The sequence below is a fragment of the Salinarimonas ramus genome (genome assembly GCF_014645695.1).
In the GTDB taxonomy this organism is placed as follows: domain Bacteria; phylum Pseudomonadota; class Alphaproteobacteria; order Rhizobiales; family Beijerinckiaceae; genus Salinarimonas; species Salinarimonas ramus.
In genome coordinates, this window is sequence record NZ_BMMF01000001.1 from 333447 (window position 1) to 388928 (window position 55482).

53 protein-coding genes (1 of these 53 cut by a window edge) are annotated in these 55482 nt (G+C 70.8%); 26 read left to right on the forward strand and 27 right to left on the reverse strand.

Going from position 1 to position 55482, the window contains the following annotated elements:
- Positions 1-117 precede the first annotated feature (117 nt).
- Both IEX89_RS01650 and IEX89_RS01655 read left to right on the forward strand, forming a co-directional pair.
- On the forward strand, positions 118-1101 hold the full coding sequence (locus tag IEX89_RS01650) for a calcium/sodium antiporter (protein WP_188908819.1): 984 nt from the start codon (positions 118-120) through the stop codon (positions 1099-1101).
- A 64-nt stretch (positions 1102-1165) separates the two neighbouring features.
- A complete protein-coding gene (locus tag IEX89_RS01655; protein WP_188908821.1) occupies positions 1166-1744 on the forward strand; it encodes a TerD family protein in 579 nt (192 codons plus the stop codon).
- Positions 1745-1808: 64 nt separating this feature from the next.
- On the opposite strand, the gene IEX89_RS01660 is transcribed toward IEX89_RS01655, so the two are convergent.
- From IEX89_RS01660 to IEX89_RS01675, 4 genes are all read right to left on the reverse strand, one after another.
- The gene (locus tag IEX89_RS01660) at positions 1809-2657 is read right to left on the reverse strand and encodes a C40 family peptidase (protein WP_188908824.1); all 849 of its coding nucleotides are present in this window, start codon (positions 2655-2657) and stop codon (positions 1809-1811) included.
- 262 nt (positions 2658-2919) lie between these two features.
- Positions 2920-4434 (reverse strand): ABC transporter ATP-binding protein, encoded by a 1515-nt coding sequence (locus tag IEX89_RS01665; protein ID WP_188908826.1) that lies wholly within the window; start codon positions 4432-4434, stop codon positions 2920-2922.
- A 38-nt stretch (positions 4435-4472) separates the two neighbouring features.
- Positions 4473-5489 carry a BMP family lipoprotein gene (locus tag IEX89_RS01670; RefSeq protein WP_188908828.1) on the reverse strand — a complete coding sequence of 339 codons (1017 nt, stop codon included), beginning with the start codon at positions 5487-5489 and terminating at the stop codon, positions 4473-4475.
- 110 nt (positions 5490-5599) lie between these two features.
- Positions 5600-5788, reverse strand: a complete 189-nt coding sequence (locus IEX89_RS01675) for a hypothetical protein (protein ID WP_188908830.1) — start codon at positions 5786-5788, stop codon at positions 5600-5602.
- Between the two features lie 421 nt (positions 5789-6209).
- On the opposite strand from IEX89_RS01675, the gene IEX89_RS01680 reads away from it, so the two are divergent.
- Complete coding sequence (locus IEX89_RS01680; RefSeq protein WP_188908832.1) at positions 6210-6518, forward strand: BrnT family toxin; 309 nt, start codon at positions 6210-6212, stop codon at positions 6516-6518.
- A complete protein-coding gene (locus IEX89_RS01685; protein WP_188908834.1) occupies positions 6500-6871 on the forward strand; it encodes a helix-turn-helix domain-containing protein in 372 nt (123 codons plus the stop codon). Before IEX89_RS01680 ends, IEX89_RS01685 begins: the two co-directional genes overlap by 19 nt.
- A gap of 4 nt (positions 6872-6875) precedes the next feature.
- On the opposite strand, the gene IEX89_RS01690 is transcribed toward IEX89_RS01685, so the two are convergent.
- A complete protein-coding gene (locus IEX89_RS01690) occupies positions 6876-7517 on the reverse strand; it encodes a CDP-alcohol phosphatidyltransferase family protein (RefSeq protein ID WP_188908836.1) in 642 nt (213 codons plus the stop codon).
- Between the two features lie 112 nt (positions 7518-7629).
- Between IEX89_RS01690 and apaG the strand changes: the two genes are divergently transcribed.
- Both apaG and argE read left to right on the forward strand, forming a co-directional pair.
- Positions 7630-8022, forward strand: a complete 393-nt coding sequence (gene apaG, locus IEX89_RS01695) for a Co2+/Mg2+ efflux facilitator ApaG/CorD (RefSeq protein ID WP_188908839.1) — start codon at positions 7630-7632, stop codon at positions 8020-8022.
- 39 nt (positions 8023-8061) lie between these two features.
- A complete protein-coding gene (argE, locus tag IEX89_RS01700) occupies positions 8062-9225 on the forward strand; it encodes an acetylornithine deacetylase (RefSeq protein WP_188908840.1) in 1164 nt (387 codons plus the stop codon).
- 9 nt (positions 9226-9234) lie between these two features.
- Here the strand turns inward: argE and IEX89_RS01705 are convergent, their stop codons facing one another.
- Positions 9235-10401, reverse strand: coding sequence for a TadE/TadG family type IV pilus assembly protein (locus tag IEX89_RS01705; RefSeq protein ID WP_188908842.1), 1167 nt, complete (start codon positions 10399-10401; stop codon positions 9235-9237).
- Between the two features lie 388 nt (positions 10402-10789).
- On the opposite strand from IEX89_RS01705, the gene IEX89_RS01710 reads away from it, so the two are divergent.
- Positions 10790-11272: a helix-turn-helix domain-containing protein gene (locus IEX89_RS01710; RefSeq protein WP_188908845.1), complete on the forward strand. Its 483-nt coding sequence runs from the start codon at positions 10790-10792 to the stop codon at positions 11270-11272.
- Positions 11273-11284: 12 nt separating this feature from the next.
- On the opposite strand, the gene iolG is transcribed toward IEX89_RS01710, so the two are convergent.
- The 3 genes from iolG to IEX89_RS01725 are packed head-to-tail and all read right to left on the reverse strand — an operon-like array spanning position 11285 to position 16592.
- Positions 11285-12286 carry an inositol 2-dehydrogenase gene (gene iolG, locus IEX89_RS01715; RefSeq protein ID WP_188908847.1) on the reverse strand — a complete coding sequence of 334 codons (1002 nt, stop codon included), beginning with the start codon at positions 12284-12286 and terminating at the stop codon, positions 11285-11287.
- Between the two features lie 39 nt (positions 12287-12325).
- On the reverse strand, positions 12326-15439 hold the full coding sequence (locus IEX89_RS01720; RefSeq protein ID WP_188908848.1) for an efflux RND transporter permease subunit: 3114 nt from the start codon (positions 15437-15439) through the stop codon (positions 12326-12328).
- 16 nt (positions 15440-15455) lie between these two features.
- Entirely contained in the window at positions 15456-16592 is a 1137-nt protein-coding gene (locus IEX89_RS01725; protein ID WP_188908850.1) for an efflux RND transporter periplasmic adaptor subunit, read from the reverse strand.
- Between the two features lie 126 nt (positions 16593-16718).
- On the opposite strand from IEX89_RS01725, the gene IEX89_RS01730 reads away from it, so the two are divergent.
- Positions 16719-17342 carry a TetR/AcrR family transcriptional regulator gene (locus tag IEX89_RS01730; protein WP_188908852.1) on the forward strand — a complete coding sequence of 208 codons (624 nt, stop codon included), beginning with the start codon at positions 16719-16721 and terminating at the stop codon, positions 17340-17342.
- A gap of 30 nt (positions 17343-17372) precedes the next feature.
- Here the strand turns inward: IEX89_RS01730 and IEX89_RS01735 are convergent, their stop codons facing one another.
- The 10 genes from IEX89_RS01735 to IEX89_RS01780 all read right to left on the reverse strand — a co-directional run bounded on the left by IEX89_RS01735 (position 17373) and on the right by IEX89_RS01780 (position 28110).
- A complete protein-coding gene (locus IEX89_RS01735; protein ID WP_188908855.1) occupies positions 17373-18149 on the reverse strand; it encodes an ABC transporter ATP-binding protein in 777 nt (258 codons plus the stop codon).
- Positions 18150-18172: 23 nt separating this feature from the next.
- On the reverse strand, positions 18173-19030 hold the full coding sequence (locus IEX89_RS01740; protein ID WP_188908857.1) for an ABC transporter permease: 858 nt from the start codon (positions 19028-19030) through the stop codon (positions 18173-18175).
- Entirely contained in the window at positions 19027-20007 is a 981-nt protein-coding gene (locus IEX89_RS01745) for an aliphatic sulfonate ABC transporter substrate-binding protein (protein WP_188908859.1), read from the reverse strand. The genes IEX89_RS01740 and IEX89_RS01745 overlap by 4 nt, the downstream gene beginning before the upstream one ends.
- Before the next feature lie 166 nt (positions 20008-20173).
- Positions 20174-22318 (reverse strand): 3'-5' exonuclease, encoded by a 2145-nt coding sequence (locus IEX89_RS01750; protein WP_188908861.1) that lies wholly within the window; start codon positions 22316-22318, stop codon positions 20174-20176.
- A 211-nt stretch (positions 22319-22529) separates the two neighbouring features.
- On the reverse strand, positions 22530-22898 hold the full coding sequence (locus IEX89_RS01755; RefSeq protein WP_188908863.1) for a response regulator transcription factor: 369 nt from the start codon (positions 22896-22898) through the stop codon (positions 22530-22532).
- Positions 22899-22972: 74 nt separating this feature from the next.
- Positions 22973-23506 (reverse strand): hypothetical protein, encoded by a 534-nt coding sequence (locus tag IEX89_RS01760; RefSeq protein WP_188908866.1) that lies wholly within the window; start codon positions 23504-23506, stop codon positions 22973-22975.
- A gap of 24 nt (positions 23507-23530) precedes the next feature.
- On the reverse strand, positions 23531-25414 hold the full coding sequence (locus IEX89_RS01765; RefSeq protein WP_188908868.1) for a DUF294 nucleotidyltransferase-like domain-containing protein: 1884 nt from the start codon (positions 25412-25414) through the stop codon (positions 23531-23533).
- Between the two features lie 133 nt (positions 25415-25547).
- Positions 25548-27323, reverse strand: a complete 1776-nt coding sequence (locus IEX89_RS01770; protein WP_188908870.1) for a sodium:solute symporter family protein — start codon at positions 27321-27323, stop codon at positions 25548-25550.
- 10 nt (positions 27324-27333) lie between these two features.
- A complete protein-coding gene (locus IEX89_RS01775) occupies positions 27334-27681 on the reverse strand; it encodes a DUF4212 domain-containing protein (protein ID WP_244645049.1) in 348 nt (115 codons plus the stop codon).
- A gap of 141 nt (positions 27682-27822) precedes the next feature.
- Positions 27823-28110 carry a hypothetical protein gene (locus IEX89_RS01780; RefSeq protein ID WP_188908872.1) on the reverse strand — a complete coding sequence of 96 codons (288 nt, stop codon included), beginning with the start codon at positions 28108-28110 and terminating at the stop codon, positions 27823-27825.
- A gap of 204 nt (positions 28111-28314) precedes the next feature.
- Here IEX89_RS01780 and IEX89_RS01785 point away from each other — a divergent pair, with 204 nt between their 5' ends.
- Positions 28315-28575, forward strand: coding sequence for a hypothetical protein (locus IEX89_RS01785; RefSeq protein ID WP_188908874.1), 261 nt, complete (start codon positions 28315-28317; stop codon positions 28573-28575).
- 21 nt (positions 28576-28596) lie between these two features.
- Here IEX89_RS01785 and IEX89_RS01790 read toward each other — a convergent pair whose 3' ends face one another.
- Positions 28597-29718 carry a patatin-like phospholipase family protein gene (locus IEX89_RS01790; RefSeq protein WP_188908875.1) on the reverse strand — a complete coding sequence of 374 codons (1122 nt, stop codon included), beginning with the start codon at positions 29716-29718 and terminating at the stop codon, positions 28597-28599.
- Between the two features lie 153 nt (positions 29719-29871).
- Positions 29872-30306 carry a phosphoribosyl-AMP cyclohydrolase gene (hisI, locus tag IEX89_RS01795; protein ID WP_188908877.1) on the reverse strand — a complete coding sequence of 145 codons (435 nt, stop codon included), beginning with the start codon at positions 30304-30306 and terminating at the stop codon, positions 29872-29874.
- Between the two features lie 150 nt (positions 30307-30456).
- On the opposite strand from hisI, the gene IEX89_RS01800 reads away from it, so the two are divergent.
- Together IEX89_RS01800 and IEX89_RS01805 are read left to right on the forward strand one after the other, a co-directional pair.
- Entirely contained in the window at positions 30457-30708 is a 252-nt protein-coding gene (locus IEX89_RS01800; protein WP_188908879.1) for an AbrB/MazE/SpoVT family DNA-binding domain-containing protein, read from the forward strand.
- Positions 30705-31034, forward strand: a complete 330-nt coding sequence (locus tag IEX89_RS01805; protein WP_210317549.1) for a type II toxin-antitoxin system PemK/MazF family toxin — start codon at positions 30705-30707, stop codon at positions 31032-31034. The genes IEX89_RS01800 and IEX89_RS01805 overlap by 4 nt, the downstream gene beginning before the upstream one ends.
- A 3-nt stretch (positions 31035-31037) precedes the next feature.
- Here the strand turns inward: IEX89_RS01805 and folE are convergent, their stop codons facing one another.
- Positions 31038-31676 carry a GTP cyclohydrolase I FolE gene (folE, locus tag IEX89_RS01810; protein ID WP_188908883.1) on the reverse strand — a complete coding sequence of 213 codons (639 nt, stop codon included), beginning with the start codon at positions 31674-31676 and terminating at the stop codon, positions 31038-31040.
- A 177-nt stretch (positions 31677-31853) separates the two neighbouring features.
- Here folE and IEX89_RS01815 point away from each other — a divergent pair, with 177 nt between their 5' ends.
- Positions 31854-32303 (forward strand): iron-sulfur cluster assembly scaffold protein, encoded by a 450-nt coding sequence (locus IEX89_RS01815; RefSeq protein WP_188908885.1) that lies wholly within the window; start codon positions 31854-31856, stop codon positions 32301-32303.
- 51 nt (positions 32304-32354) lie between these two features.
- Here IEX89_RS01815 and IEX89_RS01820 read toward each other — a convergent pair whose 3' ends face one another.
- On the reverse strand, positions 32355-32780 hold the full coding sequence (locus tag IEX89_RS01820) for a SufE family protein (protein ID WP_188908887.1): 426 nt from the start codon (positions 32778-32780) through the stop codon (positions 32355-32357).
- A gap of 214 nt (positions 32781-32994) precedes the next feature.
- Between IEX89_RS01820 and parE the strand changes: the two genes are divergently transcribed.
- On the forward strand, positions 32995-35082 hold the full coding sequence (gene parE, locus IEX89_RS01825; RefSeq protein WP_188908888.1) for a DNA topoisomerase IV subunit B: 2088 nt from the start codon (positions 32995-32997) through the stop codon (positions 35080-35082).
- 427 nt (positions 35083-35509) lie between these two features.
- On the opposite strand, the gene IEX89_RS01830 is transcribed toward parE, so the two are convergent.
- From IEX89_RS01830 to IEX89_RS01845, 4 genes are read right to left on the reverse strand one after another with little or no spacing between them, the layout of a single operon-like run.
- Positions 35510-36166, reverse strand: coding sequence for a hypothetical protein (locus IEX89_RS01830; protein WP_188908890.1), 657 nt, complete (start codon positions 36164-36166; stop codon positions 35510-35512).
- Positions 36163-37389 carry an O-antigen ligase family protein gene (locus IEX89_RS01835; protein WP_188908892.1) on the reverse strand — a complete coding sequence of 409 codons (1227 nt, stop codon included), beginning with the start codon at positions 37387-37389 and terminating at the stop codon, positions 36163-36165. The genes IEX89_RS01830 and IEX89_RS01835 overlap by 4 nt, the downstream gene beginning before the upstream one ends.
- Positions 37386-38315, reverse strand: coding sequence for an NAD-dependent epimerase/dehydratase family protein (locus tag IEX89_RS01840; protein WP_188908894.1), 930 nt, complete (start codon positions 38313-38315; stop codon positions 37386-37388). The genes IEX89_RS01835 and IEX89_RS01840 overlap by 4 nt, the downstream gene beginning before the upstream one ends.
- The gene (locus IEX89_RS01845; RefSeq protein ID WP_188908896.1) at positions 38312-39334 is read right to left on the reverse strand and encodes an MraY family glycosyltransferase; all 1023 of its coding nucleotides are present in this window, start codon (positions 39332-39334) and stop codon (positions 38312-38314) included. The genes IEX89_RS01840 and IEX89_RS01845 overlap by 4 nt, the downstream gene beginning before the upstream one ends.
- Positions 39335-39507: 173 nt before the next feature.
- Between IEX89_RS01845 and IEX89_RS01850 the strand changes: the two genes are divergently transcribed.
- From IEX89_RS01850 to IEX89_RS01910, 13 genes are all read left to right on the forward strand, one after another.
- Positions 39508-41475, forward strand: coding sequence for a polysaccharide biosynthesis protein (locus IEX89_RS01850; RefSeq protein WP_188908898.1), 1968 nt, complete (start codon positions 39508-39510; stop codon positions 41473-41475).
- 153 nt (positions 41476-41628) lie between these two features.
- Positions 41629-43251: an ABC transporter substrate-binding protein gene (locus tag IEX89_RS01855; protein WP_188908901.1), complete on the forward strand. Its 1623-nt coding sequence runs from the start codon at positions 41629-41631 to the stop codon at positions 43249-43251.
- Positions 43252-43498: 247 nt separating this feature from the next.
- Complete coding sequence (locus tag IEX89_RS01860; RefSeq protein WP_188908903.1) at positions 43499-44473, forward strand: ABC transporter permease; 975 nt, start codon at positions 43499-43501, stop codon at positions 44471-44473.
- Position 44474: 1 nt separating this feature from the next.
- Complete coding sequence (locus tag IEX89_RS01865) at positions 44475-45380, forward strand: ABC transporter permease (protein ID WP_188908904.1); 906 nt, start codon at positions 44475-44477, stop codon at positions 45378-45380.
- On the forward strand, positions 45380-47107 hold the full coding sequence (locus IEX89_RS01870) for a dipeptide ABC transporter ATP-binding protein (protein WP_188908906.1): 1728 nt from the start codon (positions 45380-45382) through the stop codon (positions 47105-47107). Before IEX89_RS01865 ends, IEX89_RS01870 begins: the two co-directional genes overlap by 1 nt.
- Before the next feature lie 20 nt (positions 47108-47127).
- Positions 47128-48195, forward strand: a complete 1068-nt coding sequence (locus IEX89_RS01875) for a LacI family DNA-binding transcriptional regulator (protein ID WP_188908908.1) — start codon at positions 47128-47130, stop codon at positions 48193-48195.
- Positions 48196-48363: 168 nt separating this feature from the next.
- The gene (locus tag IEX89_RS01880) at positions 48364-49683 is read left to right on the forward strand and encodes an ABC transporter substrate-binding protein (protein ID WP_188908912.1); all 1320 of its coding nucleotides are present in this window, start codon (positions 48364-48366) and stop codon (positions 49681-49683) included.
- A gap of 321 nt (positions 49684-50004) precedes the next feature.
- The gene (locus IEX89_RS01885; protein WP_188908914.1) at positions 50005-50952 is read left to right on the forward strand and encodes a carbohydrate ABC transporter permease; all 948 of its coding nucleotides are present in this window, start codon (positions 50005-50007) and stop codon (positions 50950-50952) included.
- Positions 50949-51890, forward strand: coding sequence for a carbohydrate ABC transporter permease (locus tag IEX89_RS01890; RefSeq protein WP_188908916.1), 942 nt, complete (start codon positions 50949-50951; stop codon positions 51888-51890). The genes IEX89_RS01885 and IEX89_RS01890 overlap by 4 nt, the downstream gene beginning before the upstream one ends.
- Positions 51887-52075: a hypothetical protein gene (locus IEX89_RS01895; protein ID WP_188908918.1), complete on the forward strand. Its 189-nt coding sequence runs from the start codon at positions 51887-51889 to the stop codon at positions 52073-52075. Before IEX89_RS01890 ends, IEX89_RS01895 begins: the two co-directional genes overlap by 4 nt.
- An 18-nt stretch (positions 52076-52093) precedes the next feature.
- On the forward strand, positions 52094-53191 hold the full coding sequence (locus tag IEX89_RS01900; RefSeq protein ID WP_188908919.1) for an ABC transporter ATP-binding protein: 1098 nt from the start codon (positions 52094-52096) through the stop codon (positions 53189-53191).
- Positions 53184-54218, forward strand: a complete 1035-nt coding sequence (locus IEX89_RS01905; protein WP_188908921.1) for an ABC transporter ATP-binding protein — start codon at positions 53184-53186, stop codon at positions 54216-54218. The genes IEX89_RS01900 and IEX89_RS01905 overlap by 8 nt, the downstream gene beginning before the upstream one ends.
- A gap of 4 nt (positions 54219-54222) precedes the next feature.
- Positions 54223-55482, forward strand: partial view of a dihydroxyacetone kinase subunit DhaK gene (locus tag IEX89_RS01910; protein WP_188908923.1) — the 5' portion only. It continues 360 nt past the right edge of the window; 1260 of the gene's 1620 nt are visible here — the first part of the coding sequence; the start codon lies at positions 54223-54225; its stop codon lies off the right edge, out of view.

The window sequence follows — 55482 nt, forward strand, 5'->3', positions numbered from 1 at the left end:
TCCTCGATGCGCTCCCCCGGTCGCTGACCCGCTCGCGACCGGGGGCGTGCCGCATCCCCTCCCCTTCGTCCCCCGCTCTATTCCCCCGAAACCCTCCCGGAGCCTTCGCGCGCATCCATGAACGAGATCGGTGACTACCAGCTGGCGGTCCTCGCCTTCGGCTCCATCGCCTTCGGCCTGTTCCTGCTCATCAAGGGCGGAGACTGGACGATCGACGCGGCCGCCTTCATCGCCGAGCGCGCGGGGCTGTCCAAGCTCTTCATCGGGGCGACCATCGTCGCCTTCGGCACCTCGGCCCCCGAGCTGTTCACCTCGGTGAACGCCAACCTGACGGGTTTTCCGGGCATCTCGCTCGGCAACATCGTCGGCTCGAACATCGCCAACATCCTGCTCATCATCGGCGCTACCGCCTTCGTCTTCGCGCTCCACGGCAAGCCGTCGGAGCTGATGCGCGACATGGGCATGATGCTCGTCGCCACCGTGATCCTCGTCGCCCTGATGCTCTACGGCGTCGTGCCGCGCTGGGCGGGCCTGGGCATGTTCGCCATCCTCGCCGCCTTCATCGCCTACCAGTACTGGAAGGACGAAGGTGCAGCCGAGGAGGACGAGCACGACGACGACATCGAGGAGAAGGGCATCGATTCCGTCGGCAAGGGCATGGGCTTCCTGCTCGCGGGCCTCGTCGCGCTCGTCGTCGGCTCGGAGATGCTGGTGCAGGGCGCCGTCGCGGCGGGCTCGGCGCTGGGCGTGCCGGAGGCGATCATCGGCCTCACCGTCATCGCCATCGGCACCTCGCTGCCGGAGCTGTCGACCTGCATCGCCGCCGCGCTCAAGCGGCAGACGAACATGATCATCGGCAACATCGTCGGCTCGAACCTGTTCAACATCCTCTCGATCGTCGGCATCACCGCCATGATCAAGCCGCTGGCCATCGACCCGACCCTCGTCGACATCGACATGTGGGTCATGGCGGGCGTGACCTTCGCCTTCGCGGCCTGGATGCTGACGGTCTCGAAGATCGGGCGGCCCATGGGAATCGCCATGGTCGTCGCCTATCTCGCCTTCATCGTCTATTCGTATCAGGATCTCCTCTTCGCCTGATCGCACGCGTTCCATCACGAAGCGGCCTGCGCGGCGGGCCGCACATCACCGGAAGGAGACGACAATGGGTGTTTCTCTCTCGAAGGGCGGTAACGTATCCCTGTCCAAGGAGGCTCCCGGCCTGACGAACGTCATCGTCGGCCTGGGCTGGGATCCGCGCGCCACGGACGGCGCCGAGTTCGACCTCGACGCGAGCGTCTTCCTCGTCAAGGAGGACGGCAAGGTGCGTACCGACCAGGATTTCATCTTCTACAACAACAAGATCGGCGGCGACGGCTCTGTCGAGCACACCGGCGACAACCGCTCCGGCGAGGGCGAGGGTGACGACGAGCAGGTCAAGGTCGACCTGTCGAAGCTGCCCGCCGACGTGAAGAAGCTCGTCTTCAGCGTCACCATCCACGAGGGCGAGAGCCGCAAGCAGAACTTCGGCCAGGTCTCGAATGCCTTCATCCGCGTGATGAACGCGGCCGGTGGCGCGGAGATCGCGCGCTACGACCTCTCGGAGGACGCCTCCGTCGAGACGGCGATGATCTTCGGCGAGGTCTATCGCCACGGCGACGAGTGGAAGTTCAAGGCCGTCGGCCAGGGCTTCGCCGGCGGGCTCGGCCCGCTCGCCAAGCACCACGGCGTGAACGTGGGCTGATCGGCCTGAATCGAGCGCTTCCGCGAACGGCCCGCCGCGCATCCGCACGGCGGGCCGTTCCCGTTCAGGCGAGGCGGCGGATACTCGTCACCGGCCCGAAGCTCTTCTCCAGGATGCGGCTCCTGGCGTCGGCCAGCGGCTCGCTCGCCACGGCCATGTGATGGCCGTTGGCGTGGAGCAGGGTCTCGCCGTCGCGCATGATGCCGACATGGCCCTTCCAGAAGACGAGGTCGCCGCGGGCGAGCGCCGCGCCCTCCGGCAGCGCCTCGCCCAGCGCGCGCTCCTGCATGTCGGTGTCGCGCGGGCAGGCGCGGCCCGCGCCGTGGAGCGCCGTGCGCACGAGGCCCGAGCAGTCGAGCCCGAGGCTCGAGATCCCGCCCCAGAGATAGGGCGTGTGCAGGAAGCGCTCCGCCACCGCGACGAAGTCGGGCTCCGGCGCGGCGTCCTGTTGCGCGAGATGCGGCAGGTAGAGCCAGCCGGCACCGGGCGCGTGACCGAAATCGCCGCGCGTCTCCTCGATGGGGATCGCGGCGCCCATGGAGAGCCAGCCGGCGATGGGTAGCTTCATCGAGGGGCCGGGATAGAGGAAGGTGCGAATGGCCGCGACCCGGTGCGTCGGCGCGGGCTCGGCCTCGCCGAGCGCGTCCGCGGACAGGTAGCCGACATAGCCGTCGCGCACGAGCCGGGCGAAGGCGAAGCCCTCCTCGTCGACGTCGAGCACGTCCACCGCCTCCCCCATCAGCGCCTGCGTGTCGATGCCCGCATCGAGCCGAGGCTCGGGACGCAGGTCGACGAGCGGCGCCCGCACCCGGCGGCGCGCCGGCACGACGTAGCGCGCGGCGGCGACGACGCCCTCGAGCGCGGCATCGGCGAGATCGGGGCGGGCGAGGGTGAGGCGGCGGTCGGGGGTCATGCGCTGTCCGAATGAGGCGGGTCTTCTGTCCTTCCCTGTAGGGGAAGGTGGATCGGCGCCGAAGGCGACGAGACGGATGGGGCGCGCGGGACGCGCGTTCGGCGAAGCCGAAACCGACGTGTCCATCCTGGCACCGGGCTTTCCGCTTCGCGGAACGCGTCGCTCACGCGCCGCGCCCCATCCGTCACCGCGCTGCGCGCGGCGCCACCTTCCCCTACAGGGAAGGAAGGACGTGCGACCGGCCGATCGGGCGTGAGCGACGTCACGCCGCGACGCCGGCCATCAGCAGGCCGAGCTCGCCCTCGTTGGTCTCCTCGGGGCGGCGCTCGCCGGTGATGCGGCCGCCGCACATGGCGAGGATGCGGTCCGACAGGCTCATGATCTCGTCGAGCTCGACGGAGACGAGCAGGATCGCCACGCCCTGGTCGCGCAGCGCGATCAGCCGCTTGTGGATGAACTCGATGGCGCCGATGTCGACGCCGCGGGTGGGCTGGCCGACGAGGAGCACCCTCGGGCCGCGCTCGATCTCGCGGGCGAGGACGAGCTTCTGCTGGTTGCCGCCGGAGAAGTTCGCCGTCTTCAGCCGGGGCGCCGGCGGGCGCACGTCGTACATCTCCATCTTGCGCTGCGCGTCCTCGATCATGCGCGGGCGGCTCATGATCGGGCCGGTGCCGTAGATCGGATCGTCGGTGAAGCCGAGCGCCGCGCTCTCGAACGCTTCGAAGGCGGGGACGAGACCCATGCGGATGCGGTCCTCCGGCACGTGGAGGAGGCCCATCTTGCGCAGCCGATGCGGATCGCGGTCGTCCGCCTCGAGCGTGCGGCCCGCGAGCGCGATCGAGCCCGTCGCGATCGGCCGCATGCCGGCGATGGCCTCGAGCAGCTCGCTCTGCCCGTTGCCGGCGACGCCGGCGATGCCGACGATCTCGCCGGCGCGCACGTCGAAGGACACGTCGACGACGCGCATGACGCCGAGCGTGTCGGCGACGGAGAGATTGCGCACGGAGAGAACCGGCTCGCCGGGGCGATGCGGGCCCTTCTCGACGTGGAGCAGCACGTGGCGCCCCACCATCAGGTCTGCGAGCTGCGCGGGTGAGGTCTCGGCGGTGGGCACGGTCGCCACCATCTCGCCGCGGCGCATCACGGAGACGTAGTCCGTCGCGGCCATGATCTCGTGGAGCTTGTGGGTGATGAGGATCACCGTCACGCCCCGGGCCTTGAGCGTCCGGAGCAGCTCGAACAGGCCTTGCGCCTCGTGCGGGGTCAGCACGGCGGTGGGCTCGTCGAGGATGAGGATCTCGGCGCCGCGATAGAGCGCCTTGATGATCTCGACGCGCTGCTGGAGACCAACCGAGAGGTCCTCCACCAGCACGTCGGGATCGATGGTCAAGCCGTAGTCGCGGTCGAAGCGCGCAAGCTCGGCGCGCACCTTGGCCTCGCCGCCCGCGAGCAATTGCCCGCCCTCGGCGCCGAGCATGACGTTCTCGACGACGGAGAGCGTGTCCACCAGCATGAAGTGCTGGTGGACCATGCCGATGCCGGCGGCGATGGCGTCCGCGGAGGAGCGCAGCCGCAGCCGCTCGCCCTTGACCCGGATCTCCCCCGTATCGGCCTCGTAGAAGCCGTAGAGGATCGACATCAGGGTCGACTTGCCGGCGCCGTTCTCGCCCACGATGCCGTGGATGGTCCCGGCTTCGACGGTCAGGTTCACGTCCTTGTTGGCGTGGACCGGGCCGAAGCTCTTGTTGACGCCGACGAGCTCGATGGCGGGAGGCATTTGCGGCTCACCCTCACGCGGTACGCGACTTCACCGGATCAGAGGGACACGGCCGGGCAGGACGAGTCCGTCATGTAGTCGTGCACCTCGACCTCGCCGGAGACGATCTGCTCGCGGGCCTGGGCGACCGCGTCCTGCATCTCCTGCGTGATCAGGCTCTCGTTGTTCTCGTCGAGCGCCCAGCCCACGCCGTCCTCGGCGAGGCCGAGAACCTGCAGGCCCGGCTCGAACGAGCCCTCGAGGGAGGCCGTGAAGAGCTGCTCGGTGGCGTTGTCGACGCGCTTGAGCATCGAGGTGAGCACCGAGCCCGGATGCAGCATGTTCTGGTTGGAATCGACGCCGATGCCGAGCGCGCCGGCATCCGCCGCCGCACGGAGCACGCCGATGCCGGTACCGCCGGCCGCGTGGTAGATCACGTCCGCGCCCTGCTCGATCTGCGAGCGGGTGAGCTCGCCGCCGCGCACGGGGTCGTTCCAGGCGGCGCCGGTGGTGCCGGTCATGTTGACGATGACCTCGGCGTCCGGGTTCACGGCCTTCACGCCCTGGGCGTAGCCGCAGGCGAACTTGCGGATGAGCGGGATGTCCATGCCGCCGACGAAGCCCACGGTGCCGCTCTCGGAGGCGAGCGCGGCCAGCATGCCGACGAGGTAGGAGCCCTCGTGCTCCTTGAACACGAAGGAGGCGACGTTCGGCAGGTCGACGACGGAATCGATGATGGCGAACTCGGTCTCCGGGAACTCGGCGGCGACGCGCTCGAGCGCGGATTGCTGCGAGAAGCCCACGGCGAGGATCGGCGAGAAGCCCTGCTGGGCGAAGCGGCGCATGGCCTGCTCGCGCTGGGCGTCGTTCTGCGGCTCGAACTCGCGGAACTCGACGCCGCTCTCCTCCTGGAAGCGCGTGGCGCCGTTGAAGACGCCCTCGTTGAACGAGCGGTCGAACTTGCCCCCGAGGTCGTAGATGATGGCCGGGCGAACGTCGTCCTGGGCGGCGGCCGGACCGACCGCGGCGAAGGCCAGAGCCGTCGCGCCCAGGAGGGCGATGATCGTCTTCTTCATGTGAGCGGACCCCTCTTAAGGCACGGGGGCGTACGACCCCCGTTTGGTGCCAACGTGGCACGGGCTTTCCCGTACAGTAAAGCCCGTTCGCGTGGCAATGCGCCGGTTGTTCACGGCCTGCGCACGGATCGGGAGCGGCGGGCGATGTTCGCCTCGGCGTGGACGTCCGCGAGCCGGCGCCGCGCGGCGGCGACGCGCCGCTCGGACAGGAGACCTTCGAGCGCGCGGATGTCGGCGAGCGCCGCCTCCACGATCGCGAGCGCGTCCTCGGGACGGCGCATGCCCTGTGCTCTGTCCATGGTGGTGATCTCCCCCGTTCGGCGGGCCGCACCGTTCTCTCGGCCTGCGCGCGGGCTCATCGCGCGACTTTGCGGCAGGCTCGCGACGGCGCGAGGGCGGGGACGCGGCGGCGTCGGCCTCGGCCGCCATGGTTCCGGAACGGTGCGGCGGAACGACACGGATGAACGGGACGGAGCAAAAAAGAGGCAACCATGCTGTCCTTTTCAGCTTGGTTTTTGCAGCGCACACGCCTATCTAGGAGACGTGGCCGGCGCGATCGCTCGTGCAGGCCACATGCCCTCCTTGGGCGTTTCCTCCCTAGACTTAAAGGCCGCCGTTCTCGGCGGCTTTTTTTTGCATCGATTCATTACTCGAGGTAGTTCGAACTCGCCTTATTGCTGATTGGTTGCGGCCGGGGCTGCCGCGAGCTAGATCTCGCCCGTGCCGCCGACGAGCTTCGAATGGGACGACGTGAAAGCCGCCTGCAACGAGGCGAAGCACGGCGTATCGTTCGCAGAGGCGATCGCCGTGTTCGGCGATCCCTGGAGGGTCGTCGAGACGGATGCTCGTCACCCCTACGGCGAAACGCGGCTGCAGACGGTTGGTCGCATGGAGAACCGGATCGTCTTCGTGTGCTACACTCTGCGCGACGGTGTGGTGCGCGTGATCTCCGCGCGCCTGGCGAGCCGGAGGGAGCGCCGGATCTATTTCGAGAAGCTCGGAGGCCTTGCATGGCAATCGTTCGAATGACGCTCGAAGAAGCCCGCGAGGCGATGCGGAACATGCCGCCGGAGCGGCGCGCGCGGCTCGATGCCATGACGGACGACGAGATCGAGCGTCGTGCGCTCGAAGACCCCGACGCACAGCCCATGACCGACGAGGAGCTCGCCCGTGCCGTCGCCGGGCGCAGCGTGCGTCTGTCGCGCCAGCGCGACGGCTTGTCCCAGCCGGAATTCGCCGCGCGCTACGCCCTGCCGCTGGACACCGTCGTCGCGCTCGAAGCCGGCAGCCTCCTGCCCGATCCCGCGCTCGAGGCCTATCTCGGCGCGATCGAGCGCGATCCGCAGAGCGTGCTGCGCTCGCTCGCCGAGAGCGTGCGCTGACGCGTCAGCGGCGCTCGGCGTCCCTCTCCTCATCGTCGTCGTCGCGGAAGAGGGTCCAGGCGAAGGCGATGCGCGAGATCGCGGTCATCACCGTCAGGCCGGCGAAGGCGTAGGAGATGATGGGGAAGAGCTGCGGGAACAGGATCATCAGCGCGAAGGCGAGGATCGTCTCCGTCCCCTCCGCCAGCCCGGCGGTGAAGTAGATAGACTTGATCCCCCGCGCCGCCGTCTCCATCCCCCGCTTCGCCGCCACCGTGGCGAAGGCGAGGAACGAGGCGCCGTTCACGTAGAAGGCGAACAGCAGCACCGCCGCCGGCAGGCCGAAGAGAGCCGGCTCGCGCAGCGCGAAGCCCAGCGGCACCGCGCCGTAGAAGACGAAGTCGAAGACGATGTCGAGGAAGCCGCCGCGGTCGGTCTTCTCGCTGGCTCGCGCGACCGCGCCGTCGAGTCCGTCGCACAGGCGCGACAAGGCGAGGAAGACGAGCGCGAGCACGTCCGCCGATGCGGCGATCGCGCCGGCGCAGGCGAGCCCGAGCACGAGGCCGACCGAGGTGATCGCGTCGGCGCCGATGCCGGCGCGCGCGAGGAGCACGCCCGCGCGCGTCAGCGGCGGGTCGATCAGGCGTCGCATCACTCCGTCGAGCATGAATGCCCCATCCCTTCGAGGATCGCCCTCGGATTGACGATGCGCGTCGGCAGCCCTACCACCTCGTCACACACCCTTTCCGTGTCCGCAGCGGACACGCTGGAGGCCGCTCATGTACACCGCCGTGACGCACGGCGTCCGCGTGACCGTGACGCCGACCTACCTCGAGGAGCAGTCCCATCCCGACGAGGGGCGGTACTTCTTCGCTTACACCGTCGAGATCACCAACCTCAATGCCGAGCGCGTGCGCTTGCGCGATCGTTACTGGAAGATCGTGGACGGTCACGGGCGCGTGCAGGAGGTGCACGGTGCCGGCGTCGTCGGCCGCCAGCCCGTGCTCGGGCCCGGCGAGGTCTTCACCTACACGAGCGGCTGCCCGCTGGACACGCCCGACGGTACGATGCAAGGGCATTACCGCATGGAGCGCAGCGGCGGAGACCTGTTCGAGGCCGAGATCCCAGCCTTCTCCCTGGACAGCCCCTATTCCCGCCGCTCGCTGCACTGATCCCCTCCCCGACACCCGCACGGAAAGAACCAGTCCTCGATGCCCCCCGCCCGCATGACCTCGCTCGAGATGCTCGAGCGTCTCGTCGGATTCGACACCGAGAGCCACAAGTCGAACCTCCCCCTCATCGACTTCGCCGAGAGCTGGCTCGCCGGCCACGGGGTGCGCACGATCCGGCTGCCGAACGCGGCGGGCGACAAGGCGGCGTTGGTGGCGCAGATCGGCCCGGACGTCGAGGGCGGCGTCGTGCTCTCGGGCCATACCGACGTGGTGCCGGTGGCGGGACAGGCCTGGTCGAGCGATCCCTATCGCCTGCGGGTCGAGAACGGGCGCGCTTACGGCCGCGGCGCGACCGACATGAAGGGCTTCGACGCGCTCGTCCTCGCCCTCGTGCCGGACTTCCTCGCCGCCGACCTGAAGCGCCCGATCACCATCGTCCTCTCCTACGACGAGGAGACGACCTGCCTCGGCGTCGTCGACGCCATCGCCGCGCTGGGGCGCGACGTGCCGCGGCCGGCCGCAATCATCGTAGGCGAGCCGACGGGTCTCGAGGTCGCCGATTCGCACAAGGGCGTCGCCATGTGCGAGACCCGCGTCACCGGCACGGAGGCGCATTCCTCGCGCATCACCGACGGCGCCAGCGCCGTGATGGGCGCCGGCAGCTTCGTCGACCGGCTCAACCGGCTGGGCGATCGGCTGATCGCCGACGGCGACGCGACCGGGCGTTTCGACCCGCCCTTCTCGACGGTGCACGTGGCGACGATCGCGGGCGGGAGCGCGCGCAACATCCTCGCCCGCGAGTGCCTCATCGGCTGGGAGATCCGCTACATTCCCGGCGTCGACATCGGCGCTCTGCAGGCGCAGGTGGAGGAGATCGCCCGGGAGGTCACCGCCGAGCGCCTGACGCGCTACGGGCCTTTCGGCACCATCGAGAACGTCTGGTCCGTCGACGTGCCGGGCCTCGCCCCCGACGAGGGATCGGAGGCCGAGCGCCTCGCGCTGCGGCTCGCCAAGCGCAACCGGCCGATGACCGTGGCCTACGGCAGCGAGGCCGGGCGCTTCCAGGCGGTGGGGCTGCCGACCGTGCTCTGCGGCCCGGGCGACATCGCCCGCGCCCACAAGGCGGACGAATACATCACCCTCGACGAACTCGCAGCCGGCGAGGCCTTCCTGCGCCGCCTCGCCGACGAGCTGTCGCGCTGAGGCGCGCGCTCAGCGAACGAGGCGCGCGACGCGATCGCCGCCGCCTCGGGCGGAGCCGGGCTCCAGGTTCCAGTCCATGTCGTTGAGGATGACGCGATCGGCGACGATGGTGATCGCATCCGACGCGATGCGCGAGGTCGCGTTCATCACGAGCTCCCGGCTCGGGAGGTAGATCAGCCCGTCGAGGTCGTTCGCGATCGATCCGTTGAGGATGAATTGCGAGCGCGACAGGCCCGGCGCCTCGAAGAACAGGATGCCGGCCGTATTCCCGCTCGTCGGGGCGGAGAGGTCGACGTCCATGGCGCTGTTGAACTGGATCTTCGCCGTCGAAGGGAAGTAGAAGGTCACGCCCTCCCCGCGCCAGACGCCGCCGTTCACGTTCCAGCCGCCGTCGCGCACGACGTAGAGGCCGGGCTCCAGCGTCACGGTCGGCGCGCCGTTGAAATTGTGCCAGCCGCAATAGACGCCCGGCGACAGCGTGACGGCGCCGCCGTTGTAGTTGCCGTTGGAATAGTCGCAGGCGCCGACGCTCGGCGTCGGCATGCGCGCACCGTAGGTGTCGCTCGCGGCCTCGCAGCCGAGCTCGACGCGCGACACGCCCGCGCCGTTGTCGATGATGCGCCGCCCGGCGATGCACAGGCGCGCGACGTCGAGCTGCGCTCGGGCATTGAGGATGGCGGCGGGATTGCGGGTGCCGCGCACGTGAATCTCGCAGCGGGGCGCCCGGACGTCGGCGCCGCTGTTGACGAGGAAGGGCTGCGGCGAGGTCTCGTCGAGGACGAGAATGCACGGGCCGGCATCGGTGCCGCGGATCGCTTCAGCGTCCACGCCGGCATCGACGGCGCGCATGCCGAGCACGGAGAGGAACGTCGTCGGCACGCTGAAGCTCGCCTGCCCGATGACGCGCCCGTCCGCGCCCAGGCTGAAGCGGCCGACGACGCCGGTCGCACCGGGGACGTCGCTCGTGTCGAAGGCGCGCTGCGCGGCGGCGATCGCGTCACCGTCGGCGCGAGCGCCGGCGAGGACGGCCGCATCGAGCGCCGCCTGGATCTGCGTGCGGGCGTTGGTGGTGCGGGTGTAGTCGACCGCGGCGCCGGCGACGCCCACCAGCGGCACGAGGACGAGCGCCAGCATCAGCGCGACGCTGCCCCGCGTATCGGAAAAGAAGGAACGCATGCCGCTACTCCGGATATTGCGCACAGCTTAGCTTCGGTTTGTTAAGTTACGCTTAGGAAGACCGTCGACGCGGTGCGACGTCCTGCCCCTCCCCGCCCGCGGCGTACGAGCAGGCATTTAGAAGATGGATGCAATATTTCGGTAACTACCACCTCTCGCCTCAGTCGAGAGGAAGATATCGATTTGCTTCCATTTCTAAATTCATTCGCCTGAATTCGGAACGATCCTCGATCGTCTCGCGACCTTCGTTCGGCTACACGATCTCTCGAAGCGATCGGCGTCCTGCCGACGCGTCGCTTCCTGTTCGACGACGACGACAACGGCCGTCCCGGCCGGCGCGCGACGCGTGCGCCGGGGCGGCCGACCCGTTTCCGGAGCCCTCAAGGCCATGTCAGAAGACCGCCCGCCGAACGACCGTCCTCCCGCCGCCTCGCGCGCGGTGCCGCGGGCGCAGAAGGAGCGCACGCTCCCCATCGACAAGGACGTCTTCGCGCATCGTCTCTGGCAGGCGATCAAGCGCAGCGGCCTGACCTATCGCGAGACCGCGCGGCGAGCGCAGGAGCACCTGCCGACGGGCCTGCGCATGTCCGACGTCAGCGTCTGGTCCTATGCCAAGGGCCGCAGCCTGCCGCGGCGCATGGCGCAGATCGAGGCGCTCGCCCAGGTTCTCGACGTCGCCGTCTCGGATCTCGTGGAGGAGATCGACCCCTTGCGCGCCGCGCAGAAGACGACGGCGCGCATCGAGGATCTCGGGCACGGCCGGGCGCGGATCGAGATCAATCAGGAGGTGAGCTGGGACGTGGCCATGTCCGTGCTCAAGCTCCTGCGCGGCCGCGTTGGCGATGCCTCCAGCGGCGATCCGGAGGGCTGAGCCTCCCCCCTCTCAAGGGATCTCGGACAGGGCCACCGTCCGCCCCTCGCGCACGGAGAGGAGCGCCGCCTCCGCGATCCGCAGCGCCGCGACCCCGTCCGCGCCGGTCGAGGTGATCGGCGCGCCGTCGGTCAACGCCGCGACGAACGCCGCGATCTCGTTGGCATAGGCCTGCGTGTAGCGGGTCATGAAGAAGTCGTAGAGCGGCGGGCGCGTGAAGCCGCCCTCGTCGGCCACCTCGATCATGGCCGGGCGCTGGTTCTCCGCGGCGATCATGCCCTTGGACCCATGCACCTCGATGCGCTGGTCGTAGCCGTAGGACGCGCGCCGCGAATTCGAGACGATCACCTGGCGCCCGGATACGGTCTCCAGCACCACGCTGGCGCTGTCGAAGTCCCCCGCCTCGCCGATGGCCGGATCGACCATCACCGCCGCGCGGGCGGTGACCTGCGCGATCTCCTCGCCCATGAGAAAGCGCGCCATGTCGAAATCGTGGATCGTCATGTCGCGGAAGATCCCGCCCGACACGCGGATGTAGGCGATCGGCGGCGGGGCGGGATCGCGCGACGTCAGCGTCGCCATCTCGGGCGTGCCGATCCGCCCCGCCTGGATCTGCGCCTTGAGCGCCATGAAGGATGCATCGAAGCGCCGGTTGAAGCCCAGCATGAACGGCGTCTTCGTCTCCTCGACCACGGCGAGGCAGGCGCGCACGCGCTCGAGCGAGAGGTCGATGGGCTTCTCGCAGAAGATCGCCTTGCCGGCGCGGGCGAAGAGCTCGATCTGCTCGGCGTGACGGTCCGTGGGGCTCGCCACCACGACGGCGTCGATGTCGTCCGAGGCGGCGATGGCCTCGACCTCACGGATATCGGCACCGTATTTTGCGGCGAGCGCGGCGGCGGCTGCCGCGTCCGGATCGGCGAGCGCGACGAGGCGGGCGCCCTCCACCGCGGCGATGGCGGCGCCGTGCACCTTGCCGATGCGGCCCGCACCGAGAAGCGCGAAACGGATGGTCATGGTCTCCTCCCTGTCGAATCGAGCGGGGAGTGAACGTTCTCAGGCCGGCGAGGGCAATGCCGCGACCGCATTCCTGCCGCGCCGCGAGAGCACGAGAGCGACGAGCGTCGGCGTGAAGTAGAAGGACACCACGGTCGAGAGCAGCACGCCGCCGGCGATCGCCACCGCGAAGGGCGGCCAGAAGCCCCCGCCCGCGAGGATCAGCGGCAGGAAGCCTCCCACCGTCGTGACCGTGGTCGAGACGATGTGGCGCGCCGAGCGCACCACCACGGCACGGATCGCATCGAGATCGCCGGTGCGCGCCGCCTCGTCCTCCTGGATCGCCGTGATGACGATGATCGCCGCGTTGATCGACACGCCGATGGAGCCGATCGCCCCGATCAGCGCCTGGACGCCGAAGGGCATTTGCAGGAGCGCGAGCGCCAGCACGGAGAGCCCGAAGGAGAGGACGCAGACCGCGCCCGCGACGAGCGCCAGCCGATACGACAGGAAGGTGAGCACGATCGTCACGACGGTGAGCGTCACGACGAGACCCAGCGTCGAGACGAGGTTGCGCACGGTCTCGGCGCGGGCGTCGCTGTCGCCGCCGAACTCGAGCCGGTAGCCCTCGGGCAGGGCGAGCGCGCCCTCGGCGAGGCGCGCCTGCAGCACGCCGAGCGCCTCCTCCGGCAGGATGCCGTGAGCGAGGTAGCCCTGCACGACGTTGATCCGCTCCCCGCCGCGCCGCGCGATCGGGCTCTCGGAGGGCACCATCTCCCAATCGCCGAGCGCCGAGAGCGGGATGCCGGGATGCCCTTCTCCTGCGGCCGCGCCGCCCGCGGCGACCATGTCGAGGCCGCGCACGGCGGAGAGATCGCCGCGCACGCCCTCGCCGACGCGCACGCGCACGGGCAGCTCCTCGGTCTCCTCCAGGAGCGAGCCGCCGGTCGCGCCTTCGAGGGTCGTCTGCAGCTGGGCGGCGACGCTCGCGAGGTCGAGGCCGGCGAGCCGCACCTCGTCCTCGTCGAGCCGGAAGACGAGCTTGGGCGCGCCGCCCTCCAGCGTCGCCCGCGTGTGGATGACGCTGGGGATGTCGGCCATGAGCGCGCGCGCCTCGGCGCCGAGGCGTCGCAGCGTCTCGAGATCGGGCCCGACGAGGCGCATCTCGAGGGGCGCCGAGACCGGCGGGCCCTGGACGAGGCCGCGCACCAGGATCTGCGCCTGCGGCAGGGCCGCGTCGAGCTCGGCCTGGAGGCGCGGGATCAGCGCGTCCGTGGCATCGGGGCTTTGCGTGAACACCAGCGCCTCGGCGAAATGCGCCGTCGCGTCCCGGTTCGCCTGCATGTTGTAGTAGAAGGCCGGCGCGCTCTCGCCGACGACCCAATGGGTCGAGACGATCTCGGGCGCGTCCCCCATCACCGCGTCGGCCGCGCGGGCGATCCGCGCCGTCTCGCCGATCGCCGTGCCGGCGGGGAGCAGCACCTGCACGTAGAGCTGGTCGCGCTCGACGCCCGGGAAGAACTGCGCGGTGAGCGTCGGGAACGACATGAACCCCGCCACCGGCAGCGCCAGCGAGAGCGCCAGGGCCGCGAGCTTGTGGCGAAGCGCGAGCGCGATCGAACGATCGAACAGGCGCCCCAGGACGGGAATCGTCACCCCGTTCGAGAGCATGCCGCCCTGCCCGCCCCGCGTCTGCGCGAGAAGCCGCCCGGCGAGCGCCGGCGTGATCGTCAGCGCGATGGCCAGCGACGCGAAGAGCATGATGATCACCGCGAGCGCGATCGAGCCGACGAAGTCGCCCGCCGGCCCCGGCAAGAGCGCCATCGGCAGGAAGGCGAGCACCGTCGTCACCGTGGAGGCCAGGAGCGGCGCCGCGAGCCGCCGCACGGACTGCCCGACGGCGGCGAGCGGCGCGACGCCCTCGGCGATGCGCCGGCGGATCTCGTCCGTCATCACGATCGCCGCGTCGACGAGGAGGCCGAGCGCCACGATCAGCCCCGTCACCGACATCTGCTGGATGGTAATGCCCGTGCGCTGCATGATCGTGATGGAGACGAGCGCGGCGAGCGGGATCACGGCGGCCACGATCAGCGCCGCGCGCCAGCCGAGCGTGAGCAGCAACACCACGATCACGAGCGAGACGCCGAGCGCGAGATTCGCGCCGAGCTCGCCCAGGCGCGCGGCAGTGTACTGCGCCTGGTCGAAGACGAGCCGCGCCTCCAGCCCGCCAGGCAGCTCCTCGCGGAACTGGTCCAACGTGTCGGCGAGCGCCGCGGACCAGACGTCGACCTGCCGGTCCGCCTCCATCCGCGCGGCGACGAGCACGCCGGCGCTCCCCTCCGAGACGGCGAGCGAGGGCGGCGGCAGGCGCTCGGCCCGCGCGACGGTGCCGAGATCGGCGACACGCACGCTGGTGCCGTCGGCGCCGAGGCGCACGGGGATCTCGCGCACCCGCGAAAGGTCCTCGATGGCGCCCTCGACCTCGATGAGGAGGTCGCCGCGCGCGCCGCGCACCTGACCGGCGGCGACCTTCGCGTCCGCCGCGGCGATGGCGCGGGAGACCTCGGAAGCGGTGAGGCCGAGCGCGGCGAGCCGGGCGGGGTCTAGCGTGACGACGACCTCCTCCTCGGGCGCGCCGTAGAGCTTGACGAGCCGCGTCTCGGGCACACGGCGCAGGCGGTCCTGCAGCTCCTCCGCGGTGCGGCGCAGGATCGAGGGCGGTACCTCCACTCCCTCGCGCGGCACGATGGCGACGATGGCGGTGAAGGCGCCCGCGCGGTCGTTGTCGAAGACGGGAGCGCTCGCGCCCGGCGGGAACCGCCGCGCGGCCGCGTCGACGGCGTCGCGCACCTCCGACCAGACCTCCTCCAGGCCGTCCTCCGGCAGGAATTGCGAGAGCTCGATCGTCACCGACGAGACGCCCGCGGCGGAGGCGGATTCCACCACCTCGATCTCCGCGAGCGTCCGCAGCTCCGCCTCGAGCGGCTCGGTGACCAGCGCCTCCACGCGATCCGGCGCCGCGCCGGGGAAGGTGGTGACGATCGTCGCGAACAGGTTCGTGATCGTCGGGTCCTCCTGGCGCGCGATGGTCAGGAGGGCGGAGGTGCCGAGCGCCACGGCCGTGAGGATGGCGAGCCAGAGGAGCCGCGGGTTGCGGTAGAAGAACGTGTCCATGGCATGGTGCCTCCGCTCAATCGGCTTGGGCGACGAGAACCGCCTGGCCGGGCGCCAAGCGATGCGTGCCGCCGGCGACGAGGGCGGCGCCGGGGCGCAGCGTGCCGCGCACGAAAGCGCGATCGTCCACCACGTGCAGAACCTCCACCGCCTCGCGCACGATCCGCGCCGGCTCGGCCTCGCCGGCCTCGGCGACGAGCACGCTCCAGGTGCCGCGCCGGCCTTCGCTCAAGGCGGCCACGGGAAGCCAGAAGCCAGGCTCCTCGATGCGCCGCGGCAGCCGCAGCTCGACGCTCGCGCCGAAGGCGACGTCCACAGGACGCTCGGGGGCGAGGAGCGCCGTGACGGTGCGCGTGTCGCGGGCGAGATCCGGGCGCAGCGCCAGCACGCGCGCAGGCACCTCGCGCCCCGCGACGACGAGCGTCGCGCGATCCCCGACCGCGAGCGCCGAGGCGGCCTCTTGCGAGAGCCCCACCCGCGCCCGCGGCGCCTCCGTCTCGAGCAGCCGCACGACGGGAGTGCCCGCGGAGACGACCGTCCCCTCGTCGACGGCGCGGGCGGCGATGGTGCCGGCATAGGGCGCGTGCAGAGCCGTCTTCGCGATGTCGACGTCGAGGCGGGCGATCGCCGCATCGACCTCGGCGAGCCGCGCGGCCTCGAGCTCGGCCGAGAGCCGCGCCTCGTCGAGCCGCTGGCTCGAGGCGTGGCCCGCCTCGCCGAGCTCCCGCTGGCGCGCCAGGGTGCGCCTCGCGAGATCGAGGGAGGCGGCGATCTGGTCGCGCTGCGCGAGAAGGCGGGTGCGCTCGGCGTCGAGAGCGGCCGTGTCGAGCCGCGCGACGAGCGCGCCTTGCGCGACGCGCGCCCCCTCCTCCACCAGCACCTCGACGACGAGGCCCGGCCGCTCGAAGGCGAGATCGGCCTCCCGCGCCGGCTCCAGCCGGCCGAGATAGCGGTCCTCGACCACGTAGCCCGTCTCGCGCACGAGCCGCGTGACGCTCACCGGCAACGGCTCGGGCTCGGCGCGCGCGGCCTGCGCCCGCGCATCCGCCCGGTCCTGCAGGACGCCGACGCCCGTCACGACGCCGAAGCCGGTCGCGGCGACGATGCCGATCTGGGCGACGAGGGAAATCACGCGGCCGAAGCGGGTTGGCATGGCACACTCCCACGGAGGAACGGTGCGAACTCTGGTGGAAAACGAGACGAGACCGTATCGTCTCGCACAGCCTTAAACGAGACCGCCGGGTCTCGTCAACGCCGAACCTACGTGCTAGGGGGGAGCATGGATCACGCCATCGCGAGCACCGGCGCCGCGACCCGAAGCCTCGACCCGGGCAAGCGGCGCGCCATCCTGGAGGGCGCGCAGGAGGTCTTCCTGCGCGACGGCTTCTCGGCGACCAGCATGGACGAGGTCGCCCGGGCGGCGGGCGTCGGCAAGATGACCGTCTACCGCCATTTCGGCAGCAAGGACGCCTTGTTTCGCGACATGCTGCGCGAGATCTGCGGAGGCACGCTCGTCGACGCGCCGACGCCGCCGGGCGCGACGCTGGAGGAGGAGCTGCGCTCCATCGGCCACGCCTTCGTGGAGCTGATCACGCATCCGCGTCGGCTGGGCACCTACCGCGTCGCCCTTTCGGAGGCGGAGCGCACCCCCGACGTCTCGAAGCTGTTCTACGAGGGCGCGGTGACGCCCGTCGTCGAGCGGGTGGCGGATCGCGTCGCCGCCCACGCGCCGGACCTGCCCGCGGAGGAGGTGCGCCTCCTCGCCGGCGCCTACCTCCAGATCGTGCAGGGCTACGCCTTCATGCGGCTGATCATGGGCATGGACCGGGAGCCGGACATGGCGATGTTCGAGCGCCAGATCGCGCTCGCCTCGGAAATGATCGCCGCGCGCGCGGCGGGCTGACACCTTCCGGCAGGGCGCGCACGGCGCCCCTCACCACCAGAGACCGACGGCCTCCTGGTCCGTCTCGCGGGCGGCGGGGCGGCGGGCTTCGTCGAGGGCGGCGTAGAGCGTGCGGGAGACGGCCTCGACGCCGGGGCTCGTACGCTCGCGGGGGCGAGCGAGCAGCACCTCGATCTCGTCGTGGACGCGGCCGGGATCGGGGCGCATGACGACGACGCGATCGGCCAGCATCACCGCCTCGGCGACGTCGTGGGTGACGATGACGATGGTCAGCCCCGCCGCCTTCCACAAAGCCAGGAGATGCCCGTGCAGGTCCGCGCGGGTGAAGGCGTCGAGCGCCGAGAACGGCTCGTCGAGGAGGAGCACCTCCGGACCCGCCGCGAAAGCGCGGGCGATGGCGACGCGCTGCTGCTGACCGCCGGAGAGATCCCGCGGCAGCCGGTCGGCGTGCTCGGCGAGGCCGACGCGCTCGAGCGCGTCCGCCACCGCCCCGTCCCGCTCGCCCGCGGGGCGACGCAGGAGCCCGAAAGCGACGTTCTGCGCCACCGTCAGCCAGGGGAGGAGCCGCGGCTCCTGGAAGACGACGCCGATCTTGGGATGCGGGTCGACGACCGGCTCGCCGTCGATGGCGATCGTCCCCGCGCTCGGCCGATCGAGGCCGGCGACGAGGCGCATGAGCGTCGTCTTCCCGCAGCCCGACCCGCCCACGATGGCGACGATCTCGCCGCGGCGCACGTCGAGCTCGATGTCGGACAGCGCGCGCTTGCCGTCGGAATAGGTCTTCGAGAGGCGCTCGATGGTGAGCATGGGACGGGCTCCGATCAGGCGTGTCAAAGGCGGTCGCGGGCGACGTCCTGCCAGGCGACGAGCGGGCGCGTCGCGGCGACGAGGACGAGGTCGCAGGCCTTTCCGAGAAGGGCGAAGGCGACGATGGCGGCGAGGATCTGGTCGGGCTTGCCCATCTGCTGACCGTCGACGAGGAGATAGCCCAGGCCCTCGGACGCGCCCATGAACTCCGCCGCCACGACGAACATGAAGCCGAGCCCGAGGCCGGAGCGCAGCGCGGTGAGCGTCTCCGGCAGGACGGCGGGGACGAGCACGCGCCGCACGGTCTCGACGCGCGACAGCCGGAAGACGCGCGAGACCTCGAGGAGCTTGCGGTCCACGGAGGCGATGGCGTCGCACACTCCGAGATAGACGGGGAAGAACACGCCCACCGCGATCAAGGCCACCTTCGAGGCCTCGAAGATGCCGAGCCACAGGATGAAGAGCGGCACCCAGGCGATGGAGGGTATCGCCCGCAGGGCCTGCAGCGTCGGGTCGAGGGTCTCGCGCGCGAAGCGGCTTGCGCCGCACAGCGCGCCGAGCGCGAGGCCGGCCGCGGCGCCGAGCCCGAAGCCGACGAGGACGCGCCAGAGCGTCGCGGCGACGTGCAGGAGCAGCTCGCCGCGCGCATGCAGATCGGCGAAGGTCGCGAGCACCCGCGAGGGCGGCGGCAGGAGCCGGCCCTGCGCGAGGCCCGCCGCCACGATCGCCTCCCAGCCGAGCGCCGCCGCGAGCGGGAGGGCGAGGGCGAGCGCGAGCGTGCGGGGCAGGTTCGCCCCGAGCCGCGGCAGGGCGAGCCGACGCGCGGGCAGCCGCTCGCCGATCTCCCTGCCCTCCTCGCTCCCGATGGCGCCCCCGCTCATCGCGAAGCCACCGTGAAGCGGCCGTCGATCAGGGCGTCGAGCGTGCCGTCGATGTCGGAATCGGCCGGGAGCACGCCCGCGTCCACGAGGGCGATGCCGGCGGCGCGGATGGTCTCGCGCTCGGCCGCGCCGATGACCGGGTTCGTGATGTCGGTGCGCTCCAGCTGGCGCGCGACGATCTCCGGCGGCAGCCGCGTCACGTCGCCGAGCACGGCGGCGAGGGCCGCGGGATCGGCGATCGCCTCGTCGCGGGCGCGCTCGTAAGCCGCGAGCACGGTGCGCACGATCTCGGGATGGGCCTCGGCGAAGCTCTCGCGGACGTTGAGCGTGCCGTAGGTGTTGGCGCCGGGATCGCGATAGAACAGCTCCGCCCCGCTCTCCAGCTCGGCGGCCGCCATCATCGGATCGAGGCCTGCCCAGGCGTCGACGTCGCCGCGCTCGAGCGCGAGACGCCCGTCGGGATGCTGGAGGAGGACGAGGCGCACGTCGCGCTCGGTCAGGCCGGCGCCGGCGAGCGCGCGCACCAGGAAGATGTGCGGATCGGTGCCGCGGGTCACGGCGACGGTGCGACCGGCGAGATCGGCGACGCTGGCGATCCCCGTGTCCGGGCGCGTCACCAGCGCCGTCCATTCGGGGCGCGAGTAGAGATAGATCGTGCGGATCGGGTTGCCGTTGAGCCGACCCACCAGCGCCGCCGCGCCCGCGGTCGAGCCGAAGTCGATGGCCTCGGCATTGAGGAACTCGAGCGCCTTGTTCGAGCCCAGCGTCTGGACCCAGCGCACGTCGATGCCGTCAGTGCCGAGCGCCTCCTCCAGGTAGCCGCGCTCGCGCAGGAGCAGGCTCACCGGGTTGTAGGTGGCGAAATCCACGGTGACGGTGTCGGGCTTGTTCTGTGCGACGGCCCGGTTCGTCAGCACGAACGGGGCGACGAGGCCGGCTCCGAGGCCGGACAAGAGGGTGCGGCGGGTGAGCGTCATCGAAAATTCCCCGGTTTCGTTCGAGAGCATCGCTGCGCAAGGAGCTGGCAGGAGGCCGGCCCGCGGCTCCGAGCGACTATGCTGTTCTTTCTAACGAACGATCCGAGCGAACGTCAACCCGCTACGTGTGGATTATCTTATTCCACATTTAGACAAGTGCAATACCTCACCCCTGCGCCGCCATGCGCCTCCGCAGCCGCGCCTGCTTGTCGGAGACCGCGAGCGCGTCGCGCAGGGTGCGCACGCCGTCCGCCTCCAGGAGCGGGATGAGCCCGAGCAGCACCTTCGCCGTCGCCCGCGCGTCGCCGAGCGCGGTGTGGCGCGCCTCCGGCGGGATGACGATTCCGAAGCGCTCGGCCAAGGCGTCGAGGGTCAGGCTCTCGGACGTGCCGAAGACGTGGGCGCCGAGCAGCACGGTGTCGAGCACGGGCGCGTCGAACGTCACGCCGGCCCCCTCCCCGCCGCCGCGCAGGATGGCGAGGTCGAAGGCGGCGTTGTGCGCCACGAGCACGGCCTCGCTGGCGAAGGCGCGAAAGCGCGCGAGCACGGCGCCCGGCGGCTCCGCGCCCGCGACCATGGCGTCGGTGATGCCGTGCACCCGGCTCGCCCCGGCGGGGATCGGCCGGCCGGGATCGACGAGGACGTCGAAGAGCTCGCCCGATATCAGCCTGTTGTTGACGATGCGCACGCCCGCGATGGAGCACAAAGCGTCGCGCCGCGGGTCGAGCCCCGTCGTCTCCGTATCGAACACGACGAAGGTCAGCGCGCGCAGGGGCCTGTCGTCGAGGGGCGTCGGCGCGAGGGTGCCGAGGAGGCCGAAATCGTAGAACTCGGCGCGCTCGGCGAGCGGCGTCGGCGCCTTGGCGATGGGCAGGTCCTCCTCCCGCGCGGCGGCGAGCGGCAGCTCGAGCCGCGCGCGGCCGGGCTGGTCGGGGTCGGGTACGCACCAGAGATCCGTGCGATGGCGCGCGAGGACGTCGTGCCCGGTCACCGCGCCGGCCCCGTCCTCGAGCCGCTCGGCGAGCCAGGTCTCGACGGTGGACGGCGCCGGCGCCTCGCCCGACCAGGAGACGAGAAGGCGCACGCGCCCGTTCTCGGCGAGCGCCTCCATGCGGAAGGCGTGCGTGCCGGCGTGGACCGCGATGCGGTTCGCCAGATGCTCGACGAGCGCCGTGATGGACGCCGAATCGCAGCGCAGCCAGGCGGGGGCGCCCACGGCCTCGAAGGCGAGGTCGCGGCCTTCCGAGCGGCGCACGCGCACGAGCTGAAACAGTGTCGGCGAATGCGTCGTCGCCATCGGCCAGGCGCCGGAGACGAGGTCGGACGCGGCCTCCTCCAGCCGATCGAGCCGATCGCCGAGCTCCGCCGGCTCGCGCCGCAGGAGCGCGCGGGTGAGCGCAATGTCGTCTGCATCCGGCGTCTCGCCGCGCGCCAGGAGATCGCCCGCGAGCGCCAGCGCCGCCACGCGCTCGCGCATGTCGCGGATGCCGTCCTGGAGCAGCCGGTCGCGCCAGACGCCGGCCGCGAGCTCGTTCGTCACGTCTTCGAAGGCGAGCACGTAGCCGGTCGGGCGCGCGCCGTCGGGGTCGAGCATCAGCGACATGCGCCCCACGATGCGCGCATGCTCCGCCCGCGTCGCGCCCACCAGCGTCGTCGTGAGGCCGTCGCGGTGGATGTTGTGGCGCCCCGTGCGGAAGCGATCCTCCAGCCGCTCCAGCGTATGCGCGAGGACGCGCCCCGAGAGCACCTCCGTCAGCGGCCGGTCGAGGCCGATCTCGCCCGCGGCGCCGAGGATCTCGAGCGCCCGACGATTGTAGAGCGTCACCTTGTGGGCGAGCGTGCAGATCACGACGCCCTGGCGCAGGTCGCGCAGGACGATCTCGAGATTGCGCCGCTCGCGCTCGGCATCGGCGGTCGCGGCGGCGACGGCGGCGTCGACCTCGCGCCGCGCCTCCTCGAGCGCCTGCGTGAATTCCGCCACCGCCGGTGCGAGAATGCCGAGATAGCGGCCCTTCTCGATCGCCGGCGGCTTTTGCGGCACGCGGGCATGGACCGCCGCCCGGACGTCGGCGGCGATGGCGACGAGGGGCTTGGCCACGTGCTCGTCGAACTTCAGCCAGACGAAGGCGCACAGGCCCGTGGTCACTCCGATCGAGACGAGCCCCGCCAGCACCAGCGGCGCCGTGCTCTCCGGGGCGAGCGTACGCCCGAGATGGACGAGCACGCCGACGATCGCCGCCGCCGCGCCGAGCGCGATCAACGCGAAGAACAGGAAGACGCGCAAGCGGAGCGACCAGCGAGCGGGGTTCATGGCGCGCGCTCTCCTTCCCTGTAGGGGAAGGTGGCTCGGCGCAGCCGAGACGGATGGGGCGCGGCGTAAGCCGCGTTCCGCGCAGCGGAAGCCCGGTGCCAGGATGGAAACGGCGATTTCGGCTGCGCCGAACGCGCGTCCCGCGCGCCCCGTCCGTCACGCCGCTTCGCGGCGCGCCACCTTCCCCTACAGGGAAGGAGAGAGATCGGGCTCATCGGCTCCTCCCGTCGGCGAGCGCCGCTTCGAGGTCGGCGAAGGCGAAGGGCTTGGTCAGCATGGCGTCGGCGCCCAGCGCGCGGGCCTTCTCGCGGTCGACGGCGCGGCCTCGGGGGCTGGTGAGGACGATGCGGGCGGTGGCGAGCGTGGGGTCGGCGCGCATGGCGCGGCAGAGGTCGTAGCCGTCGCGGCCGGCGAGCATGGCGTCGAGCACGGCGCAATCGGGCGGCGCGCGGCGCAGGGCCGCGAGCGCGGCCTCGCCGTCGTCGGCCGTCTCCACCTCCCATCCCGCCGCGGCGAGGAGGCGGGCGAGCGCGGCCCGCATCGGCTCCTCGTCCTCGGCGACGAGCACGCGTCGCGCCACCTCGACCCCTCCTCCTCGCCCTCCCAGGGCTGCCTGTCATGAGCCGGCGCGGTTGGCCCGCGCTCGGCCGATCCTCACGCGCTCGGCGGCCCGCCGCCCTCCGCGCACACGACGGAACGCAGCGGGTCGTCCGGCGTGAGCGGCTGCCAGCGCCCTCCGATCGGCTCGCCCGCCTCGTCGAAGCCGTCGAGATCGACGAGATCCGCCCGCCGCCCGCCGGCGCAATCGAAGACCATCGTCGCGGTCACCGTCGGCACGTAGCGCTGGAGCAGATGGACCTCGGCCATCCGGTAGCCGGTCTCGCCGGGCGCCGGGACCACGCGGCCGACGGCGACGAAGCGGTTCACCGGGGCGAACAGATAGGTCCACGGCTGGAGCGGGTTCGTCTGCTCGTAGCTGCGCGCCACGGCGACGCTCTGGGGCAGCGCGCCCGCGGTGCGCGAGAACCAGGAATAATCGTTGTAGAGCGTGTAGGTCATCATCGCGATGCCCGCGGCGATCGGCAGGATCCAGCGCGGCGGCTTGCGGCCGAACGCCTTGAAGCCGAGCATGACCGAGCCGGCCACCGCGATGCCGAGGACGAAGATCGCTATCAGGTTGAACCACATACGAAACTCGTTTCCATCGATGCCTCAGCCCGCGGAGCGCCCGTGGGCGAGCGCGGCCTGGAGGCCCTTGACGACGCCGAAGGCGTCCTTGAGGTGGTTGCGCTGAAGCGCCGAGAGGCTCGACGGCTTCAGGAAGTTGTCGGGCTTTGCGCCCTCGCGGACCTGCGCCGCCTGGTGCTGGAGACGCGTCTCGCAGATCAGGTCGTAGGCGTCCACGAGATCCGCCGCGCCGCTCTCCGAGAGGGTGCCGGCCTCGCGCGCGGCCAGCAGGCGCTCGCGGGTGTTCACCGCGGGAATCGCCCCGTCGAGGGCGTAGACGCGGGCGAGATCGGTGATGGGCACGACGCCGGAATGCTTGAGGTCGACCGCGTCCTTGTGCTCGCCCGAGCGGATCAGCGCGAAGCCGCGAAACAGGCCGAGCGGCGGCGTGTGCTTGAGGGAGTTCGCGATGAGATGCGCGCGGAAGATGCTGTTCTTGCGCGCGAGCGCGAGCGTCTGCGCCTGCAGCCCCTCGAACAGGGCCGTCTCGCCCGCGATCGGGCGAAGGTCGAACATGACGGAGGCGAGCATCTGCGCCATCGGGTCGGGCTTGGCGATCCAGCCGGCGAAATAGGCGCGCCAGACCGCCGCCGGCTGGCGCCAGCGCGGATTCGTCGCCATCATGTCGCCCGGGCAGAGAAAATAGCCGCAGGCGTCGAGCCCGTCGCAGACGAAGCGGGCGAGCTCGCCGAAATAGGCGCCGTCGCGCGCCTCCTCGTACGTATCGTCGAGGATGAGGCAATTGTCCTGGTCGGAGACGCCGGTCTGCTCGCGCCGGCCCTGGCTGCCGCAGGCGAGCCAGAGATACGGCACGGGCGCGGGGCCGAGCCGCGCGTCGGCGAGCTTGAGGAGCTGGCGCGTCACGGCGTCGGCGACGCCGGTGATCGCGTGGCCGACCCGGTGCGGGCGCATGCCCGAGCCGACGAGCTGCACGAGGAGCTCCGGCAGCCGCGCCACGATGCCGGCGAGCGCGCTCACGCTCTGCGCCTTCGCCACGTCGGCGAGGAGGTACATGGCCGAGACGGTCTGGCGCCGCACGAGGTTGGTGCGGGTGAGGACGCCGTCGGCCCGCCCGCCGCGGGCGATGGGCAGGTGCCCGAAGCCGCGCTCGGACATCAGCACCATGGCGTCGTAGACGAGGGCGTCGGGCGCGAGCGTCACCGGCGCGGGCGTCATCACCTCGGCGACGGGCGTGTCCGCCGAGCGGCCGCGGGCGACGATGCGGCTCGTGAGATCGCCGGTGGTGAGGAGGCCGACGAGCGCCCCGGCCTCGTCCTCGACGAGGACGCAGGAGATGGCGCGCTCGGCCATGATCGCCGCCGCTTCGCGCACCGGCGTGCCGGGAGAGACGGCGACGGGGTTCGGCGTCATCACATCCGAAAGCGGCGCGGCGAGCCCGCTCTCGCCGGGCGCCTCGCGAGGGGCGGCGCGGCGGGCGGCGGCGATGCGGAGGCGATCGAAGAAGGCGTCGACGGCGGGGTGCGCGGCGAGGAGCGCGAGGAAGGCGCCGGCGGGTACGGCGAGGGTGCGCGTCGGCTCGATCGCGACGGCGCGGACGCTGGACGGCTTCTCGCGCAAGATGGCGCGGGCGCCCACCGTCTCCCCCGGGGCATAGCGCGTGACGCGCTCGCCTTCCGCGGAGAAGGCGTCGACCATTCCGGAGAGCAGGATCTCGACCCGCGCCACCGGCATGGCGTGGCGCAGGAGCACGGCGCCGTCGGCATGCGTGCGGATCTCGCCTGCGGCGACGAAGAACGCGAGCGCATCCTCGGGGAGGAGATCGAAGGGATGATGGCGAGCCAGGAAGTCGCGGGCGGCCTCGCGCGGAGCGGGATCGGCATCCGAGGGGCGGGACGCGGGCTGCGTCATGGGCGGCTCTTCCTGAGGATGCGCATCGCGGGGCTGTCCCCGAAGCGCGTGCGGAGCCCGCGTGCGGGCTCCGCGTGAGTGTCGACGTCGCACCCGATCGATGTCCAGTCGGGTGCGACGCGTAGGGGATCGCTCAGTGCGCCACCGCGCCGCCGGCGCCGCGGGGGATACGGACGCTCTCGACGAGCTCCTGGATCTCCTTGGGCGGAGCGGCCGTGGCACGCGACACCGCGAAGGCGACCGCGAAATTGAGCGCCGCGCCGACCACGCCGAACGAGGCCGGGGCGATGCCGAACAGCCAGTTGTCCGGGGTGTTGGCGATCATGTTGGTGCCCGGGATGAAGAACCAGCCGAGGTACGTGAAGATGTACAGGCAGGTCGACAGGATGCCGGTCAGCATGCCCGCGATCGCGCCCATGTTGTTGATGCGCTTGGAGAAGATGCCCATCATCAGCACGGGGAAGATCGAGGACGCGGCGAGGCCGAAGGCCAGCGCCACGGTCTGTGCCGCGAAGCCCGGCGGGTTCAAGCCCAGCCAGGTCGCGAGCACGATCGCGCCGGCCATGGAGATTCGGGCCGCGAGCAGCTCGCCCTTCTCCGAGATCGTCGGCATCACCGCACTCTTGAGCAGGTCGTGCGAGATCGCCGACGAGATCGCGAGCAGAAGACCCGCCGCCGTGGAGAGCGCGGCCGCGAGGCCGCCCGCCGCGACGAGGGCGATGACCCAGCCGGGCAGGTTGGCGATCTCCGGGTTGGCGAGAACGAGGATGTCCGGGTTGACGGTCAGCTCGTTGCCGGCCCAGCCCCATTCCTGCGCCTGCGCGGCGAAGGCGGCGTTGCCCTCGTTGTAGTACTGGATGCGGCCGTCGTTGTTCTTGTCCTCGAACCGCAGGAGGCCGGTCGTCTCCCAGGTCTGGAACCAGTCCGGACGGTTCTCGTAGGCGAGGTTGCCCTCGGGCGAGCCGACCTCGCCGATCTGGATCGTGTCGACGATGTTGAGGCGCGCCATCGCACCCACCGACGGAGCGGTGAAGTACAGGATCGCGATGAAGACGAGCGCCCAGCCGGCGGACCAGCGGGCGTCGGCCACCTTCGGCACGGTGAAGAAGCGGATGATGACGTGCGGCAGGCCCGCGGTGCCGATCATCAGCGCGAGCGTGAACAGCACCATGTTGAACATGGAGGTGTTCAGCGTCGTGTACTGCGCGAAGCCCAGATCGGTGATGACCTGGTCGAGGCGCTGCAGCAGCGGCACGCCGGAGGCCGTGTGCTCGGAGAAGAGGCCGAGCGGAGGCACCGGGTTGCCCGTCAGGTTGAGCGAGATGAAGATCGCCGGGATCGTGTAGGCGGTGATCAGCACGACGTACTGCGCCACCTGCGTGTAGGTGATGCCCTTCATGCCGCCGAGAACCGCGTAGACGAACACCACCGCCGAGCCGATGTAGAGGCCCGTCTCGGTCGACACCTGCAGGAAGCGGGCGAAGGTCACGCCGACGCCGGTCATCTGGCCGATGACGTAGGTCACCGAGATGATGATCAGGCACACGACGGCGACGAGGCGCGCGGTCTGCGAGTAGAAGCGGTCGCCGATGAACTCGGGAACCGTGTACTTGCCGAACTTGCGCAGGTAGGGCGCCAGCAGCATGGCCAGCAGCACGTAGCCGCCCGTCCAGCCCATGAGGAAGGACGAGTTGCCGTAGCCGGTGAAGGCGATGAGGCCCGCCATCGAGATGAACGAGGCGGCCGACATCCAGTCGGCGGCCGTCGCCATGCCGTTGGTGACCGGGTGCACGCCGCGGCCGGCGGCGTAGAACTCGCCCGTCGAGCCCGCGCGGGCCCAGATGGCGATGCCGACGTAGAGCGCGAAGGTCGCGCCGACGACGAGATAGATCAGGGTTTGCGTTTCCATCGTCCCCGCCTCACTCCTCGACGCCGAAATCGCGGTCGAGCTTGTTCATGCGCCACGCGTAGAAGAAGATCAGCGCCAGGAAGACGATGATCGAACCCTGCTGCGCGAACCAGAAGCCCAGGTCCGTTCCCCCGATGGAGATGCCGGACAGGAGCGGGCGGAAGATGATCGAGAATCCGAACGCCACGACGGCCCAGACGATCAGGCAGTTGCGGACGAGGTTCAGATTCGCTTTCCAGTATTTTTGGTCTCGGTCGTTTTGGCTCATCATGACGGCGCCCACCTCGTGGCTTGTCGTATCCCCCACCGCGCGACCCCGGGAACCGGAGCCGGTCGCCGGCGTTGTCTCGCCGGTCATGTCCCGCTTCGCACCTTCCGAGGGCGCCGCGCGGCTGCCCGCGTCCGCATGCGCGGATCCGAGCGTGGCACACTGTATGACCGAGTTTTCGGGATCGGTAACCGAGACGTTCGGCTAAGACGTGGCTTTAGACCGTCGGTTCTAGAGGCCGGCGACGGCCTCGGGGCGGCCAAGTAAAGGCTCGCATCGCGTGCGGAACAGCGCGAAGCCGTGCCGGCCGGCCCGCGTGCACGCGCTGCGGTAGCCGAAGCCGGCGAGCCGCGTCGCGGCATCCGCCTCGCAGACGTGCTCCCAGCGTCCATCCAGGAAGAGCGGCACCGGCCGATCGAGCGGCACGGCGCAGACGAGATCGGACCCGAGGCGACGGAACAGGTTGAAGACCTGCCCGGCCGACGGCGGCTCCCCGGCGATGTGCATCCGCGCGTTCATCGCATCCCCCGAGCGTGGACACGAATGCTACCACGCAGCCGTGCTTCTCGAAGACGTAGTTGCCTTGCCCAGCCGATCGCGGCCGCTCGATCCACGTTCTGGTGATTCGCGCCCATGGCTCCGAATCGTCGCGCGGACACCCGCTTGACCAGCGCCGTGCACGGCGGGACCATGGGTGCTCCCCCGACATCGGGAGCCGCGTCCATGACACGCCTCGTCCGTCTCCTCGCCGTCGCCGCGTTCCTGCCCCTCGTAGCGCCGAGCGCCTTGGCGCAGGAGCCGCGCCGCACACCCCCACCCGCGGGTCTCTACGAGCTCGGCCCGCATTTCTGCATGTGCCGCGCCTTCGCCCGCGCCTTCGAGCCGGGCGAGCGCACCTGCCTGCGCGGCGAGATGGCCGAATGCACGATCGTCGTGAACGTCATGAGCTGGCGGCCCACGGGCGAGCCCTGCCCGCGGACGTGAGGCGCGTTCGTTCCGGCGCGCTCACGGCACGAGCTGGCGCTCGGCTTCCTTCAGCAGCTCGACGAGATCCGGCAGCACCCGCCGCGCCGCCTGCTCGCCCAGATCGATGATCTCGCCGGCCCGGTGGAACTCGAACAGGCCGACCGCGCCGAGCTTGGGCGAGATCATCAGGTCCGGCGGATCGCCCGCGAGGCGCGAGCGCGAGATGCGGTCCTGCGTGATGTTGAAGGCGTCGATCATCACGCTCGCGACGCCGGGGCCGATGCGCGGGCGTGGCGGGCGGTTGCGCACCCGGTCGGCGGCGCCGCGCACGGGACCGAACAGGCCCCAGCGCCGCGGCTCCTCGATCACCGCCTCGACGAGCTCGTCCTCCTCCTCGTCGATGTCGTCGCCGTGGAGGGACTGGATCGTCGTGCCGCGCAGCTTCAAATCGCCGTTGAGGTTGACGCATACGACGAGATCGGCACCCATCGCGCGTGCCGTCGTCACCGGCACGGGATTGATCAGCGCGCCGTCCATGAGCAGGCGCCCCCGGACGCGCACGGGATCGATGATTCCCGGCAGCGCGTAGGAGGCGTTCACCGCCTGGACGAGATTGCCCTTGGTCAGCCAGACCTCGTGGCCGGTGCCGAGCTCGGTGGCGATGGCCGCGAAGGTCTTCGGCAGGTCCTCGATGCGCAGGCCGCCGAGATCGACGTCCAATAGCTTCTTGAGCCGCTGACCCGCGATCAGGCCCGAGGCGCCGATGTGGAAGTCGAGGAGGCCGAGCACCCGGCGCTTGGTCAGGTCGCGCGCGAAGCGCTCGAGATCGTCGAGCTTGCCCGCCGCGTAGCAGCCGCCGACCACGGCGCCGATGGAGGAGCCCGCGATCACGTCGGGCTCGATGCCGGCCTCGGCGAGGACGCGCAGGACGCCGATATGCGACCAACCGCGCGCAGCGCCGCCGCCGAGCGCGATGCCGATCTTCAGGCGATTGCGCGAGCGAGCGGGCTTCTGCGTCGCGGCCGATCCCGTCGGCGGCGACGCGTCTCGACGCGAGGGCGCTTGCAGCGACGCTTGGCCGGGCGCCTGCGCGATCGAAGAGGGAGACGAACCGGCAGCGGCGATCGAACCCGTGTCGATGCCGAGCGAAGGCCCGCTCATCGCACCCCCTCCCAGAGCCCGCCTCGCCAGATCGCCGAGAAACATGACGCCCACTCCAGACCGAAAGTCATCCTCTCCCTCGCTTCGTGAAGGAGACCTGAACAACGCATCTGGGGCGTGGAACGATGCGCGCCATCCCGAAAAAAGCGTAGCTTAGACGGCTCGGTTTTCATGTGCGGAATGCACCGGCTCGAGCACCGGGCCTTCCGGTCCGGACACGACCCGCCGGTAGAAGCACGAGCGCCGCCCGGTGTGGCAGCAGCCGCCGTCGCCACCCACGCGCACGCGAAGGAGAAGCGCGTCCTGGTCGCAATCGACCCGCATCTCCACGAGCGTCTGGACCTGGCCCGAGGTCGCGCCCTTGTGCCAGAGCGCGCCACGCGAGCGCGACCAGTACCACGCCTCGCCGGTCTCGAGCGTGCGCGCCAGCGCCTCGGCGTTCATGTGCGCGAGCATCAGGATCTCGCCCGTATCGGCATCCACCGCGATCGCGGTGACGAGACCGTCCGATCCGAACCGAGGCGCGAGCCACGTGCCCTCCTCGAGCGCGTGCTTGTCGGGAGCGGCGGGGAAGGTCGCTTGGGTCATGGGGTTCGTCCGATCGCGGAGTAATTCCAGCCGGTATCCGGCGGTCTTGCGCACAGGTGCCTCGCCGAGAACGAGCCCGTCAAGCGCGCGGTCGCCGTTGACGGGCTCCGCGGACGTTAGTACTTTGTAAGCACATTGGAGATGCTCGCCATGAAGGTCAACCTCGTCGCCATCGGGAACTCGAAGGGCATTCGCCTGCCCGCCTCCGTCATCAAGCAGTGTGGATTCGGCGACCAGATCGAGATGCGTGTCGAGGGCGACAAGGTCGTGCTTCAGCCCGTGCGCAAGGTTCGGGACGGCTGGGACGAGGCGTGCGCGCGGATGGCCGCAGCCGGAGACGACGCAACCTTGCTCGACGACATGCCTGCGACGAGCTGGGACGACGAGGAGTGGGAGTGGTGACGTCGTTCCGCCGGTTCGACGTCTACCTCGTTCAGCTCGACCCTACGGTCGGATCCGAGATCAGGAAGACGCGCCCCTGCCTGATCATCTCTCCCGACGATTTGAACCGACATATCCGAACGGTGATCGTCGCGCCGATGACATCCGGGCACCGGGACTATCCCTTTCGCGTCAACGTCGTGTTCCAAGGCAAGGAAGGGCAGGTCGTCCTGGACCAGATCCGCACCGTCGACAAGTCACGCCTCGTGACGCGGCTCGGACGGCTGCCGGAGGCCCGCGCCAAGTCGGTCGCGGACCTCCTCGTCGAGATGTTCCTGTACGAGTAGCGCTCACTTCCCCAGCCGCACCTGCGTGAAGAAGCGCGCCTGCTCGGCAGGCTCCTCGCGGAAGATGCCGGTGAACACGGTCGTCACGGTGGACGAGCCGGACTTGCGCACGCCGCGCATGGACATGCACATGTGCTCGGCCTCGATGAGGACCGCGATGCCGCGGGGCTGGAGCGCGTCCTCGACGGCGTCGGCGATCTGCTGGGTCATGGTCTCCTGCGTCTGCAGGCGCCGGGCGAAGACGTCCACCACGCGGGCGAGCTTCGAGAGGCCGACCACGCCCTTCGACGGGAAGTAGGCGATGTGCGCCGAGCCGTGGAACGGCACCATGTGGTGCTCGCAATGCGAATGGAACGGGATGTCGCGCACGAGCACCATGTCGCCGTAGCCTTCGACGTCCTCGAAGACCTTGGCGAGCACCGTGCCCGCATCCTCCTCGTAGCCGCCGAAGAGCTCGCGATAGGCCTTGGCCACGCGCTTGGGCGTCTCGACGAGCCCCTCGCGGTCGGGGTCGTCCCCGGCATAGGCGATCAGCGTGCGAACGGCAGCCTCCGCCTCTTCACGGGTGGGTCGGTGAACGATCTTCTCGCCGGCGTCGTGCGCGTCGACACGCGCGGACAAGGCCTTAACCACGGCATCCATGTGGTGCCTCCCGCTGTTGGATACGGCCCTGCTTACGCGCCGGCCGCCGTCCCGGATGCGCTTCGCGGCGCATGGCCGCAGGGGCTCGCCTGCGCCGCGCCCGCTCGCGTCCCGGGTCAGAACGCCCTATATTGGGAGCTTCGACGCGATTGCGAGCGGCTCCACGGGTTTCTCGGCATGCTGGACGACATCTACAACAAGCGCATCCTCGAGCTCGCGGCGGACATCCCGCGCCTGGGCCGCCTCCCGGATGCGCAGGCGAGCGCCACCGTGCGCTCCAAGCTGTGCGGCTCCACGGTGACGGTCGACCTCTCGCTGGCGGACGGGACGGTGGCGGGCTTCGCCCACGAGGTGAAGGCCTGCGCGCTCGGGCAGGCCGCCTCCTCCATCATGGCGCGCCACGTGATCGGCGCCACGCCGGACGAGCTGCGGAGCCTCCGCGAGACGATGCGCCGGATGCTCCAGGAGAACGGCCCGCCGCCGCAGGGCGAATGGGCGGATTGCGCGGTGCTCGAGCCGGTGCGCGATTTCAAGGCCCGCCACGCCTCGACGCTTCTCACCTTCGACGCGGTGGTCCAGGCGCTCGACGCCATCGAGGGCAAGAGCGCGGGCGCGAAGGTGGCGTGATTGCGTGATGTCATCCCGGAGGGTGGATCCGATCCGGGACGACGAGAACGCTCACCCCGCCCGGGCGGCCTTCGCGTCGCGCTGGATGCGCTCGACCATGGCGCGCACGCCGTTGGAGCGCTGGGGGGTGAGGTGCTCGCGCAGGCCCAGGCGGTCGAAGATCGCCACCGCGTCGGTGCTCGAGATCTCCGAGGCCGGCTTGCCCGAATAGAGCGCGACGAGGAGCGCCACGAGGCCGCGCACGATGTGCGCGTCCGAATCGCCGCGGAAGGCGAGGACCGGGTCGCCGCCTTGTCCTTCGAGCCGCGTCTCGAGCCAGACCTGGCTCGCGCAGCCGTGCACCCGGTTCGCCTCCGAATGGGCGTCCTCGGGCAGCTCGGGCATCAGGCGCCCCAGCTCGATCACGTAGCGATAGCGTTCTTCCCAGTCGTCGAGGAACTCGAGGTTCGCGACGATCTCGTCGAATGTCGGCAGCATGCGCCCTACATCGGGCTCCCGAGCGCGCGAGGCAAGCCCTCCGCGCACCGTCGGCGGCATGCTGCGACGGCGCGAGCTGTGGAGAACTCGAAGGAGCGCGACGCGGATGCCGGTTCGGTTTTGCAGTTTGTCTTTTGTTCTCGTATAGAGGCCTGTGGTGCGCCGTGCGCGTGCCGACACATTCGACGACCGAGCGGCGGAGACGGGCGGCTTCATGGCGGACGGTGGCGATCTCTTCGAGGGCGGCGCGGCGCGCAAGATCGACGCGCAGGGCGCACCCGCGGCGAAGCGCGGCGCACGAGCGGCCGAGAGGCAGGCCGAGAAGCCCGCGAGCCAGCCGGCCGGCGCGCCGGGCGAAGCCGGCTACGACGCCTCCGCCATCGAGGTGCTGGAGGGGCTCGAGCCCGTGCGCCGTCGCCCCGGCATGTATATCGGCGGCACTGACGAGAAGGCGCTCCACCACCTCTTCGCCGAAGTCATCGACAATTCCATGGACGAGGCCGTGGCCGGCCACGCGAGCTTCATCGAGGTGGAGCTCGGCGCCGACGGCTTCATCACCGTCACCGACAACGGCCGCGGCATCCCGATCGACCCGCACCCCAAGTTCCCGGGCAAGTCCGCGCTCGAGGTGATCCTCACGACGCTGCATGCCGGCGGCAAGTTCGATTCGAAGGTCTACGAGACCTCCGGCGGCCTTCACGGCGTCGGCGTCTCCGTCGTGAACGCGCTCTCCGAGCTCCTCGAGGTGGAGGTCGCGCGCGGGCAGACGCTCTATCGCCAGAGCTATTCCCGCGGCCAGCCGCTGGGGCCGCTCGAGACCGTCGGGCGCGTGCACAATCGCCGCGGCACGAAGGTGCGCTTCAAGCCCGATCCGCAGATCTTCGGCGAGCACGCCAAGTTCGCCCCCTTGCGCCTGTTCAAGATGGCGCGCTCGAAATCCTACCTCTTCGGCGGCGTCGAGATCCGCTGGAGCTGCGACCCGTCCCTCGTGGTGCCGGGCGAAGGCTTCACGCAGGAAGCGATCTTCAAGTTTCCCAACGGCTTGAGCGATTATCTTTCCGCCGAGATCGAGGGCAAGGACCTCGTGGCCGACCAGCTCTTCGCCGGCAAGATCACGAAGCCCGGCGGGCACGGCTCGCTCGAATGGGCGGTGGCTTGGCTCGCCAACGGCGAGGACGGGTTCTCCTCGTCCTATTGCAACACGATCCCCACGCCCGAGGGCGGCACCCACGAATCCGGCTTGCGCATCGCGCTCCTGCGCGGGCTTCGCGATCATGCCGAACGCGTGAACCAATCGAAGCGCATGAGCGCGGTGACCGCCGACGACGTGATGGTGACCTGCGCCTCCATGCTCTCGGTCTTCATCCGCGAGCCCGAGTTCCAAGGCCAGACCAAGGACAAGCTCGCCACGCTCGAGGCCTCGCGCATCGTCGAGAGCGCGGTGCGCGACGCCTTCGACCACTGGCTCGCCGCCTCCCCGGCCCAGGCCGCGAAGCTGCTCGACTGGGTGATCGACCGCGCCGAGGAGCGGCTGCGGCGGCGCCAGGAGAAGGAGGTCGCCCGCAAGTCCGCGACGCGCAAGCTGCGCCTCCCCGGCAAGCTCGCCGATTGCTCGAATGCGGGTGCGGCCGGCTCGGAGCTGTTCATCGTCGAGGGCGATTCCGCCGGCGGCTCGGCCAAGCAGGCGCGCGATCGCCAGACGCAGGCGGTGCTGCCGCTGCGCGGCAAGATCCTCAACGTCGCCTCGGCGGGTCGCGACAAGCTCGCGGCGAACCAGCAGCTCGCCGACCTCGTCCAGGCGCTGGGCTGCGGCACGGGCGCGAACTATCGCGACGACGACCTGCGCTACGAGAAGGTCATCATCATGACGGACGCCGACGTCGACGGCGCCCACATCGCCTCGCTCTTGATCACCTTCTTCTACCGCCAGATGCCGCGGCTCGTGGACAACGGCCACCTCTACCTGGCCGTCCCGCCGCTCTACAAGCTCACCCACGGCGCGAAGTCGGTCTACGCCGCCGACGAGGCCGAGCGCGAGCGGCTGACGAAGAGCGAATTCAAGGCGAACGCCAAGGTCGAGGTCAGCCGCTTCAAGGGGCTGGGCGAGATGATGCCCGCCCAGCTCAAGGAGACGACGATGCATCCGGCCAAGCGCCGGCTCCTGCGCGTCGCCATCGTCGCCGACGACCGCGAGGCGACGTCGGACGCGATCGAGCGCCTGATGGGCAACAAGCCCGAGGCCCGCTTCGCCTTCATCTCCGAACGCGCCGCCTTCGCCGAGACGATCGACCTCGACATCTGAGCGCTGCCGTCGGTGCTGCGGGTGTTCCCCTCTCCCTTGCGGAGAGGGGCGTGGGTCGTCGGGCGAGGCGATCGGCTTCGGAACCGACCACCCCGCGCGGCGCAGGGTGGCATCGACCGCCCGCCCCATCCTGAACGCCCCACACCCCCGACCCCTCTCCACGAGGGAGAGGGGAGACCCGCGGCGGTTCCGGACGCGCACCGATCGGCGCCGAACCGCGTGCCGCTGTCGCCTGCGACACGCTCGACGCACTCCCCTCCTCCTCGTGGGGAGGGGCAGGGGGTGAGGGGCGATGGGTGAAAAGCTCGCGAGCCGGCCCCGCACGCCCCGCCTGCATCAGCGCCGAAGTCACCTTTCCCGCCACACACTCCCGATCCCTCCGTACGAGGGAGAAGGGAGCGCAAGTCGCGCTTCGTCTCTACCGAGATCAGCGCCGGGTCTGGAGGCGGTAGGTTCCGGCTGAAGCACCCGGCGACGCGATCTCCAACCTGGTCGCGGCCGTGATCGCCGCGTCCTCGCCATCGGCCTCGCCGACGAGGGCGCCGGCGGGCGTGGCGAGGTGCTCCGCGCGCAGGTCGTGCTCGGCGGTGCGCCTCGCGCTCGCGGCGTCGTCGCGCAGGAGGAGCGCCGCGCCGAGGAGGACGCCCTCGGCGACGAGGCGCGCGGCTTCCTCCCAAAGATCGGCGCGCGTCATGGCGTCGAGCGCCTCGCCGTCGGGCAGGCGCAGAGCGACGAGGTGGTCGCCCCCGCCCTCACCCATCCCCCCGCCGCTCGTCTCGGCCACGCGGCACAGGCTGCGCGCCGCGCCGCGAAAGAGCGGGAGCGTGCGGCGGGTCCATTCGGTCGGCGCGTTCAGCCGCTCCGGGTATGCGCCGTGCGTGATGACGTCCGCGTCGGCGACCTCGTAGAGCGTCAGGTACTCGCCGCTCCCGTCGATGGCGAGCCCGCGGCGCGCGCCGAGGAAGCCGGGGATGGCGAGGCGCTCGTCGATGTGCTCCTCGTCGTGCCAGCGCTCGAATTCCGCTTGCGCGCCCGGCACGACACCGTTCCAGATGACGATGCCCGCGCGCCCTCGCCAGCTCATGGTCGCGCCTCTCGCTCGCGCGCGGCGGCGTAGAGCAGGACGAGGAGCCCGACGAGGCACCACCACCAGGCCTGCCAGGCGCCGTGGCTGACGTAGGACGTGGCGAAGACCGCGGTCGCGCTCGCCAGCGCGGCGGGCCGCAGCGCTCCGGACAGCCGGGCGACGACCCGGATCGCGAGCACGATCGCACCGGCGAACAGGATCACGCCGACGAGGCCGAGCTCGAACCAGATCTGGAGCGCGACATTGTGGGGGTGCCCCCAATCGAGGAGCGCCGCGCTCGCGGGATCGACGCCCGCGCCCACGCCTCTGGCGAGGAACGACGCCGCGACGTGACCCGCCTCCATGCCGTGGCCGACGAGCCAGCTCTCGCCGACGAGGCGCGAATAAGCCGCCCAGATCTCTCCGCGTATGCCGAGGGCGCCGTAGCCCACGGCCTCGTGCAGGGCCGCGGGCACGAGGGCGTTGACGAAGGGCGCCAGGACGGGGATGGCGAACAGCGCGACGAGCATCGCCCCACCGCCGATCGGCGCGGCCGCCCGGGGCGCGAGGCGCGCCAGGAGGGAGGGCGCGCCGGCGGCGAGCAGCGCGAGCTTGGCGGATTCGCTGTCGGAGACGAAGACCGCCGACGCCGTGACGAGCGCGAGCGCGATCGCCCACGCGCGGCGCCCGTCGCGCAGCAGGAGCGTGACGGCGAGCGGCAGGAAGAGCGCCAGCGCGACGGCGGTCCGGTTGAGCCGGAAGGCCTCCTGCGAGGCGCCGAGCGCGCCCCGGAGCGGCGAGCCGAGGGTGAGCTCCACGATCGTGAGCACCGCCGCGGCGGCGAGGAGGCCGCCGACCGGCGCGCCGGGAAGGCGAACGGGCGGCGCGAGCACGAGGAGGTTCGCGAGCGCGATCGCCACGAGCACCGCGCTCGCGACGACATGGAGCGCGAGTTCGCCCCCGCGCAGGAAGGCGGGCGTCCACGCGAGCGAAGCGAGCATCCACGCCGCGATCGCGAGGGCGAGCATCCCGCCGGGCGCCCGCAGGAACGCCGCGAAACGCGCTCGAGCCGCCGGCGCACGTCCCGCCAGCGTCGAGGAGAGCGCGAGGACGAGCGCGGCGACGGCGAGCAGCACGGGCGCGATGCCGCGGGAGAGTACCATCGCGAGCGGCGCCGCAGCGGCCACGACGAGGGCGACCTCGGCGAGGCGGTGCGAGCGGCTCTTCGCGTGCGCGCTCATTCGCTCGTGGCCTCGCGGGCGAGGCGGGCGAGCGCCGCCTCCGTCGTGACGACGGGCGCGTAGCCCAGCGCCTTCAGGCGCGACGTGTCGACGACGAGGTCTCCCGAGAGCCGCTCGGCCACCTCCCCGCGGCCCGCGGCGCGGGCGAGCGCACGGAAGAGCGGCGCCGGCACGGGAAGATTCGGCATGCCGCGCCCCGCGCCCCGGCGCAGGGCGCGCAGGATGGCGGCGACGTCGAGGGCGTCGTCGTCGGCGACGAGACAGGGCTGCCGCAGCGTGCCCTCCGCCGTGATCAGCGTGCGCACCGCCTCGCCGAGGTTCTCCACCGCGAGCAGCGAGCGGCGGCCCGACGGGATCGGCACGGGGATCGGCCAGGGGCTGCGCGCGAGCCGCAGGAGACTCGCCATGTTGCCCTTGACGCCGGGCCCGTAGACGAGGACCGGTCGCAGCGCCGCCCAGTCGATGGCGAGGGCGGCGAGCCCCTCCTCGGCGGCGAGCTTGGAGCGGCCGTAGGCGTCCGTCGGCGCCGGAGGCGTGGTCTCGGAGACGATCCCCGCGGCGCTCGGCCCGGTCTGGGCGCGCACGGAGGACAGGAACAGGAACCGACGCCCCCCCGCCCGCTCCGCGGCGCGCGCCAGCGCGATCGTCGCGTCGGTGTTGATCGCACGGTAATCGTCGTCGGGCCGGCCCGACATGGCATGCGCGATGCCGGCGGAATGGACGACGACGTCCACGTCCTCCAGCGCCCGCGCCATGTTCACGGGCCGCGCGAGATCGCCGATGACGGCGCTGTCCGCCGCCGCGGCCTCGTCGGAGGGCCGGCGCAGGAGGGCGCGCACGCGGTATCCGTGGGCGCGCAGGTCCGCGGCGAGCGCGCGCCCGACGAAGCCCGTGGTGCCCGTGAGGGCGACGAGGGGCGCGCTCATCGTGCTTCTCCCATGCGCAGGGCGGGCCGGGCGAAGCGCGCGAGCGTCAGCGCCACGAGGATCGCGGCGAGGACGAGCGCCAGCGCGTCGACGAGCCCGCTCTCGGCCACGATGGCGAGGAGCGCGAGGCCGGCGAGCGCGACGTTCAGGACGAGGATCGTCGTCGAGACCTCGAGCGCGCTGCGGCCGTTGTCGGTGGCGCGCTGGTAGAAGTGGGTGCGGTGCGCCTCGAGGACGCGCTCGCGCCGCAGCGCGCGCCGCGCGAGGGTCAGCGTCGCGTCGGTGCAGGAATAGAGCGGCAGGATCACGGCCGCGATGACGTGCCCCTGCGCGGCGAGCGCATAGAAAAGCCACGCGAGCGAGAGGCCGATCGGCAGCGAGCCGACGTCGCCGAGGAAGAGCCGCGCCGTGGGCTTGTTGTAGGGCGCGAATCCGAGGAGCGCGCCGGCGAGCGCCGCGGCGACGAGGGTCTCCAGCGGCCCCACCACGCCCCACAGCCCGAGCCCCGCGATGACCGCCGATGCCGGCACGACGGCGGCGACGGTTAGCCAGTCGAGCCCGTCCATGAAGTTCGTCAGGTTGACGAACCACAGCCCGGCGAGGGTCGCCAGCGCCAGCTCGACCGCGAGCGGGATCTCGGGCGCGAGGATGCGCGCGCCGGCCCCCGCGCTCGCCACGAGGCCGGCGACCGCGATCGCCTGGACGGCGAGCCGGGGCGCGACGGGCATGGGCTGGATGTCGTCGAGCGCGCCGATCAGCGCGAGGGCGCCCGTCGCCGCGGCGAGCGCCGCGAAGGCGCCCCAGCGCGCATCGGCGCTCCCCGCGAGCGCGAGGCCGCCGGCCGATACGATCAGCATCGCTGCGAGAACGGCGATGCCCCCGCCCTGCGGCGTCGGCACGCGGTGGCTCGAGCGGGCGTTGGGGCGCGCCAATGCGTAGCGGCGCATCAGGGGGAACAGGAGCGCGATCAGGGCGGCGCAGAGCCCGGCGGCGATGAGGATGCTGATGAGTACGATCATCGGGTGACGTCGGGCCTCGTGCGCGGCTCCCCGCCTCGCGGCGCGCCGAACGCTTCTAGCGGCTGGGCCCCCGCACCGCAACGTGAGCGCCCTTCGTGACGGCCGGTGGGCGATTTGCGCAGGCGCGCCCGGCATGCTACGCGCCCCCTTCCGCCACGGCTCCCGAACGAACGATGGCCCGCTGGACGACCGAGATCTCCTGGAAGCGCCTGCTCGCCAGCGTGCACGACGTCGTGATGGCGGGCCTCGCCATGACGATCGCGCTCGCGGCGCGCTACGGCCTCGACGACCTGCCGGATACGGGCCTCGCCATCGGGTGGGTGGCGGGCACGATGGCCATCGCCGCCGTCGTCTTCCGGCTGTTCGGCCTGGGGCGCGGCATGTGGCGCTTCGCCTCCATCACGGACCTGCGCGCCATCGTGCTCGCTACGGCGACGACGCTCGTCGTCTTCGTCATCGCGCTCTTCCTGGTGAACCGGCTCGAAGCCTTCCCGCGCACGGCGCCGCTCATCGCCTGGTTCGTGATGGTGGTGCTGGTGGGCGCGCCGCGCCTGGCCTACCGCGCCCTGAAGGACGGCGGCCTCGCCAGCATCCGCCCGCGCGACCTCTCGCCCACGGGCGTCGAGGACGTGCTGATCATCGGCAGCGCCACCGAGGCGGACCGCGTGATCCGCACCTACGAGCTCGAGCGCTCGCGGCGCTGCAAGGTGCGCGGCATCATCGACTACAAGCCCAACAAGCGCGGGCGCGAGGTGCGCGGCGTGCCCATCGTCGGCGACGTCTCGGAGTTCGAGGGCATCGTCGCGCGCCTCTCCCGCGGCGGCATCACGCTCGGCGCCGCGATCCTCGCCGCGCCCCAGTCCGAGCGCGAGAGCATCCACAGCTTGGCGGCCGTGGCCGCGCGCATCGGCCTGCCGCTGCGCCGCGTCGTGCAGCGCCCGCTCACCGGCGACGAGCCCGACCTCGCGCAGGTGACGCTGGAGGACCTTCTCGGCCGTCCGCCGGTGCGGCTCGACCTCGAGAACATCCGCACGATGATCGCCGAGCGGGTCGTCCTCGTCACCGGCGCCGGCGGCAGCATCGGCTCCGAGCTCGCCCGCCAGATCGCGGCGCGACGCCCGGCGCGTCTCCTCCTCGTCGACAGCTCCGAATACGCGCTCTACGAGATCGACCAGGCGCTCCAGCGCCACGCGCCCGGCGTACCGCGAACCGCGATCATCGCCGACGTGCGCGATCGCGAGCGCGTGCGCGCCATCCTGCGCCGGGAGCGCCCCGCCCTCGTCTTCCACGCCGCCGCCCTCAAGCACGTGCCGCTCGTCGAGGCGAACCCCTGCGAGGGCGCGCTCACCAACGTCGCGGGCACCCGCAACGTCGCCGATGCCTGCGTCGAGACCGACGTCGAGGCGATGGTGATGATCTCCACCGACAAGGCGATCCGCCCGACCAGCGTCATGGGCGCGACGAAGCGCGCGGCCGAGGCCTATTGCCAGGCGCTCGACGTCAGCGGCGTCGCGACCCGCTTCGTGACGGTGCGCTTCGGCAACGTGCTGGGCTCGACCGGCTCGGTGGTCCCGCTCTTCCGTCGCCAGATCGAGGCGGGCGGGCCCGTCACCGTGACGCACGAGGACATGCGCCGCTACTTCATGACCGTGACGGAAGCCGTCGAGCTCGTGCTCCAGGCGGCGGCGAGCGGCGTCGCCCGGCCCGAGCAGCGCGGGCGCATCAGCGTGCTCGACATGGGCGAGCCGGTACGGATCATCGACCTCGCCCGCACCATGATCGCGCTCTCCGGCCTGCGGCCCGACCGCGACATCTCCGTCGCCGTCACCGGCCTGCGGCCGGGCGAGAAGCTGTTCGAGGAGCTGTTCGAGCAGGGGGAGACCACCGTGCCCGCGGGCGCCGACGGCGTCTTCGTCGCCACCGCGCGCCTCGACGAGCTGCCGCGGGTGCGTGCGCTCCTCGACGACATCGAGCGCGCCGCGCGCGCGGAGGACGCCGACGGGGTGCGTGCGGGGCTCGCGACGCTCTCGCCGACGCTCCCGGTCGCGTCGCGCATGGAAGGCGCGGTGGAGGGCGCGCGCGAGATGCACGCGACGCCGCGCACGGCGGAGATCGTCCGGCTGGAGGCGGGGCGCTCCTGAGCGGCGAAGGGCGTACCCGATGTGGCGGTACGGAATGTCGCACACGAAATCGCGAGCGTGACCGTTCCGGCTGGCGGCGGGGGGAGATCTGCGGCAGGCTCCGGGGAAAGCGCGCATTTCACGCGCGCTCGTGTGTTTTCGTCCGGAGGTCCCATGACGCGCTCCCGCCCCTTCTCCGCCCGCCTCGCGCGCGGCGGGATCTCGGCCATCGCCCTTTCGCTTGCCCTGTCGCTTGCCCTGTCGCTCCCCCTCGCGGGCCCGGCCGCCGCCGAGACCTTCCGCTGGGCGACGACCACCGATCCGCAGACGATGGACCCGCACGCGGTGAACGCGGCGCCGGTGACGTCCTTCCTCAACAACGTCTACGAGGGCCTGGTGCGCCGCGACGCCGAGATGGCGATCGAGCCCTCGCTCGCGACCTCGTGGGCGCCGCTCGAGGGCGAGGACGGCTGGCGCTTCACGCTGCGCGAAGGCGTCACCTTCCACGACGGCTCCGCCTTCACCGCCGACGACGTGCTGTTCTCCTACGAGCGCGCCGCCTCCGAGGAGAGCGACGTGCGCTCCTGGTTCGCGCCGGTGACGGAGGTGCGCGTCGTCGACGACCGCACCATCGATTTCGTGACGAGCGCGCCCAACCCGCTCTTCCCCGATTCCATCGCCAACTTCCTGATCATGGACCGTGGCTGGGCGGAGGCGAACGACGCCGCGCGCCCCGCCCGCGACGCGGAGAACTTCGCCACCCGCAACACCAACGGCACGGGCCCCTTCCGGCTCGCCGCCCGCGATCCCGGCATCGAGACCCGGCTCGCGCCCTTCGACGGCTGGTGGGACGAGGCCCGGCACAACGTCACCGAGGCGATCTACACCCCCATCGGCAACCCGGCGACCGGCCTCGCCGCGCTGCTCTCGGGCGAGATCGACATGATCTCGCCGATCCCGCTCCAGGACGTGGCGCAGGTCGAGGGGCGCGAGGGCTTCCGCGTGCTGGAAGGGCTCGAGACGCGCGTCATCATGCTCGGCTTCGGGCACGATCGCGAGACGCTGAAATACGGCGCGGACGCCGGCGCGCCGAACCCCTTCCTCGACCCGCGCGTGCGGCGCGCGGTGGCACTCGCCATCGACGTCGAGACGATCGATCGCATCATCATGCGCGGCAAGGCGGAGCCCGCCTCCCAGCTGCTGCCGGCGGGCCTCAGCGGCTATTCGGAGGCGAACGACGCACCCCTCGGCTTCGACGAGGCGGCGGCGCGGGCGCTGCTGGCGGAGGCCGGCCATCCCGACGGCTTCTCCTTCGGGCTGATGTGCACCAACGACCGCTACATCAACGACGAGGCCGTCTGCCGAGCCGTCGCCTCCATGCTGGCGCGGGTGGGCATCGACGCCGAGCTGACCGTGATGCCGGTTCGGAACTATTGGGAGGAACTGCGGGCGGACAATTTCGACATGTACCTCCTGGGCTGGTCGCCCGGCACGTTCGACGCCGAGCACCCGATCCGCTTCCTGGCCGCGACGCCCAACGAGGAGACCCGTGTCGGCTCGTGGAATTTCGGCGGCTGGTCGAACACCCGCGTGGACGAGTTGCTCCCCCTCGTGCAGCAGGAGCTCGACCCCGCCGCCCGCCAAGCCATGCTCGACGAGATCGCCGCCATCCTCCAGGAGGAGGTCGCCTACGTCCCCCTCTACGTCGAGCCGCTGATCTGGGCGGCGAAGGCGAACATCGACCTCGTCCAGCGCCCGGACAATTTCTTCATGCTGCGCTGGGTGCGAGTGAATTGAGGCTCGCGTCGGGCGGAACGTCTCCTTCCCTGTAGGGGAAGGTGGCGCCGCGCGCAGCGCGGTGACGGATGGGGCGCGGCGAATGCCGCGTTCGGCGAAGCCGAATTGCCGCTCGCGCCGCGCTCGAACCGTCAGGATAGCTTCGACCGTCCATTTCGGCTTCGCCGAACGCGCCTCGCGGCGCGCCCCATCCGTCTCGCCGGCTTCGCCGTCGATCCACCTTCCCCTACAGGGAAGGAGAAAACCCATGATCCCCTTCATCGCCCGCCGGCTCGTCCAGTCGCTGTTCGTCATGCTCGCGGTGGCGGCGCTCGCCTTCGCGCTGTTCCGCTTCGTCGGCGATCCCGTCTCGCAGATGACGGGCGTCGAGACGGCGCCGCAGGACATGGAGCGGCTTCGCGTCGAGCTCGGGCTGACGGATCCGATCCCGCTCCAGTTCGCCCGCTTCGTCGGCGACCTCGTCACGGGGGATTTCGGCTATTCGTACCGCACCCGCCAGCCGGTGGGCGAGATGATCGCGCAGCGCGTCCCGGCCACCCTCGAGCTGGGGCTCGTGGCATTGCTGATCTCGCTCGTCGTCGGCATACCCGGCGGCATCTACGCGGCGCTGCACCCCCGCGCCCCGGGCACGCAGGCGCTCCTCGTCGGCACGCTGATCGGCGTCTCGGTGCCGACCTTCGTCATCGGCATCCTCTTGATCTTCCTCTTCGGCGTGAAGCTCGGCTGGCTGCCCACCTTCGGGCGCGGGGGTACCGTCGACATCGGCGGATGGCGGACGTCCCTCCTCACCCTCGACGGCTGGCGCGCGCTGATCCTGCCGGCGATCACGCTCGGGCTCTACCAGCTCACCCTGACGCTCCGGCTCGTGCGCGCCGAGATGATGGACGTGATGCGCACCGACCACATCCGCTTCGCCATGGCGCGGGGCCTGCCGCTCGGGACGATCCACTACCGCCACGCCTTCCGCAACACGCTGGTGCCCGTGGTCACGATCGTCGCGCTCCAGTTCGGCGGGGTGATCGCCTTCTCCGTCGTGACGGAGAGCGTGTTCCAATGGCCGGGGCTGGGGCTGCTCTTCCTCGAATCCATCCGCTTCGTCGACATCCCCGTGATGGCGGTCTACCTCGTCCTGATCGGCTTCGTGTTCGTGGTGCTCAACCTCCTCGTCGATCTCCTCTATGCGGCCATAGACCCGCGCATTCGCGTGGCGGGAGCGGCCTGACATGCGCGCATTCCTCTCCCAGAGCGAGGCGCTGCACCTCCTGGCCCGCAGTCCCCTCGTGATCGCAGCCGCGCTCGTCGCGCTCCTCGCGATCGCCGGCGCGGCGCTGGCGCCGCTGATCGCGCCGAGCGACCCCTACGACCTCGCGAGCTTCAGCCTCGTCGACGGCCTGCGCCCGCCGGCCTTCCTCGAAGGCGGCGATACGCGCTTCCTGCTCGGCACCGACGACCAGGGCCGCGACATGGTCTCGGCGATCCTCTACGGCGCGCGGCTCTCCCTCGTCATCGGGCTCGGCGCCCTCGCCTTCGCGGCGATCCTCGGCATCGGGCTGGGCCTCGCCGCCGGGTGGATCGGCGGGCGCTTCGACGCGCTCGTCATGCGCATCGCCGACGTGCAGCTCGCGCTGCCCGCGATCCTCACCGCGCTCCTCGTCGACGGCATCGCCCGCGGTCTCCTGCCCTCGGGCGCGCGCGACGAGGTGCGCATCCCCGTCCTCGTCGCCGCCATCGGCCTGTCGCTGTGGGTCGATTTCGCCCGCACCGCCCGCGCCTCGACGCTGCGCGCGAAGAACGAAGACTACGTCCAGGCCGCCATCGCCATGGGCGTCCACCCGGCGCGCATCCTCTTCGTCGAGATCCTGCCCAACGTGCTGGGGCCGCTCGTCGTCATCGCCACCGTCGATCTCGCCTCGGCGATCCTGCTCGAGGCGACGCTCTCCTTCCTCGGCGTCGGCCTTCCGGCGGACGCGCCCTCGCTCGGCACGCTGATCCGTATCGGCATGCAATTCCTGCTCTCGGGGGAATGGTGGATCCTGTGGCTGCCCACCGCCTTCCTCGTCGCGCTCGTCGTCGCCATCAACGTCATGGGCGACTTCCTGCGCGAGATCTTCGATCCGAGGCTGCGCTGATGCTCGCCGTCCAGGGCCTCACCGTCGCCTTTCCCGGGCGCCAGGGCACGTTCAACGCCGTCGAGGACGTCGACCTCGCCGTCGCGGCGGGCGAGATCCACGGGCTCGTCGGCGAGAGCGGCGCCGGCAAGTCCACGATCGCCGCCGCGATCACGGGGCTCCTGCCGGCGCCGGGGATCATCGCCGGCGGCGCGATCCGGCTCGGCGAGACCGACCTCCTAGCCCTCCCCTTCGCCGCGCGTCACGCCACGCGTGGCAAGCGCGTCTCGATGATCTTCCAGGATCCGCAGACGAGCCTCGACCCGCTGATGACCATCGAGGCGCAGCTCGTCGAGACGATCCTCGCCCACGAGCCCGCCCTGGGACGAGCGGCCGCATGGGCGCGGGCGGCGGCGCTGCTGGGCGAGACCGGGATCCGCGATCCCGAGCGGCGGATGCAGGCCTACCCGCATCAATTCTCCGGGGGCATGCGCCAGCGCGTGGTCATCGCGCTCGCTCTGTGCACGAACCCCGAGCTCGTCATCGCCGACGAGCCGACGACGGCGCTCGACGTCGCCGTGCAGTCGCAGGTGCTCGCGCTCATCCGCCGCCTCGTCGACGAGCGCGGCATCGGCATGGTGCTCATCACCCACGACATCGGCGTCATCGCCCAGGTGACGGACCGCGTCACCGTGCTGCGCCACGGCCGCGTCGTCGAGGCCGGTGCGACGGCGGACGTGCTCGGGAACCCACAGGCCGCTTACACGAAGAGCCTGCTCGCCTCGATCCCGCGTCTCGACCGGCGCCTGCCGCGCTTTCCGCTGATCGCCGACGAGGAGCGCGCCCCTTCGGCGAGCGCGGGGGCGGATGCCGGCGCGCTCGCCGAGGCGTGGCTGAAGGCGCGTCCCGCGGGGGCGGGCACGCACGCGGCCGAGGCGCTCGCGGTCGAGAACCTCACGGTCGCCTTCGACGGGCCCCGGCGCGCCTTCTTCCGCAAGGAGCCGCCGATCCGCGCCGTGGACGACGTCTCTCTCGCGCTGCCGCGGGGCGCGGTGCTCGGTCTCGTCGGCGAGAGCGGATCGGGCAAGTCCACGCTCGCCAAGGCGATCATGGGCCTCGTCCAGCCGAGCGCGGGCACGATGCGCCACGACGGCGCGGCGCTGCCGCCGGGGCGCACGCGCCCGCGCAAGCACCCCTCGCGGCGGGCGATCCAGATGGTGTTCCAGGACCCGTTCTCGTCGCTCAACGGACGCCGCCGCATCGGCGCGATCCTCGCCGAGCCGCTCGTGCTCTACGGGCTCGAGCCCGACGCCGGCGCCCGCGCGCGGCTCGTCTCCTCCATGCTCGCCCTCGTGGGCCTGCCCACGGACGCGGCCGAGCGCTATCCGCATCAATTCTCCGGCGGGCAGCGCCAGCGCATCGCCATCGGGCGGGCGCTGCTGGCGCGCCCCGACGTGCTCGTGTGCGACGAGCCGACCTCCGCCCTCGACGTCTCGATCCAGGCGCAGGTCCTCAACCTTTTGAAGGACCTGCAGGAGCGCTTCGCCCTCTCCATCCTCTTCATCAGCCACGATCTCGCGGTGGTGCGCCAGATGGCCGACCGGATCGCCGTGATGAAGGACGGGCGCCTCGTCGAGACCGGCGAGAGCGAGGCCTTCTTCGCCGGGCCGCGGGAGCCCTATTCCCGCAATCTCCTGGCGCTCACGCCCGTCCTCTCGGTGAAGCGGCCCCGGGCGCAGGCGTCCTGATTGACGTACCTCAGCGGCGCATGGATAGTCGCCTGCCGCGGGAGGTGGAAGTGTCGCGTCCGACCGTCAACGACATCGCCAGGGAAGCCGGCGTCAGCCTCGCGACGGTCGATCGCGTGATGAACGCGCGCCCGGGCGTGCGCGAGAAGACGGCGCGGCGCGTCAACGAGGCGATCGAGCGGCTCGGCTACGTGCGCGACGTCGCCGCCGCGAACCTCGCGCGCCGGCGCGCCTACCGCCTCGCCTTCGTCCTGCCGGACAGCCGCACGGCCTTCATGACGGCTCTGCGCACGGCGATCGAGCACGCCGCCGCTGTGGCCGCGCACGACCGCACGCGCGCCGAGATCCTCACCGTGCCGGCCTTCGATTCGACCGCCTACGCCCGCCTCCTGGACGGGCTTCCGCAGGAGGGCTTCGACGGCGTGGCGCTGATGGCGCCGGAGACGCCGCAGGTGCGCGACGCCATCCGCCGCCTCGGCGAGGCGGGGCTCGCCGTCGTCGCCTTCGTGTCCGACCAGCCGCAGGCGGCGCGCGACCGCTTCGTCGGCATCGACAACATCGCCGCCGGGCGCACGGCCGGCATGCTGCTCGGCCGCTTCGTGCGGCGCGCGGACGCCATCGTCCTCGTCGTCGCGGGCTCGATGATGTCGCGCGACCACATGGAGCGCCGGCTCGGCTTCGACCGCGTGGTGCTGGAGCGCTTCCCCGGCTTTCGCGTGCTGCCGTCGCTCGAGGGTCGCGACGATTCCGAGAGCCTGGCGCGTCTGCTCTCGGCGGCCCTCGATGCGCAGCCGCGCATCGATGCGGTCTATTCGCTGGGCGCCGGCCAGCGCGGGCTGATCGAGACGCTGCGCCGGCGCGACCCGCAGCGCCGCCTCACCGTCGTCGCGCACGAGCTGACGCCGGCGACGCGCGGCGCGCTCGAGGACGGGACGATCGACGCCGTCATCACCCAGGACGTCGGCCACATGGCCCGCAGCGCGCTTCGGGTGCTGCGCGCCAAGATCGACGCGATGCCCATCGACCCCGGCCAGGAGCAGATCCGCATCGAGATCCTGCTGCGCGAGAACCTGCCGCCGCCGGGCTGAGCCTTCCGTAGCGGTCGGTCTCGACTGCCGCAGAGGAAGCGCGATCCTCGAAATGAGGGGCGTACCTCAGAAAATCGTGGACAGCCACGGTCGGGCGGGATTACGCTTCCTCTACCGAAGGCGAAGACCGGACGAACGAGCCGGCACCACATTCGGGAGGAGACCGAGATGAGAAACGCATTCTGGCTCGCGGCCGGGGTCGCCGCGCTCGCCCTCACCACGGGCACGTCCAGCGCCAAGTCCGAGGAGCTCACCCTGTGCTGGGCCGCGTGGGACCCGGCCAACGCCCTCGTCGAGCTGTCGAAGGAATTCGAGGAGCAATCCGGCCACACCATGCGATTCGAGTTCGTGCCCTGGCCGAACTTCGCCGACCGCATGCTCAACGAGCTCAATTCAGGCGGCCAGCTCTGCGATCTCCTGATCGGCGACAGCCAGTGGATCGGCGGCGGCGCGGAGAACGGGCACTACGTCAAGCTGAACGACTTCTTCGAGGCCGAAGGCATCAGCATGGACGATTTCGCTCCGGCGACCGTCTACGCCTATTCGACCTGGCCCAAGGGCGAGCCGAACTACTACGCTCTTCCCGCCATGGGCGACGCCAACGGCTGGTTCTACCGCAAGGACTGGTTCGAGCGGCCCGAGTTGCAGGAGGCCTTCCAGGCCGAATACGGCCGCCCGCTCGCCGAGCCCACGACCCAGCGCGAGCTGATGGAGGTCGCCAAGTTCTTCCAGGGCCGCGAGATCGACGGGCAGACGGTCTACGGCGTGTCGATCTTCACCGAGCGCGGCTCGGAAGGCATCACGATGGGCGCCACCGGCGCGCTCTACGCCTGGGGCTTCAAGTACGAGAACGAGCCCGGCTCCTACGACATGGAGGGCGCGGTCAACTCTCCGGAGGCGATCGAGGCGCTGGAGTTCTACAAGGAGCTCTACGAGTGCTGTACGCCGCCGGGCTACACCAACGCCTACATGGAGCAATCGCTCGACGCCTTCAAATCCGGCCAGGTGGCGATGGCGATGAACTGGTTCGCCTTCTTCCCGGGCCTCTACGCGGACCCGAATACCGGCGGCGACAAGATCGACTTCTTCGTCAACCCGCCGCAGAACGTGCCCGCCTCGACGCTGGGCGGCCAGGGCATCTCGGTCGTGTCCTACTCGGACAAGCAGGACGCCGCGCTGGAATACATCAAGTGGTTCGCCCAGCCCGACGTGCAGGCGAAATGGTGGGCGCTCGGCGGCTATTCGGCCCACAACTCGGTCTTGAACGACCCGGGCTTCGTCGAGAGCCAGCCCTTCGCCGGCGACTTCCTCGAGGCCATGGCGAACGTGCAGGACTTCTGGCAGGAGCCGACCTACGCCGAGCTGCTGCTCGCCATGCAGGAGCGCCTGCACAACTACATCGTCGCCGACCAGGGCACGGCCGAGGAGGCGCTCAATGGCCTCATCGAGGACTGGACGGAAGTCTTCGAGGACGACGGCAAGCTGTGAGGCTGGCCGGCCCCTCTCCCTCGTCCGCGCGGGAGAGGGGCCGCCCCTCTCTTTCCCTGGCCCCTTTCCTTCCCTGTAGGGGAACGTGGATCGACGGCGAAGCCGGCGAGACGGACGGGGCGCGGCGCGAGCCGCGTTCCGCGAAGCGCAAGCCTCGGTGTCCGGCACAGCTGCGCCATTTCGGCTTCGCCGAACGCTTCGCGCCCCATCCGTCTCGGCTGCGCCGAGCCACCTTCCCCTACAGGGAAGGAGAGGATCGGGTGCAGTCCGAGCGGCTCCCGCATGCAGGTCGTCCAGCAGATTTTCGAGAACGGTTCTTTCATGACCAACAGCGTCATCACCGCCGCCGCCGAGAAGACGCCGCCCTCGGTCGCTCGCAAGGTGCGCGGGCTCTCGGACCGCGCCATCGCCTGGATCTTCGTCGCGCCGACGATCTTCCTCTTGCTCGCGATCAACATCTTCCCGCTGATCTGGACCGTGCGGCTGTCGTTCACGGACTACCGCGCCAACCGGCTCAATCGCGAGGTCGAGTGGGTGGGCCTGCGCAATTACGAGCGCATCCTCACCGACGACGGCATCTGGATGAACATGCAGGCGACGGCGCACTTCCTGGTGTGGACCATCGTCTTCCAGGTGCTGATCGGCTTCGCGCTCGCCTACCTGATCAACAAGAAGTTCAAGGGCAGCGCGCTGTGGACGACGATCATCGTGCTTCCGATGATGCTCTCGCCGGCGGTCGTGGGTAATTTTTGGACGTTCCTCTACCAGCCGCAGATCGGCCTGATCAACTACATGGTCGAGTTCTTCACCGGAATCCCCGCCTCGAGCTTCTCGATGCTCGGCTCGGTGGAGCTCGCGCCGTGGGCGATCGTCATCGTCGACACCTGGATGTGGACGCCGTTCGTGATGCTGATCTGCCTGGCGGGCCTGCGCTCCATTCCCGATTACATCTACGAGGCGGCCGAGATCGACCGCGCCTCCAAGTGGCGCCAGTTCTGGACGATCACCATTCCCATGGTGCTGCCCTTCCTGATGCTGGCGGTGCTCTTCCGCGGCATCGAGAACTTCAAGATGTTCGACCTCGTCGTGCAGCTCACCGGCGGCGGGCCGGGCTCCATCACCGAGCTCGCCTCGATCAACCTGAAGCGCGAAGCCTTCGAGAAGTGGCGCACGGGCTATTCCTCGGCCTACGCGGTGATCCTCTTCGTGACGATCTTCGGCCTCGCCTCGATCTACGTGAAGGCTCTCAACAAGGTGAAGGCCCGATGAGCGCGCATTCCATCACCGAGCCGTCCTCGGGCACGAAATGGATCGCCGGCATCCTCGTCGTCGGCTACGCGGTCGTCACGCTGATCCCGCTCCTGTGGATCGTCGCAACCGGCTTCAAGACGCCCGCGGACGCCATCAGCTATCCGCCCAAGGTGGTCTTCGACCCGACGCTCGAGGGCTACGTCAACCTGTTCACGACGCGCACCCGCGTCACCCCCGAGCAGCTTGAGGCGCTGCCGCCGCCGGAGGGCTTCGCCGAGGAGATCGTGCGCTCCTACGGCATGGTCATCGCCGGGCCGTCGCGCTTCGGCGAGCGGTTCATGAACTCGGTCATCATCGGCTTCGGCTCGACCTTCCTGTCGATCTTCCTGGGCACGCTCGCCGCCTACGCCTTCTCGCGCTTCAAGATCCCGCTCAAGGACGACCTGCTCTTCTTCATCCTGTCGACGCGGATGATGCCGCCCATCGCGGTGGCGATCCCGATCTTCCTGATGTACCGCGAGCTCGGCCTCTCGGACACGCATCTGGGCATGATCCTTCTCTACACGGCGGTCAACATCTCGCTCGCGGTGTGGCTGCTCAAGGGCTTCATCGACGAGATCCCGCGTGAATACGAGGAGGCCGCGCTCATCGACGGCTACACGCGCTTCCAGGCCTTCTACAAGGTCGTGCTGCCGCAGGCCGCCACCGGCATCGCGTCGACCGCGATCTTCTGCCTGATCTTCGCCTGGAACGAGTACGCCTTCGCGGTGCTGCTGACGTCCGGCACGGCGCAGACGGCGCCGCCCTTCATCCCCACCATCATCGGCGTCGGCGGCCAGGACTGGCCGGCGGTGGCGGCGGGCGCGACGCTCTTCCTGCTCCCCGTCCTCGTCTTCACCGTGCTTCTGAGGAAGCACCTCCTGCGCGGCATCACCTTCGGCGCGGTGCGCAAATGAGAGATCTCGTGTCCGGCTTCCTCCGTTTTCGCCGCGGGCCCTGGGAGATGCTCGCAACCGTCCTCATCGGGCTCGGCGTCGTCATGCTCATGCAGCCGCTCTTCCTGTGGGCCTACACCTGGTCCTTCATCGTCACGCTGGCGGGCACGGTGATGTTCCTCGTCGTCAGCCATTTTCCCGAATGATCAGGGTGGAGTGACGCGATGGCCGAGATCGTCATCAAGGACCTGCGCAAGGAATTCGGCGACTTCACCGCCGTGAAGGGCTCCTCCTTCACCATCGCGGACGGCGAGTTCTTCATGCTGCTCGGCCCCTCCGGCTGCGGCAAGACGACGACGCTGCGCATGATCGCGGGGCTCGAGCTGCCGACGTCCGGCGAGATCTGGATCGACGGCGAGGAGGTCTCGAAGAAGCCCGCCTCGCAACGCGACATCGCCTTCGTCTTCCAGATGTTCGCGCTCTACCCGCACATGAACGTGCGCCGCAACATCGCCTATCCGCTGGTCTCGCAGGGCCTGCCCCGGGCGAAGGTGAACGAGAAGATCGCGGAGGTGGCGCGCATCCTCGGCATCGAGGACATCCTCGACAATCCCGTCAGCGGCCTCTCGGGCGGCGATCGCCAGCGCGTGGCGCTCGGCCGCGCCATCGTGCGCAGCCCCAAGGCCTTCATGATGGACGAGCCGCTCGGCGCGCTCGACGCGGAGTTCCGCGAGCGCATGGCCGAAGAGCTGCGCGCGCTCCACGACCGCATGGGCGCCACCACCGTCTACGTGACGCACGACCAGCTCGAGGCCATGCAGATGGGCGACAAGATCGTGGTGATGAACCACGGCGTCGTCGAGCAGTTCGGCACGCCCCAGGAGATCTACGATCATCCCGCCACCATGTTCGTCGCCGACTTCATCGGCTCGCCGCCGATGAACTTCATCCCCTTCGAGGGCTCGGTCTCGCCCGGCGCGGCGAGCGTCCGGGTGGCGGGGACGCAGATCGCGCTCCCCGCCCTGCGCGAGGAGGCGCACGCGCGGCGCATGGTGCTGGGCGTACGCCCCGAGCACGTGCGCTTCACCGATGAGGGCGCCTATCGCGGGCGCATCGAGGCGGTCGAATACCTCGGCACGACGCAGATCGTGACCCTCGACGCGCCGAACGGCACGCTGCGCGCCCGCCTCCCCTCCTCCGATGTCGTGCGAACCGGCGAGGTGGTGGGGCTCGACTTCGTCGCCTCGACGCTCTCGCTGTTCGACGAGGCGTCCGGCCGGGCGCTCCGCACCGCGGCGAACGAGGGGGTGCACCATGGCTGAGGTCGTCCTGTCGAACCTCACGAAACGCTTCGGCAAGACGAGCGCCGTCGACGACGTGACGCTCACGATCCCGGACGGCGCCTTCGTCGTGCTGCTCGGCCCCACCGGTGCGGGCAAGACGACGACGCTGCGCCTCATAGCCGGCCTCGAGCGCCCGGATGCGGGGGACGTGCGCATCGGCGGGCGCAGCGTGCTCGGCGAGACGCCGGCCCAGCGCGACGTCGCCATGGTCTTCCAGCAATATTCGCTCTATCCGCACCTGTCCGTGCGCGACAACCTCGCCTTTCCCCTTCGCTCACCCCTGATGAACTGGCCCGCCGACAAGATCGAGGCGCGGATCCGGGAGGTGGCCGAGGTCCTGCGCATCGCCCACAAGCTCGACAACAAGGCCACCCAGCTCTCCGGCGGCGAGATGCAACGCGTCTCCATCGGCCGCGCGCTGGTGCGCCGCCCGCAGATCTACCTGATGGACGAGCCGCTCTCCTCGCTCGACGCCAAGCTGCGGGGCGAGCTGCGGGTCGAGCTCAAGCGCATCCAGCAGGAGCTGGGCGCGACGCTCCTCTACGTCACGCACGACCAGGTCGAGGCCATGACGATGGCCACGCATGTGGGCGTCCTCGACCGCGGCCGGCTCGTGCAGTTCGGCACGCCCCGCGAGATCTACGAGAATCCGACGAGCCTCTACGTCGCGACGCGGCTCGGCCAGCCGCGGATCAACACGCTGCCGGCGGACCTCTTCGGACCCGCGCCCGTGGGCGCCGCGACGATCGGGCTGCGGCCGGAGCACATCGCCCAGGACGTGGGCGACGATTCGGGCGAGGCGCAAGGCGCCAAGCCGGCGCGGGTCGGGCGCATCGAGCGGCTGGGGGACCAGACCCGTCTCCATCTCACGCTCGACGGCCACGAGATCGTTACGCTCACGGATGTTCACACGACGCTCGCACCGGGCGACACGCTGGCCATCCGCCCGCAGAACCCTCTCTATTTCGACGAGCACGGCGATCGGATCGCGGCGGCCGGGAGATGAGACCATGAAGCAGTTCATCAACAGCAAGGACACGCTCGTCACCGAGGCGATCGACGGGCTGGTGCGCGCCTCCTCCGGGCGTCTGGCGCGGCTCGACGGCTATCCGCACGTGAAGGTCGTCGTGCGCACGGACTGGGACCGCTCGAAGGTCGCCCTCGTGTCGGGCGGCGGCTCGGGCCACGAGCCGAGCCATGCGGGCTTCGTGGGGCCCGGCATGCTCACCGCCGCCGTGTGCGGCGACGTCTTCGCCTCGCCCTCGGTGGACGCGGTGCTCGCCGGCATCCTCGCCGTCACCGGCAAGGCGGGCTGCTTGCTGATCGTGAAGAACTACACGGGCGATCGCCTGAATTTCGGCCTCGCCGCCGAGCGCGCCCGCGCCTTCGGGCTGAAAGTGTCGATGGTCATCGTCGACGACGACGTGGCGCTGCCCGACCTGCCGCAGGCCCGCGGCGTCGCCGGCACGCTCTTCGTCCACAAGATCGCCGGTGCGCTCGCCGAGGACGGCGCCGACCTGGAGACCGTCACCGCCGCCGCCGAGCGCACGATCGCGGGCGCGATCTCGATCGGCATGTCGCTCGATACCTGCACCGTGCCGGGCTCGCCCAAGGAGGACCGCATCGAGGCGGGCAAGGCCGAGCTCGGGCTCGGCATTCACGGCGAGGCCGGCATCGAGCAGGTGGAGTTCGCCGGCGCGCGCGCCGCCATGGCCATGGTGGTCGATCGGCTTCGCCCGCATCTCGGCACCGGCCGGCACGTGGCGCTCATGAACAATCTCGGCGGCGCGACGCCGCTCGAGATGTCGGTGCTCACGGAGGAGCTCGCGCGCTCGGACATCGGCGACCGGGTCGGCTGGATCGTCGGCCCGGCGCCGCTGATGACCTCGCTCGACATGCACGGCTTCTCGCTCTCGCTCCTGCCCGCCGACGACGCGAGCGTCGCGGCGCTGGGCGCGCCGGCGGCGCCGAAGGCCTGGCCGGGGCTCGAGGAGCTCGTCGCACCCGCCGTGCAGCCGATCCCCGACGGCGTGACGCCGATCCAGCCCATGGCCTCCGACCATCCCGGCAATCGCGCGCTCATCGCGCGCTGCTGCGAGATCCTGGTCGCGGCCGAGGCCGATCTCAACGCGCTCGACGCCAAGTCCGGAGACGGCGACACCGGCTCGACGCTGGCCGGCGCCGCGCGCGCGCTCGCCGGCGCTCTCGACCGTCTGCCGCTGGCGGACCCGACGCAGCTCTATCGCGCCATCGGCGTCGAGCTCTCGCAG

Coding starts and splice junctions, on each gene's coding strand:
- IEX89_RS01650 (WP_188908819.1), top strand. CDS start 118: ATGAACGAGATCGGTGACTACCAGCTGGCGGTCCTCGCCTTCGGCTCC.
- IEX89_RS01655 (WP_188908821.1), top strand. CDS start 1,166: ATGGGTGTTTCTCTCTCGAAGGGCGGTAACGTATCCCTGTCCAAGGAG.
- IEX89_RS01660 (WP_188908824.1), bottom strand. CDS start 2,657: ATGACCCCCGACCGCCGCCTCACCCTCGCCCGCCCCGATCTCGCCGAT.
- IEX89_RS01665 (WP_188908826.1), bottom strand. CDS start 4,434: ATGCCTCCCGCCATCGAGCTCGTCGGCGTCAACAAGAGCTTCGGCCCG.
- IEX89_RS01670 (WP_188908828.1), bottom strand. CDS start 5,489: ATGAAGAAGACGATCATCGCCCTCCTGGGCGCGACGGCTCTGGCCTTC.
- IEX89_RS01675 (WP_188908830.1), bottom strand. CDS start 5,788: ATGGACAGAGCACAGGGCATGCGCCGTCCCGAGGACGCGCTCGCGATC.
- IEX89_RS01685 (WP_188908834.1), top strand. CDS start 6,500: ATGGCAATCGTTCGAATGACGCTCGAAGAAGCCCGCGAGGCGATGCGG.
- IEX89_RS01690 (WP_188908836.1), bottom strand. CDS start 7,517: ATGCTCGACGGAGTGATGCGACGCCTGATCGACCCGCCGCTGACGCGC.
- apaG (WP_188908839.1), top strand. CDS start 7,630: ATGTACACCGCCGTGACGCACGGCGTCCGCGTGACCGTGACGCCGACC.
- argE (WP_188908840.1), top strand. CDS start 8,062: ATGCCCCCCGCCCGCATGACCTCGCTCGAGATGCTCGAGCGTCTCGTC.
- IEX89_RS01705 (WP_188908842.1), bottom strand. CDS start 10,401: ATGCGTTCCTTCTTTTCCGATACGCGGGGCAGCGTCGCGCTGATGCTG.
- IEX89_RS01710 (WP_188908845.1), top strand. CDS start 10,790: ATGTCAGAAGACCGCCCGCCGAACGACCGTCCTCCCGCCGCCTCGCGC.
- iolG (WP_188908847.1), bottom strand. CDS start 12,286: ATGACCATCCGTTTCGCGCTTCTCGGTGCGGGCCGCATCGGCAAGGTG.
- IEX89_RS01720 (WP_188908848.1), bottom strand. CDS start 15,439: ATGGACACGTTCTTCTACCGCAACCCGCGGCTCCTCTGGCTCGCCATC.
- IEX89_RS01725 (WP_188908850.1), bottom strand. CDS start 16,592: ATGCCAACCCGCTTCGGCCGCGTGATTTCCCTCGTCGCCCAGATCGGC.
- IEX89_RS01730 (WP_188908852.1), top strand. CDS start 16,719: ATGGATCACGCCATCGCGAGCACCGGCGCCGCGACCCGAAGCCTCGAC.
- IEX89_RS01735 (WP_188908855.1), bottom strand. CDS start 18,149: ATGCTCACCATCGAGCGCCTCTCGAAGACCTATTCCGACGGCAAGCGC.
- IEX89_RS01740 (WP_188908857.1), bottom strand. CDS start 19,030: ATGAGCGGGGGCGCCATCGGGAGCGAGGAGGGCAGGGAGATCGGCGAG.
- IEX89_RS01745 (WP_188908859.1), bottom strand. CDS start 20,007: ATGACGCTCACCCGCCGCACCCTCTTGTCCGGCCTCGGAGCCGGCCTC.
- IEX89_RS01750 (WP_188908861.1), bottom strand. CDS start 22,318: ATGAACCCCGCTCGCTGGTCGCTCCGCTTGCGCGTCTTCCTGTTCTTC.
- IEX89_RS01760 (WP_188908866.1), bottom strand. CDS start 23,506: ATGTGGTTCAACCTGATAGCGATCTTCGTCCTCGGCATCGCGGTGGCC.
- IEX89_RS01765 (WP_188908868.1), bottom strand. CDS start 25,414: ATGACGCAGCCCGCGTCCCGCCCCTCGGATGCCGATCCCGCTCCGCGC.
- IEX89_RS01770 (WP_188908870.1), bottom strand. CDS start 27,323: ATGGAAACGCAAACCCTGATCTATCTCGTCGTCGGCGCGACCTTCGCG.
- IEX89_RS01775 (WP_244645049.1), bottom strand. CDS start 27,681: ATGACCGGCGAGACAACGCCGGCGACCGGCTCCGGTTCCCGGGGTCGC.
- IEX89_RS01780 (WP_188908872.1), bottom strand. CDS start 28,110: ATGAACGCGCGGATGCACATCGCCGGGGAGCCGCCGTCGGCCGGGCAG.
- IEX89_RS01785 (WP_188908874.1), top strand. CDS start 28,315: ATGACACGCCTCGTCCGTCTCCTCGCCGTCGCCGCGTTCCTGCCCCTC.
- IEX89_RS01790 (WP_188908875.1), bottom strand. CDS start 29,718: ATGAGCGGGCCTTCGCTCGGCATCGACACGGGTTCGATCGCCGCTGCC.
- hisI (WP_188908877.1), bottom strand. CDS start 30,306: ATGACCCAAGCGACCTTCCCCGCCGCTCCCGACAAGCACGCGCTCGAG.
- IEX89_RS01800 (WP_188908879.1), top strand. CDS start 30,457: ATGAAGGTCAACCTCGTCGCCATCGGGAACTCGAAGGGCATTCGCCTG.
- folE (WP_188908883.1), bottom strand. CDS start 31,676: ATGGATGCCGTGGTTAAGGCCTTGTCCGCGCGTGTCGACGCGCACGAC.
- IEX89_RS01815 (WP_188908885.1), top strand. CDS start 31,854: ATGCTGGACGACATCTACAACAAGCGCATCCTCGAGCTCGCGGCGGAC.
- IEX89_RS01820 (WP_188908887.1), bottom strand. CDS start 32,780: ATGCTGCCGACATTCGACGAGATCGTCGCGAACCTCGAGTTCCTCGAC.
- parE (WP_188908888.1), top strand. CDS start 32,995: ATGGCGGACGGTGGCGATCTCTTCGAGGGCGGCGCGGCGCGCAAGATC.
- IEX89_RS01830 (WP_188908890.1), bottom strand. CDS start 36,166: ATGAGCTGGCGAGGGCGCGCGGGCATCGTCATCTGGAACGGTGTCGTG.
- IEX89_RS01835 (WP_188908892.1), bottom strand. CDS start 37,389: ATGAGCGCGCACGCGAAGAGCCGCTCGCACCGCCTCGCCGAGGTCGCC.
- IEX89_RS01840 (WP_188908894.1), bottom strand. CDS start 38,315: ATGAGCGCGCCCCTCGTCGCCCTCACGGGCACCACGGGCTTCGTCGGG.
- IEX89_RS01845 (WP_188908896.1), bottom strand. CDS start 39,334: ATGATCGTACTCATCAGCATCCTCATCGCCGCCGGGCTCTGCGCCGCC.
- IEX89_RS01850 (WP_188908898.1), top strand. CDS start 39,508: ATGGCCCGCTGGACGACCGAGATCTCCTGGAAGCGCCTGCTCGCCAGC.
- IEX89_RS01855 (WP_188908901.1), top strand. CDS start 41,629: ATGACGCGCTCCCGCCCCTTCTCCGCCCGCCTCGCGCGCGGCGGGATC.
- IEX89_RS01860 (WP_188908903.1), top strand. CDS start 43,499: ATGATCCCCTTCATCGCCCGCCGGCTCGTCCAGTCGCTGTTCGTCATG.
- IEX89_RS01865 (WP_188908904.1), top strand. CDS start 44,475: ATGCGCGCATTCCTCTCCCAGAGCGAGGCGCTGCACCTCCTGGCCCGC.
- IEX89_RS01870 (WP_188908906.1), top strand. CDS start 45,380: ATGCTCGCCGTCCAGGGCCTCACCGTCGCCTTTCCCGGGCGCCAGGGC.
- IEX89_RS01875 (WP_188908908.1), top strand. CDS start 47,128: ATGGATAGTCGCCTGCCGCGGGAGGTGGAAGTGTCGCGTCCGACCGTC.
- IEX89_RS01880 (WP_188908912.1), top strand. CDS start 48,364: ATGAGAAACGCATTCTGGCTCGCGGCCGGGGTCGCCGCGCTCGCCCTC.
- IEX89_RS01885 (WP_188908914.1), top strand. CDS start 50,005: ATGACCAACAGCGTCATCACCGCCGCCGCCGAGAAGACGCCGCCCTCG.
- IEX89_RS01890 (WP_188908916.1), top strand. CDS start 50,949: ATGAGCGCGCATTCCATCACCGAGCCGTCCTCGGGCACGAAATGGATC.
- IEX89_RS01895 (WP_188908918.1), top strand. CDS start 51,887: ATGAGAGATCTCGTGTCCGGCTTCCTCCGTTTTCGCCGCGGGCCCTGG.
- IEX89_RS01900 (WP_188908919.1), top strand. CDS start 52,094: ATGGCCGAGATCGTCATCAAGGACCTGCGCAAGGAATTCGGCGACTTC.
- IEX89_RS01905 (WP_188908921.1), top strand. CDS start 53,184: ATGGCTGAGGTCGTCCTGTCGAACCTCACGAAACGCTTCGGCAAGACG.